The organism is Methylovorus glucosotrophus (assembly GCF_009858335.1).
In the GTDB taxonomy this organism is placed as follows: Bacteria; Pseudomonadota; Gammaproteobacteria; order Burkholderiales; family Methylophilaceae; genus Methylovorus; species Methylovorus glucosotrophus.
The window spans coordinates 398,370-454,757 of the sequence record NZ_VMSE01000002.1; the positions used below are offsets into that span (position 1 = coordinate 398,370).

59 protein-coding genes (1 of these 59 cut by a window edge) are annotated in these 56,388 nt (G+C 56.8%); 42 read left to right on the forward strand and 17 right to left on the reverse strand.

Annotation, left to right across the window (positions count from 1 at the left end):
• From murG to FNL37_RS13015, 13 genes are all read left to right on the forward strand, one after another.
• Positions 1-583: the 3' portion of an undecaprenyldiphospho-muramoylpentapeptide beta-N-acetylglucosaminyltransferase gene (gene murG, locus FNL37_RS12955; RefSeq protein ID WP_159356419.1), read on the forward strand. It extends 524 nt beyond the left edge of the window; only the last 583 of its 1,107 coding nucleotides appear in the window; its start codon lies beyond the left edge, outside the window; the stop codon is at positions 581-583.
• Entirely contained in the window at positions 580-1,977 is a 1,398-nt protein-coding gene (murC, locus tag FNL37_RS12960; RefSeq protein WP_013441287.1) for a UDP-N-acetylmuramate--L-alanine ligase, read from the forward strand. Before murG ends, murC begins: the two co-directional genes overlap by 4 nt.
• Complete coding sequence (gene murB, locus FNL37_RS12965; protein WP_159356420.1) at positions 1,974-2,906, forward strand: UDP-N-acetylmuramate dehydrogenase; 933 nt, start codon at positions 1,974-1,976, stop codon at positions 2,904-2,906. The genes murC and murB overlap by 4 nt, the downstream gene beginning before the upstream one ends.
• Positions 2,907-3,869 (forward strand): D-alanine--D-alanine ligase, encoded by a 963-nt coding sequence (locus tag FNL37_RS12970; RefSeq protein WP_159356421.1) that lies wholly within the window; start codon positions 2,907-2,909, stop codon positions 3,867-3,869.
• On the forward strand, positions 3,859-4,614 hold the full coding sequence (locus tag FNL37_RS12975) for a cell division protein FtsQ/DivIB (protein WP_013441290.1): 756 nt from the start codon (positions 3,859-3,861) through the stop codon (positions 4,612-4,614). Before FNL37_RS12970 ends, FNL37_RS12975 begins: the two co-directional genes overlap by 11 nt.
• Before the next feature lie 37 nt (positions 4,615-4,651).
• Entirely contained in the window at positions 4,652-5,890 is a 1,239-nt protein-coding gene (gene ftsA / locus FNL37_RS12980) for a cell division protein FtsA (protein WP_013441291.1), read from the forward strand.
• 79 nt (positions 5,891-5,969) lie between these two features.
• Positions 5,970-7,139, forward strand: coding sequence for a cell division protein FtsZ (gene ftsZ / locus FNL37_RS12985; protein WP_013441293.1), 1,170 nt, complete (start codon positions 5,970-5,972; stop codon positions 7,137-7,139).
• Positions 7,140-7,382: 243 nt separating this feature from the next.
• Positions 7,383-8,312 (forward strand): UDP-3-O-acyl-N-acetylglucosamine deacetylase, encoded by a 930-nt coding sequence (lpxC, locus tag FNL37_RS12990; protein WP_013441294.1) that lies wholly within the window; start codon positions 7,383-7,385, stop codon positions 8,310-8,312.
• 16 nt (positions 8,313-8,328) lie between these two features.
• Positions 8,329-8,511 carry a hypothetical protein gene (locus tag FNL37_RS12995; protein WP_013441295.1) on the forward strand — a complete coding sequence of 61 codons (183 nt, stop codon included), beginning with the start codon at positions 8,329-8,331 and terminating at the stop codon, positions 8,509-8,511.
• Positions 8,512-8,648: 137 nt separating this feature from the next.
• Positions 8,649-10,616: a lytic transglycosylase domain-containing protein gene (locus tag FNL37_RS13000; protein ID WP_244948299.1), complete on the forward strand. Its 1,968-nt coding sequence runs from the start codon at positions 8,649-8,651 to the stop codon at positions 10,614-10,616.
• A gap of 2 nt (positions 10,617-10,618) precedes the next feature.
• The gene (locus FNL37_RS13005; protein ID WP_159356422.1) at positions 10,619-11,566 is read left to right on the forward strand and encodes a complex I NDUFA9 subunit family protein; all 948 of its coding nucleotides are present in this window, start codon (positions 10,619-10,621) and stop codon (positions 11,564-11,566) included.
• 12 nt (positions 11,567-11,578) lie between these two features.
• A complete protein-coding gene (locus tag FNL37_RS13010; RefSeq protein ID WP_159356423.1) occupies positions 11,579-12,802 on the forward strand; it encodes a multifunctional CCA addition/repair protein in 1,224 nt (407 codons plus the stop codon).
• 316 nt (positions 12,803-13,118) lie between these two features.
• Positions 13,119-13,475 carry a PEP-CTERM domain protein gene (locus FNL37_RS13015; RefSeq protein ID WP_159356424.1) on the forward strand — a complete coding sequence of 119 codons (357 nt, stop codon included), beginning with the start codon at positions 13,119-13,121 and terminating at the stop codon, positions 13,473-13,475.
• Between the two features lie 95 nt (positions 13,476-13,570).
• Here FNL37_RS13015 and slmA read toward each other — a convergent pair whose 3' ends face one another.
• The 3 genes from slmA to argB form a co-directional block, all read right to left on the reverse strand.
• Complete coding sequence (slmA, locus tag FNL37_RS13020) at positions 13,571-14,131, reverse strand: nucleoid occlusion factor SlmA (RefSeq protein ID WP_015829376.1); 561 nt, start codon at positions 14,129-14,131, stop codon at positions 13,571-13,573.
• Between the two features lie 81 nt (positions 14,132-14,212).
• Positions 14,213-14,842, reverse strand: a complete 630-nt coding sequence (locus tag FNL37_RS13025; RefSeq protein WP_159356425.1) for a pyrimidine 5'-nucleotidase — start codon at positions 14,840-14,842, stop codon at positions 14,213-14,215.
• Positions 14,843-14,857: 15 nt separating this feature from the next.
• Positions 14,858-15,742 (reverse strand): acetylglutamate kinase, encoded by an 885-nt coding sequence (gene argB / locus FNL37_RS13030; protein ID WP_013441302.1) that lies wholly within the window; start codon positions 15,740-15,742, stop codon positions 14,858-14,860.
• Positions 15,743-15,833: 91 nt separating this feature from the next.
• On the opposite strand from argB, the gene FNL37_RS13035 reads away from it, so the two are divergent.
• Entirely contained in the window at positions 15,834-17,504 is a 1,671-nt protein-coding gene (locus FNL37_RS13035) for a formate--tetrahydrofolate ligase (RefSeq protein ID WP_159356426.1), read from the forward strand.
• Between the two features lie 137 nt (positions 17,505-17,641).
• Here FNL37_RS13035 and FNL37_RS13040 read toward each other — a convergent pair whose 3' ends face one another.
• Both FNL37_RS13040 and argA read right to left on the reverse strand, forming a co-directional pair.
• On the reverse strand, positions 17,642-18,067 hold the full coding sequence (locus tag FNL37_RS13040; protein WP_013441304.1) for an Hsp20/alpha crystallin family protein: 426 nt from the start codon (positions 18,065-18,067) through the stop codon (positions 17,642-17,644).
• Between the two features lie 115 nt (positions 18,068-18,182).
• Positions 18,183-19,754, reverse strand: coding sequence for an amino-acid N-acetyltransferase (gene argA, locus FNL37_RS13045; RefSeq protein ID WP_013441305.1), 1,572 nt, complete (start codon positions 19,752-19,754; stop codon positions 18,183-18,185).
• A 151-nt stretch (positions 19,755-19,905) separates the two neighbouring features.
• Here argA and FNL37_RS13050 point away from each other — a divergent pair, with 151 nt between their 5' ends.
• Positions 19,906-21,240 (forward strand): Nramp family divalent metal transporter, encoded by a 1,335-nt coding sequence (locus FNL37_RS13050; RefSeq protein ID WP_159356427.1) that lies wholly within the window; start codon positions 19,906-19,908, stop codon positions 21,238-21,240.
• On the opposite strand, the gene FNL37_RS13055 is transcribed toward FNL37_RS13050, so the two are convergent.
• Positions 21,237-21,968, reverse strand: a complete 732-nt coding sequence (locus FNL37_RS13055; protein WP_159356428.1) for a 16S rRNA (uracil(1498)-N(3))-methyltransferase — start codon at positions 21,966-21,968, stop codon at positions 21,237-21,239. The two genes, FNL37_RS13050 and FNL37_RS13055, sit on opposite strands and share 4 nt — an antisense overlap.
• A gap of 170 nt (positions 21,969-22,138) precedes the next feature.
• On the opposite strand from FNL37_RS13055, the gene FNL37_RS13060 reads away from it, so the two are divergent.
• The 11 genes from FNL37_RS13060 (at position 22,139) to ppa (ending at position 33,867) form a co-directional block, all read left to right on the forward strand.
• Positions 22,139-22,690: a thioredoxin family protein gene (locus FNL37_RS13060; RefSeq protein ID WP_159356429.1), complete on the forward strand. Its 552-nt coding sequence runs from the start codon at positions 22,139-22,141 to the stop codon at positions 22,688-22,690.
• Positions 22,691-22,745: 55 nt separating this feature from the next.
• Positions 22,746-23,741: a GGDEF domain-containing protein gene (locus tag FNL37_RS13065; RefSeq protein WP_013441309.1), complete on the forward strand. Its 996-nt coding sequence runs from the start codon at positions 22,746-22,748 to the stop codon at positions 23,739-23,741.
• A 199-nt stretch (positions 23,742-23,940) separates the two neighbouring features.
• A complete protein-coding gene (tkt, locus tag FNL37_RS13070) occupies positions 23,941-25,926 on the forward strand; it encodes a transketolase (RefSeq protein WP_015829382.1) in 1,986 nt (661 codons plus the stop codon).
• Positions 25,927-26,000: 74 nt separating this feature from the next.
• Positions 26,001-26,999: a type I glyceraldehyde-3-phosphate dehydrogenase gene (gap, locus tag FNL37_RS13075; RefSeq protein WP_013441311.1), complete on the forward strand. Its 999-nt coding sequence runs from the start codon at positions 26,001-26,003 to the stop codon at positions 26,997-26,999.
• A 10-nt stretch (positions 27,000-27,009) separates the two neighbouring features.
• Positions 27,010-28,191 (forward strand): phosphoglycerate kinase, encoded by a 1,182-nt coding sequence (locus tag FNL37_RS13080; protein ID WP_159356430.1) that lies wholly within the window; start codon positions 27,010-27,012, stop codon positions 28,189-28,191.
• A 129-nt stretch (positions 28,192-28,320) separates the two neighbouring features.
• Entirely contained in the window at positions 28,321-29,757 is a 1,437-nt protein-coding gene (pyk, locus tag FNL37_RS13085) for a pyruvate kinase (RefSeq protein WP_159356431.1), read from the forward strand.
• Between the two features lie 9 nt (positions 29,758-29,766).
• Complete coding sequence (gene fba, locus FNL37_RS13090; protein WP_159356432.1) at positions 29,767-30,852, forward strand: class II fructose-bisphosphate aldolase; 1,086 nt, start codon at positions 29,767-29,769, stop codon at positions 30,850-30,852.
• Positions 30,853-31,005: 153 nt separating this feature from the next.
• A complete protein-coding gene (locus FNL37_RS13095; RefSeq protein WP_159356433.1) occupies positions 31,006-31,419 on the forward strand; it encodes a phosphate-starvation-inducible protein PsiE in 414 nt (137 codons plus the stop codon).
• A gap of 63 nt (positions 31,420-31,482) precedes the next feature.
• Entirely contained in the window at positions 31,483-32,382 is a 900-nt protein-coding gene (locus tag FNL37_RS13100) for a phosphoribosylaminoimidazolesuccinocarboxamide synthase (protein WP_159356434.1), read from the forward strand.
• A 59-nt stretch (positions 32,383-32,441) separates the two neighbouring features.
• Entirely contained in the window at positions 32,442-33,296 is an 855-nt protein-coding gene (locus tag FNL37_RS13105) for a carbonic anhydrase (RefSeq protein WP_148211139.1), read from the forward strand.
• Between the two features lie 43 nt (positions 33,297-33,339).
• Positions 33,340-33,867, forward strand: a complete 528-nt coding sequence (ppa, locus tag FNL37_RS13110) for an inorganic diphosphatase (RefSeq protein WP_159356435.1) — start codon at positions 33,340-33,342, stop codon at positions 33,865-33,867.
• 77 nt (positions 33,868-33,944) lie between these two features.
• Here ppa and FNL37_RS13115 read toward each other — a convergent pair whose 3' ends face one another.
• From FNL37_RS13115 to FNL37_RS13135, 5 genes are read right to left on the reverse strand one after another with little or no spacing between them, the layout of a single operon-like run.
• A complete protein-coding gene (locus FNL37_RS13115) occupies positions 33,945-34,604 on the reverse strand; it encodes a uracil-DNA glycosylase (protein WP_159356436.1) in 660 nt (219 codons plus the stop codon).
• Positions 34,605-34,640: 36 nt separating this feature from the next.
• On the reverse strand, positions 34,641-35,453 hold the full coding sequence (locus tag FNL37_RS13120) for an ABC transporter permease (RefSeq protein WP_013441320.1): 813 nt from the start codon (positions 35,451-35,453) through the stop codon (positions 34,641-34,643).
• The gene (locus FNL37_RS13125; RefSeq protein ID WP_015829391.1) at positions 35,450-36,202 is read right to left on the reverse strand and encodes an ABC transporter ATP-binding protein; all 753 of its coding nucleotides are present in this window, start codon (positions 36,200-36,202) and stop codon (positions 35,450-35,452) included. Before FNL37_RS13125 ends, FNL37_RS13120 begins: the two co-directional genes overlap by 4 nt.
• 13 nt (positions 36,203-36,215) lie before the next feature.
• A complete protein-coding gene (locus FNL37_RS13130; RefSeq protein WP_159356437.1) occupies positions 36,216-37,007 on the reverse strand; it encodes a sulfite exporter TauE/SafE family protein in 792 nt (263 codons plus the stop codon).
• Positions 37,008-37,061: 54 nt separating this feature from the next.
• On the reverse strand, positions 37,062-37,484 hold the full coding sequence (locus tag FNL37_RS13135; protein WP_013441323.1) for a DciA family protein: 423 nt from the start codon (positions 37,482-37,484) through the stop codon (positions 37,062-37,064).
• Positions 37,485-37,511: 27 nt separating this feature from the next.
• On the opposite strand from FNL37_RS13135, the gene FNL37_RS13140 reads away from it, so the two are divergent.
• The 9 genes from FNL37_RS13140 (at position 37,512) to FNL37_RS13180 (ending at position 47,060) form a co-directional block, all read left to right on the forward strand.
• Positions 37,512-38,390 (forward strand): M23 family metallopeptidase, encoded by an 879-nt coding sequence (locus FNL37_RS13140; protein ID WP_013441324.1) that lies wholly within the window; start codon positions 37,512-37,514, stop codon positions 38,388-38,390.
• Between the two features lie 111 nt (positions 38,391-38,501).
• Entirely contained in the window at positions 38,502-41,240 is a 2,739-nt protein-coding gene (gene secA, locus FNL37_RS13145; RefSeq protein ID WP_013441325.1) for a preprotein translocase subunit SecA, read from the forward strand.
• 79 nt (positions 41,241-41,319) lie between these two features.
• Entirely contained in the window at positions 41,320-42,711 is a 1,392-nt protein-coding gene (locus FNL37_RS13150; protein WP_170291290.1) for an ammonium transporter, read from the forward strand.
• Positions 42,711-42,986 (forward strand): hypothetical protein, encoded by a 276-nt coding sequence (locus tag FNL37_RS13155; RefSeq protein WP_159356439.1) that lies wholly within the window; start codon positions 42,711-42,713, stop codon positions 42,984-42,986. Before FNL37_RS13150 ends, FNL37_RS13155 begins: the two co-directional genes overlap by 1 nt.
• A 197-nt stretch (positions 42,987-43,183) precedes the next feature.
• Complete coding sequence (locus FNL37_RS13160; RefSeq protein WP_015829397.1) at positions 43,184-43,387, forward strand: DUF1289 domain-containing protein; 204 nt, start codon at positions 43,184-43,186, stop codon at positions 43,385-43,387.
• Between the two features lie 153 nt (positions 43,388-43,540).
• A complete protein-coding gene (argJ, locus tag FNL37_RS13165; protein ID WP_159356440.1) occupies positions 43,541-44,767 on the forward strand; it encodes a bifunctional glutamate N-acetyltransferase/amino-acid acetyltransferase ArgJ in 1,227 nt (408 codons plus the stop codon).
• A 25-nt stretch (positions 44,768-44,792) separates the two neighbouring features.
• Positions 44,793-45,689 (forward strand): ATP-binding protein, encoded by an 897-nt coding sequence (locus tag FNL37_RS13170; RefSeq protein WP_013441331.1) that lies wholly within the window; start codon positions 44,793-44,795, stop codon positions 45,687-45,689.
• Complete coding sequence (locus FNL37_RS13175) at positions 45,686-46,636, forward strand: Nudix family hydrolase (protein WP_159356441.1); 951 nt, start codon at positions 45,686-45,688, stop codon at positions 46,634-46,636. The genes FNL37_RS13170 and FNL37_RS13175 overlap by 4 nt, the downstream gene beginning before the upstream one ends.
• The gene (locus FNL37_RS13180; protein ID WP_159356442.1) at positions 46,623-47,060 is read left to right on the forward strand and encodes a hypothetical protein; all 438 of its coding nucleotides are present in this window, start codon (positions 46,623-46,625) and stop codon (positions 47,058-47,060) included. The genes FNL37_RS13175 and FNL37_RS13180 overlap by 14 nt, the downstream gene beginning before the upstream one ends.
• A 17-nt stretch (positions 47,061-47,077) precedes the next feature.
• Here FNL37_RS13180 and FNL37_RS13185 read toward each other — a convergent pair whose 3' ends face one another.
• Genes FNL37_RS13185 through FNL37_RS13205 form a run of 5 tightly spaced genes read right to left on the reverse strand, consistent with a single transcriptional unit; the run spans position 47,078 to position 50,014 of the window.
• On the reverse strand, positions 47,078-47,521 hold the full coding sequence (locus FNL37_RS13185; protein WP_211371971.1) for a copper chaperone PCu(A)C: 444 nt from the start codon (positions 47,519-47,521) through the stop codon (positions 47,078-47,080).
• Positions 47,522-47,533: 12 nt separating this feature from the next.
• Positions 47,534-47,728 carry a DNA gyrase inhibitor YacG gene (locus tag FNL37_RS13190; RefSeq protein ID WP_425325807.1) on the reverse strand — a complete coding sequence of 65 codons (195 nt, stop codon included), beginning with the start codon at positions 47,726-47,728 and terminating at the stop codon, positions 47,534-47,536.
• Positions 47,716-48,474 (reverse strand): cell division protein ZapD, encoded by a 759-nt coding sequence (gene zapD, locus FNL37_RS13195; RefSeq protein ID WP_015829403.1) that lies wholly within the window; start codon positions 48,472-48,474, stop codon positions 47,716-47,718. Before zapD ends, FNL37_RS13190 begins: the two co-directional genes overlap by 13 nt.
• A gap of 54 nt (positions 48,475-48,528) precedes the next feature.
• Positions 48,529-49,137 (reverse strand): dephospho-CoA kinase, encoded by a 609-nt coding sequence (gene coaE / locus FNL37_RS13200; protein ID WP_159356444.1) that lies wholly within the window; start codon positions 49,135-49,137, stop codon positions 48,529-48,531.
• Position 49,138: 1 nt separating this feature from the next.
• A complete protein-coding gene (locus FNL37_RS13205; protein ID WP_159356445.1) occupies positions 49,139-50,014 on the reverse strand; it encodes a prepilin peptidase in 876 nt (291 codons plus the stop codon).
• A 145-nt stretch (positions 50,015-50,159) separates the two neighbouring features.
• Here FNL37_RS13205 and FNL37_RS13210 point away from each other — a divergent pair, with 145 nt between their 5' ends.
• Entirely contained in the window at positions 50,160-50,480 is a 321-nt protein-coding gene (locus FNL37_RS13210; protein WP_041361967.1) for a hypothetical protein, read from the forward strand.
• Positions 50,481-50,593: 113 nt separating this feature from the next.
• Here the strand turns inward: FNL37_RS13210 and ispB are convergent, their stop codons facing one another.
• The gene (gene ispB / locus FNL37_RS13215) at positions 50,594-51,562 is read right to left on the reverse strand and encodes an octaprenyl diphosphate synthase (RefSeq protein WP_159356446.1); all 969 of its coding nucleotides are present in this window, start codon (positions 51,560-51,562) and stop codon (positions 50,594-50,596) included.
• 213 nt (positions 51,563-51,775) lie between these two features.
• Between ispB and rplU the strand changes: the two genes are divergently transcribed.
• The 6 genes from rplU (at position 51,776) to FNL37_RS13245 (ending at position 56,326) form a co-directional block, all read left to right on the forward strand.
• The gene (gene rplU / locus FNL37_RS13220) at positions 51,776-52,090 is read left to right on the forward strand and encodes a 50S ribosomal protein L21 (protein ID WP_013441341.1); all 315 of its coding nucleotides are present in this window, start codon (positions 51,776-51,778) and stop codon (positions 52,088-52,090) included.
• A gap of 34 nt (positions 52,091-52,124) precedes the next feature.
• Positions 52,125-52,382 (forward strand): 50S ribosomal protein L27, encoded by a 258-nt coding sequence (gene rpmA / locus FNL37_RS13225; RefSeq protein ID WP_013441342.1) that lies wholly within the window; start codon positions 52,125-52,127, stop codon positions 52,380-52,382.
• A gap of 126 nt (positions 52,383-52,508) precedes the next feature.
• Positions 52,509-53,561 carry an Obg family GTPase CgtA gene (gene cgtA, locus FNL37_RS13230; RefSeq protein WP_013441343.1) on the forward strand — a complete coding sequence of 351 codons (1,053 nt, stop codon included), beginning with the start codon at positions 52,509-52,511 and terminating at the stop codon, positions 53,559-53,561.
• Positions 53,542-54,660: a glutamate 5-kinase gene (gene proB, locus FNL37_RS13235; RefSeq protein WP_013441344.1), complete on the forward strand. Its 1,119-nt coding sequence runs from the start codon at positions 53,542-53,544 to the stop codon at positions 54,658-54,660. Before cgtA ends, proB begins: the two co-directional genes overlap by 20 nt.
• Before the next feature lie 11 nt (positions 54,661-54,671).
• Positions 54,672-55,172 carry a 5-(carboxyamino)imidazole ribonucleotide mutase gene (purE, locus tag FNL37_RS13240; protein WP_159356447.1) on the forward strand — a complete coding sequence of 167 codons (501 nt, stop codon included), beginning with the start codon at positions 54,672-54,674 and terminating at the stop codon, positions 55,170-55,172.
• Complete coding sequence (locus tag FNL37_RS13245) at positions 55,169-56,326, forward strand: 5-(carboxyamino)imidazole ribonucleotide synthase (protein WP_159356448.1); 1,158 nt, start codon at positions 55,169-55,171, stop codon at positions 56,324-56,326. The genes purE and FNL37_RS13245 overlap by 4 nt, the downstream gene beginning before the upstream one ends.
• Positions 56,327-56,388: the final 62 nt, after the last annotated feature.

A 56,388-nucleotide genomic window follows, 5' to 3' on the forward strand; every position in this document is an offset into this window, starting at 1 on the left:
ACCGGAAGAGCGCTATGCCAAACGTCAGGGCCCGCTGCATCTGCTGGTAGTGGGCGGCAGTCTGGGCGCACAAGTGCTGAATGTGAATTTGCCACGTGCGCTGGCGCTGATTCCCATGGAGCAGCGTCCCACGGTGACCCATCAGTCTGGTGCTGATCAGGTGGATATGTTGCGGGCGTCCTATGCCGCGGCAGGCGTGGAAGCTGAGGTGCTGCCTTTTATTGAAGATATGGCCAAGGCCTATAGCGAAGCGGATGTGCTGGTGTGTCGCGCCGGTGCCATTACGGTGAGCGAGCTGGCAGTGGCGGGTGTGCCCTCCATCCTAGTGCCGCTGGTGGTGTCGACCACTTCGCACCAGCGTGACAACGCGGCCTGGATGGCGGCGCAAGGCGCAGCCGTGCATCTGCCGCAGCAGGAAATGACGCCACAGCGTCTGGCCAATTTGTTGCAGGAACTGAATCGCACGCGGCTGCTGGAAATGGCGCTGGCAGCGCGCAGTCTGGGCCGCCCACAGGCGACCGAGACCATCGCCAATGAACTGGAAAGTATGGCCCTGACATCCCGGGGTGGAGCTGCGATATGAAACATAAAGTAAAAAACGTGCATTTTGTCGGCATCGGCGGCTCGGGCATGAGCGGCATTGCCGAGGTGCTGCTGAATCTGGGCTTTGGCGTCAGCGGGTCTGACCTGGCGAGCAATGCCACTACCCAGCGTCTGAACAGCCTGGGTGCCAAGGTGTATCAGGGCCATGAAGCCGCGCACCTGAGCGATGCCGATGTGGTGGTGGTGTCGAGTGCGGTGAACGAAAGCAATCCGGAAATCATCGCCGCGCGTGCCAGCAATACGCCGGTGATTCCACGGGCGCTGATGTTGGCCGAGCTGATGCGCTTCCGCCAGGGCATTGCCGTGGCCGGCACGCATGGCAAGACCACCACCACCAGCCTGATCGCCAGCATTCTGGCCGAAGCGGGCATGGACCCGACCTTTGTCATCGGCGGTCGCCTGGAAGCCGCCAGTGCCAATGCGCGACTGGGCACCGGTGAGTTCATTGTGGCCGAGGCCGATGAATCCGATGCTTCATTCCTGCACCTGTCGCCGGTGATTTCGGTGGTCACCAATATCGATGCCGACCATATGGATACCTATGGGCACGACTTTGAAAAGCTCAAGGGCGCGTTTGTCGAGTTTCTGCAGCAGCTGCCGTTCTGGGGCATGGCAGTGTTGTGTATTGATGATCCCAACATCCGGGCCATTTTGCCCAGCGTGACCAAGCCGATCATGCCCTATGGCTTTTCGGAAGATGCGCGCATCCGTGGCAAAAACGTGCGGGCAGATAACGGCACCATGCACTTCACGGTTCAGCGCATTAATGGCGTGACTACCGAGTTTGATGTCACGCTCAACCTGCCTGGCAACCACTATGTGCTGAATGCGCTGGCGGCGATTGCGGTGGCGAGCGAATTGAATGTCCCCGATGCCGCCATCATCAAGGCGCTGCGCGAGTTCAAGGGCGTAGGGCGCCGCTTTGAGCGCTATGGCGAAGTGCCAGCCCGCAATGGCGGCCAATTTACCCTGATTGATGACTACGGCCATCACCCGGTGGAAATGCAGGCGGTGATTGCCGCTGCCCGTGGTGCATTCCCTGGTCGCCGTCTGGTGCTGGCCTTCCAGCCGCACCGCTACACGCGCACCCGGGATTGCTTTGAGGATTTTGTAAAAGTGCTGTCGAGCGCCGATGCCGTGTTGCTGAGCGATGTATATCCGGCGGGTGAAGCGCCTATCGTCGCTGCCGATGGTCGTGCGTTGGTACGCGCCATTCGCGTGGCAGGCAAGGTGGAACCCCTGTTTGTCGAGACGACTGCTGAGTTGCCAGAGGCCATTCTGGGTGTGGCGCAGGATGGCGATGTGGTGATCGTGATGGGCGCAGGCTCGATTGGACAAGTCGCTGCCAAGACCAGGGAGGCCGCGACGGCATGATGGCCCAGCAGCTCCCCATGCAAGGTGAACTGATGCTGAATGCGCCATTGGAGCGCTATAACAGCTGGCGCGTGGGTGGTCTGGCGGATCGTCTGTATATCCCGGCGGGGCTTCAGGATTTGCAGCAGTTCATGCGCACGCTGAGCAAGGACGAGCCGGTGCATTTCATCGGTCTAGGCTCCAATCTGCTGGTGCGCGATGGCGGTGTGCGCGGCACGGTGATCGTGATGCATAACGTGCTGACCGGGCTGGAGATGGTGAATGGCGAGCTCTATGCCGAAGCGGGTGTGACCTGCGCCAAGCTGGCCCGCTTCAGCGCGCGGCAAGGCTTGCAGGGGGGCGAGTTCATGGCGGGCATTCCTGGCACCGTGGGCGGTGCGCTGGCCATGAATGCAGGCTGCCATGGCGGAGAAACCTGGGACATCGTGCAGCGGGTGCTGACCATGGACCGTCAGGGCGAACTGCATGAGCGCAGTCGTGCCGAGTTCCATGCCAGCTATCGGCATGTGGCGCTGGCTGGTCAGCCTGAGCATTGGCTGGGCGAGCAGGAATGGTTTATCGCAGCGTGGTTCAGCCTGCTAGCGGGCGATGCGGAAGAGGCTGAGCAGAAGATCAAGCAATTGCTGGCAAGGCGGCTCGCGACGCAGCCGCTTAACCAGCCGAATGCAGGGTCGACTTTTCGCAATCCGCCAGGCGATTATGCGGCGCGGTTGATTGAAGAGTGTGGGCTCAAGGGCTACCAGATTGGTGGGGCGCAGGTATCGGAAAAGCATGCCAACTTCATCGTCAATCTCGGTGGGGCAAGGGCGGCAGAAATTGAACAGTTGATTGCGCATATGCGCGAGTCGGTAAAAGCCAAGTTTGGCATTGAGTTGCAGCAAGAAGTAAGAATGATAGGCGAGACGGAAACAGGAGAGCGGGAAGTGTAAATGCGCAGGGTAGCCACCAAGGCTTACCTGCAAACACATGAACCAGCGGATGTGATGATGAAAAATTTTGGAAAAGTGGCGGTATTGATGGGCGGGCGCTCCGGCGAACGCGAGGTCTCCCTGAAGAGCGGCGGCGCGGTGCTGGCTGCCCTGTTGCGTCAGGGCGTGGAGGCTGCTGCCTTTGATCCTGCCGAGCGCGATTTGCATGAACTGCTGGCGTTTGACCGCGTGTTTATCTCGCTGCATGGCCGCTTTGGTGAAGATGGCACAGTGCAAGGCGCACTGGAACTGATGGGCATTCCCTACACCGGCAGCGGTGTGCTGGCCTCCAGCGTGGGCATGGATAAATGGCGTACCAAACTCTTGTGGCGCTCCGCAGGGATTGCAACGCCGGACTTTGAACTGCTGGATGCCAGCAGCGACTTTGCCGCAGTGGAGCAGCGCCTGGGTCTGCCAATGTTCGTCAAGCCAGCCAATGAAGGCTCCAGCATCGGCATCAGCAAGGTCAAGCAGTCCGGCGCGCTGAAAGCGGCATACGAACTTGCCGCCAAGTCCGATCCACTGGTGCTCGCCGAGCGTTTTGTCGGCGGTGGCGAATATACCGTGGGCATTCTGGGCGATGAAGCTCTGCCCATCATCCGTATCGTGCCGGCCAACGAATTTTATGACTTTGAAGCCAAGTACCTGCGCGATGACACGCAGTACCTGTGCCCATGCGGTTTGCCCGCCGAGCAGGAAGCCCGTATCCGCGCTGAAGCGCTGCAGGCTTTCCGTGCCATTGGTGGCCGTGGCTGGGGCCGCGTGGATTTCCTGAGGGATGAAGCCGGCCGCCATTACTTCCTGGAAGTGAATACGTCGCCGGGCATGACAGACCACAGCCTGGTGCCAATGGCCGCCAAAGCCAATGGCATCAGCTTTGACGAATTGGTGATCCGCATACTGGAGTTGGCGCGTGTGGGATAAACCCCAGGTCCTGAACTGGATCGCTAACTTCCTGTTTGCGCTGGCAGCGGTGCTGATGCTGTATGGCGCGCTGTTTGTGGTCGTGCACCTGCCGATTTTTCCTATCCGCCAGGTACGGGTGGATGGCTCGCTGGACCATGTAACGCGTGAGCAGATCAAGCTGATTGTCAGCCGCCACTTGCAGGGGAATTTTTTCACGATGGACCTTGAGCAGGCGCGCAGTTCGTTTGAAAAGCTGCCATGGGCAAGGTCGGTGAGTGTACGCCGCCGCTGGCCGGACAAGCTGGAGGTCACGGTAGAGGAGCATCGCGAATTGGCACGCTGGGGCGATATTGCGCTGGTGAATACCTATGGCGAACTGTTTCATGCGGCTTCGGATAGTGACCTGCCAGTGTTTTATGGGCCTGGTGATGGCGTGCATGAAGTGGCCGAGCACTACGGCAAATACAGCCAGCTGCTGTCGGTAGCCGGTATGCGGGTGAGCGAACTGGTGCTGACACCGCGCCGCGCCTGGCAGATACGCACTGACAAGGGCATGGTGATTGAACTGGGGCGCGAGCAGATGGATGAGCGGCTGGAAAAGTTTGCCGATGTGTATCAAGGCACGCTTTCCAAGCTGGGGGTGGCTGTGCGCTACGCCGATTTGAGATATCCGAACGGGTTTGCGGTACGCAAGCCTGAGACAGGCAAGGCCGAAAAACCGGCCACGAACGAGCCGATAACAGCCAAAGCGCGGGCGGCATAAGCACCACAATGAATGAATTGAAATACTGGAGAAATCAATGAGCAGGGTTAGAGATGATAAGAATCTTATCGTCGGACTGGATGTCGGCACATCGAAGATCGTCGCCATCGTGGCGGAGTTGCAGCCCGATGGTGGACTGAAAGTCATTGGTCTCGGACAGCATGCCTCGCGCGGCTTGAAAAAAGGCGTGGTGGTCAATATCGACTCCACTGTGCAAGCCATACAGCGCGCACTGGAAGAAGCCGAGCTGATGGCGGACTGCAAGATCAGTACCGTGTTCACCGGCATCGCAGGCAGCCACATCAAGAGCCTGAATTCCCATGGCATGGTGAAGATCAAGGATGCCGAAGTGACGCAGATGGATGTCGACCGCGTGATTGAAACGGCGCGCGCGATTGCCCTGCCGTCCGATCAGCAGATCCTGCATATCCTCACGCAGGAATTCATTATCGACGGCCAGGAAGATGTGCGTGAACCACACGGCATGAGCGGCATGAAGCTGGAGGTGAAGGTGCATATCGTCACCGGCGCCGTGGCAGCCGCGCAAAACATCGTCAAGTGCATCAAGCGCTGCGGCCTGGAAGTGACCGACCTCATTCTGCAACCGCTGGCTTCCAGCATGGCGGTGCTGACCGAAGACGAAAAAGAGCTGGGCGTATGCCTGGTGGATATCGGTGGCGGCACGACGGATATTGCCGTGTTCAAGCAAGGCGCGATACGCCATACCGCGGTGGTGCCGATTGCCGGTGACCAGATTACCAATGACGTGGCCGTGGCGTTCCGCACGCCTACGCAATCCGCTGAGGAAATCAAGATCAAGCATGGCTGCGCCCTGCGCCAACTGGCGGATCCACGCGAAGTGGTGGAAGTGCCGGGTGTGGATAACCGTGATCCACGGGAATTATCGGTACAGACCCTGGCTGAAGTCATCGAGCCGCGCGTGGTTGAGCTGTATGAGTTTGTACTGGGCGAACTGCGCCGCAGTGGCATGGAAGAAATGATTGCTTCCGGCATCGTCATCACCGGCGGTTCCGCCATGATGCGTGGCATGGTCGAGCTCGGCGAAGAGATATTCCACATGCCGGTGCGTCTGGGCATGCCGCGCTATGTGGGCGGTTTGTCAGAAGTGGTCGGCAACCCGCGCTATGCCACGGGTGTGGGCCTGGTGTTGATGGGCAAGCAGCAGATCGAGCGTCAGTTGCAAGGGCAAATGGAATCCACGTCCTTGAGCCAGATTTTCAGCAGGATGAAGAGCTGGTTTCAGGGCAATTTTTAGTAGCAGCAAGTAGCAGTGTCATCAGTAGCACGTGATTTAAGGCAGATTTTGTTAGGCAGACAACAAGGAGGATGTACAGATGTTTGAAATTATGGATAGAGATTCGCAAGAGGCGGTCATCAAGGTTATCGGTGTAGGTGGTTGCGGTGGCAATGCCGTGGCGCACATGATCGAAAAAGCGGTAGGCGGCGTGGAATTCATTTGCGCCAATACCGACATGCAGGCATTGAAGAAAAGCAATGCCAAGACCGTGCTGCAAATTGGTACGGATATCACCAAGGGTCTGGGCGCTGGTGCCCGTCCTGAAATCGGCCGCGAAGCCGCACTGGAAGATCGTGACCGCATTGCGGAAGTGATTGATGGCGCGGACATGCTGTTCATCGCTGCTGGCATGGGCGGTGGCACAGGTACTGGTGCTGCTCCTATCATCGCTGAAGTGGCCAAGGAAATGGGCATCCTGACCGTCGCTGTCGTGACCAAGCCATTTGCCTTTGAAGGCAAGCGCACCAAGGTTGCACAAGAAGGTCTGGAGGAACTTTCCAAGCACGTGGATTCTCTGATCATCATCCCGAACGAAAAGCTGATGCAGGTATTGGGTGAAGATGTGCCTTTCCTCGAAGCATTCCAGGCTGCCAACGACGTGTTGCATAACGCCGTGGCCGGTATTGCCGAAATCATCAATTGCCCAGGTCTGGTCAACGTCGACTTTGCTGACGTACGCACCGTGATGTCCGAAATGGGTATGGCGATGATGGGTTCCGCACTGGCTACCGGTCCGGACCGCGCTCGCATTGCCGCCGAGCAGGCTGTTGCCAGCCCGCTGCTGGAAGATGTGAATCTGGCTAACGCCCGTGGCGTGCTGGTTAACATCACCGCCAGTACCTCGTTCAAGATGAAGGAATACTATGACGTTATGAACACCATCAAGGCGTTCACTGCAGAAGATGCGACCGTCATCGTTGGTAACGTAGTGGATGAGAGCATAGGCGATGGTCTGCGTGTGACCATGGTGGCGACAGGCTTGAATGGCATTGTAGGCCGTCGTCAGCAGAAGCCTGAACTGCGTGTGATGACCCAGGTGCGCGACGGTACCACCAACCAGCCGATGTTTGTTGGCGGTGGCGTGGTGGAAGACGAAAGCCCAGCGGTATTCAGCAGCAACGGCCGCCGTGCTCAGGTGGAAGCCATGAAGCTGTCGGGTGTGGAGGAATACGATATTCCTGCCTTCCTGCGCAAACAGGCTGACTAGCCAGTACAGCATCAAAGTCTGAGCTGGTGTCGTCCCGACACAGGCTGTCAGCGTTGATGCAGGGGGCAACCCCGCATGTAAAAGCCAGTAAAACAGGCGAAAACCGTGTGGTTCTCGCTTGAGGAAAGCTGCCGGCTATGGCGGCGCATATGCTATGATGTTGAAATAATTGAGGTTAATGCCGCAGTGCTTAATGCTGCGGCCCAAGTGTTAACGGGTTGTATACCCAGGGTGTAAGAAATCATGTTGAAACAACGCACACTGAAAACCGTGATCCGCGCCACCGGCGTCGGGCTGCATACAGGCGACAAGGTCGAGATGACCTTGCGCCCGGCTGCGCCCGATACCGGAATTGTGTTCCGTCGTGTCGATCTGCCCGATACGGCGGCATTCAAGGTGCAGCCTCAATTCGTTACCGATACCCGTTTGTGCTCAGCCTTGGAGCATGGCGGCAGTCGCGTAGCCACCGTCGAGCATTTGATGTCCGCCTTGGCCGGCCTTGGTGTAGATAATGTGCAGGTGGATCTCACCGCCGGTGAAGTGCCCATCATGGATGGCAGCGCCGGTCCGTTTGTCTTCCTGCTGCAGCAGGCAGGGATAGTCGAGCAGCCTGCGCTCAAGAAATTCATCCGTATCAAGAAAACAGTGGAAGTCCGCGATGGCGACAAATGGGTGCGCTTCGACCCCTATTTCGGCTTCAAGCTGGATTTCACTATCGATTTCAATCATCCGGTGTTTGAACACAGCGGCAAGCGCGTTGTGATCGATTTTGCTGACAACTCCTATATCAAGGAGATCAGCCGCGCGCGCACTTTTGGTTTCATGCATGAAGTCGAGTACTTGCGTTCTAACGGTCTGGCCCGTGGCGGCAGCCTGGATAACGCCATCGTTCTGGATGAATACCGCGTGCTGAACAACGATGGCTTGCGCTATGACGACGAGTTCGCCAAGCACAAGGTGCTGGATGCCATTGGCGACCTGTATGTCCTGGGTCATCCGGTAATCGGCGCATATACCGCCTATAAATCCGGCCATGCCATGAACAATCAGCTGTTGCGCAATTTGCTGGCCGATCAGGAAGCGTGGGAATATGCCACTTTCGAGCGTACCGAAGAAGCACCTAGCGGCTTCCAGGCGCCGATAGGCATGCCGCCTGTCCTGCAATACGCCTGAGCCCGGGTAGCCCCTGATGCTGGTCTTGCGACTTTTACTGGTCATCGGGGTCATCGCGGTGGCTGTTTCCATGGCGGTTTACCTGCTGTCCGGCGATAAACGCTACCTTCGCTTTTCCTGGCAATTGATCAAGTTCACCGGTGTTTTGCTGTTTGTGGCCGCGGTCATCATGGCCATGGGCCGCATTATCCTGTTCTGATTTCCTTGGTGTAATCTCACAGCCCAGGGCTGGTTTGTCCGCGCGGGATTGCGTGGCAAAACGTGTCCTATTCGTGCCCCATAGCCAGTAGCCCTGTGCTATGCTTTTCTCAGTAGTAATCGACACAGGCTTTACCCATGCAACGGTACTCCGCAGTTTTCAGTTTTGCTTTCATGCTCATGGTGTCCACGGCGGCGTCTGTACTTCTTGTGCCCGCAGCGCATGCTGCCAGCAACGAGGAGTTGTTCAACGATGCCCGCATCGCCTACAAAAACCGGGATGACCTTACCCTGGAACGTGACCTGCAACAGATGCAGGCACAAGACTATCTGCTCGCCCCTTATGCCGATTACTGGTTGATGCTGCTGAGGCTCAACCAGTCGGACAGCCAGACCGTACGCAATTTTCTCGCCCAATATGCCGATATGCCATTTGCCGACCGCGTGCGCGGCGAGTGGCTCAAAGGCCTCGCCAAGCGCCAGGAGTGGACGACTTTTTTCGATGAACTCCCCGCCTTGAAGCGGGATGATGCCGGGGTCAGCTGTTATGCGCTGGAAGGTCGCGCCATCCGTGGCGATAGCGATGCCCTTGCGGAAGGCCGAACACTCTGGATGAGCACCGCCGAGCAGCCGGCCAATTGCCTCGCCTTGTACGATCGCATGCAGAAAAATGGCGCCTTGAGTAATGACCTGATCTGGGAAAAGTTCAGGCTGCTGATGGCCGATAACAAGGTGAGCCCGGCCAAACTGGTGGCGCAGCGTATATCGACGATGGATGCCGCGGCGCTCAAGTTGCTGGACAAGACTTATCAGAATCCGCAGCAGGCGCTCGAAAAGAAAACGCTGAGCCTGAAAACCCGCTATGGCCGTGAGCTCAATCTCTATGCGCTGGACCGTCTGGCGCGCACGCAGCCCTTGTATGCGCTGGATATGTGGCAAAAGCTGCAAGCTTCATTTGAGCCCGCAGAGCAAGATTATTTCTGGAGCAGGTTAGCCCTGCATGCCGCGCGTCGGCATGACCCGGCCGCCCTGAGCTTTTATGACCGCGTGCCTGCGGCTGCCCTGGATAAGGAACAGATGGCCTGGAAGGCCCGTGCCGCGCTGCGTGTCAGCGATTGGTCACGATTGCTGAACACCATTGCCGAAATGCCAGCCACGCAGCAGCAGGAGGCCGCCTGGCGTTACTGGAAAGGCCGTGCGCTGAAAGAGCAAAAGCAGATCCCTGCGGCCAATGCCCTGCTGGTGCCGTTGTCGCGTGAGCGCAGCTATTACGGTTTGCTGGCGGAAGACGAACTGGGCGACGTGCTGAGTGCGGTGCCTGCCAGCTATCGCCCCACCTCGGCAGAAGTGGAGGCAGTCAGTGCCGTCCCTGGCATACAGCGGGCGATGGAACTGCAGCGCTATGACATGCGCTGGGAGTCGCGCACTGAGTGGGCGGCAGCGACCACCGGCTTTGATGACAAACAGATGATTGCCGCTGCCGAGCTGGCCGCCAGGCAGGAGTGGTATGACCTCGCGATTATTACCGCCGACAAGACCACCAGCACGCATGATTTTTCCTTGCGCTACCCCACGCCTTATCGCGAAATCGTGCGCGGTTTTGCCAAGGAACAGGGGCTGGATGAGGCCTGGATTTACGGTCTGACCCGTCAGGAAAGCCGTTTCATGCACTATGCCAAATCCGGCGTGGGCGCTTCCGGTCTGATGCAGGTGATGCCTGCCACTGCCAAGTGGATCGCCAAGCGCATGGGGCTGGATAACTATCAGAACACCATGATTCACCAGCTGGATACCAATGTGCAGCTGGGGACTTACTATATGCGCTACACGCTGGATCTGATGGGCGGGCAATCCCTGATGGCAACCGCGGCCTATAATGCAGGACCGGGGCGCGCCCGGCGCTGGATGGCGGATCAACCGCTGGAGGGGGCGATTTATGCCGAAACCATTCCTTTCAGCGAGACGCGCAACTATGTGCAGAAAGTCATGGGCAATGCTTATTATTATGCGCATCGCCTGGGCACTAAAATACTAAGCCTCAAGCAGCGGCTCGGCACAGTGGGCGGCGGCGGAGGGGTAATGACGACGGAAGAGGCGGAAAACTAAGCATGAAAATAAAACAAATATGTGTACTCGGTGGTTCTGGCTTTGTCGGTAGCGCAATTGTTCACCGTTTGAGTGCGGCCGGTTATCTGGTCAAGGTGCTGACGCGTCGGCGTGAAGCCAGCAAACACCTGATCCTGCTGCCCAATGTGCAAGTCGTGGAATGCGATGTCATGGATGATCAGGCCTTGCGTACGCACCTGACAGGCTGTGATGGGGTGATCAATCTGATAGGCATACTGCATGAGAGCCGCAAAGCCAGCTTCGAGGCCATGCATGCCGAGCTGCCCAGCCGCCTGGTGCAATTGTGTGTGAAGCTGGGTGTCTGTCGCCTGCTGCACATGAGCGCCCTGCAAGCGGCGCCCGATGCGCCCAGTGCCTATCTGCGTTCCAAGGCAAAAGGCGAAGCCCCTGTGCTGGCCAACGCCGATCGCCTGAATGTCACCATCTTCCGGCCATCGGTCATTTTTGGCCGCAATGATAGCTTTCTCAATCTGTTTGCCAGCCTGGTCAAGCTCATGCCTGTGGTCGCCCTTGCGAAACCCCAGGCCCGCTTTCAGCCCGTATGGGTGGAAGATGTAGCCCAGGCATTTACCAATGCCATTGAAAATGCCGAGACCTTTGGTCAGGTATATGAATTGGGCGGCCCACGCGTGTACACCATGAAAGAGCTCATTCTGTTCGTTGCGTTTGTGCTGGGCAAAAAGCGCATGGTGGTCGGGCTTAACGACAAGCTTTCTTACCTGCAGGCCTATGCGCTGGAAAAAATGCCCGTCAAGCTGATGACGCGTGACAACCTGAGCTCCATGGAGGTGGATAGCGTGACCAGTGCACCTTTCCCCGCCGTGCTGGGCGTCACGCCTACCGCGCTGGAAGCGGTGGTGCCTGAATACCTGACCAATGACACGCCACGCAACGCCTATAACCGTTTTCGCGGCCTGGCAGGTCGCTAGGTCCTGTTGGGCATGCAAACCTTTGTCGTGGGTGGCGCCGTGCGCGATGCGCTGCTGGGCTTGCCCGTGCAGGATCAGGATCATGTCGTGGTCGGCAGCACCCCTGCAGAAATGGAGGCGGCGGGTTTTCGTCGTGTCGGCAAGGATTTTCCTGTCTTCCTGCATCCGGATACCCACGAGGAATATGCGCTAGCCCGCACCGAGCGCAAAACCGCCAAGGGGTACAAAGGATTTGAGGTGCATGCCTCCCCCGATGTCACGCTGGAAGAAGACCTGGCGCGACGCGACCTCACCATCAATGCCATCGCCCGCGCTGAGGATGGCAGCCTGATTGATCCCTACCATGGCAAAACGGACCTGGAGGCGCGCATATTGCGCCATGTCAGCCCGGCATTTGCCGAAGACCCGGTGCGCATCCTGCGGGCCGCACGTTTTGCCGCAAGATTTACCGAATTTACCCTGGCTCCCGAAACCCTGGCCCTGATGCAGCAGATGGTCGCCGATGGCGAGGTCGATGCCCTGGTGCCGGAACGGGTCTGGCAGGAGCTGGCCAAGGGCCTGATGGAGGCTAAGCCTTCGCGCATGTTTGAGATGCTGCGTGCCTGCGGGGCCTTGCAGAGAATATTTCCCGAGCTGGATCGCCTGTGGGGCGTGCCGCAACCAGCCCAGCATCATCCCGAAATCGACACGGGAGTGCATGTCATGATGGTGATTGATTATGCGGCCAGCCAAGGCTATTCATTGCCAGTTCGTTTTGCCGCCTTGACGCATGATCTGGGCAAGGGCACCACGCCGCCGGATATCTGGCCACGGCATATTGGCCATGAGTTGCGCAGCGTGGATCTGCTCAAGGATGTGGTCAAGCGCCTGCGCGTGCCCAACGATTGCCGCGAGCTTGCGCAGCTGGTGGCCAAGTTTCATGGCAAGGTGCATCAGGTTAACGCTATGCGGCCGGATACACTGCTGCACTTTCTGCAGGAGCTGGATGCCTTGCGTCAGCCGACGCGGTTTGACGATTTTCTTAAGGCTTGCGAGTGCGATTCGCGCGGCCGTGCTGGCTTTGAGCACAAAGCTTTTCCTGAAGCGGCTTATCTCAAGCACCTGCTGCAAGCCGTGATGCAGGTGGATGCTGGCGCCATTGCCCGACAGTTTTCCCATCCCGAAGAGATCAAAAATGCGGTATTTGCCGCCAGGCTGAGTGCTTTGCAGGAAGTATTGGCTGTCCGACATTCCTGAAAAACGTCACCATGCGGTGACACTTTCAGGCAAGGCGAGTGAGGCGTACGCTGCCTGTCATTCGCTACACCTTCAATGGAAGCCAATAGCCACGCCACTTGCAAGCAGCATGCACGCAGATTGTTGCGTATCAGGCATGCATCTGGTGCATATTGATCGCGCTTTGTGCATGCCAGCTCGAACACCAACTGGCTAATGCTATAAATCGCCGCATTTAAACGCTTTTTGACGATTTTTTGCCCGAAACCTATGGCTTATGCAAGTTGGCACGCGGATTGCTTTAGTTACACCAAACGTAACTTAAGGAGTCTGCACCATGAAACGAGCACTTGGTACTTCCTTGATCGCCGCGGTTGTTGGTCTTTCTCTCAACCACGCGGCACAAGCAGCAGAAATGCCTGGCAATCAGGCAGTCACTGCCAATTTCAGCATGAATGAGCCGGTGGCTTTGACCGCCAACACCGCTACCTTGCTGGCCATGGCCGATACTGGCCGGGCCGACCGCTTTTCCATGACGGCCATGGCAGATAGCAATATCCGCTTTGATGCGCCAGCCGCGCCTGCCCAGTCCGCGGAGCTGGCTTTGCGGCCAGTTCCTGAGCCCAAGGCAGTGATGCTGCTGACGGGCCTGGGCTTGCTGATGTTTGTGGGTTATCGCCGTTCGCGAATGTAATCAGCCTGTCGGTTCGGATAATAAAAAAGGCGGACATGTTCCGCCTTTTTTATTACCTCTGTTAACAGAGCGTCTGTGCCGACTAAAGCTCAGTTTCAGTTGATCAGTAGCCCGAGTTGCTGCTGTACGAATTCCATGGGTTTGCGCTTGAAGCCGCTCTTGGCGAATTGCTGCCAGCGACCCACGACAAAACACAGCATCAGATTGGCTTTGGCTTCAGGTTGCAGTTCACGCCCAGTCTGGGTTTCTGCAATGCGCAGGCTTTGCTTGAGCGTGGACTCAATGCGATCAAACAGCTGATTGATGCGGGTTTGCAGCGCGTCATCCTCATTCACCAGCGCGTCACCAATCAGTACGCGTGTCATGCCGGGATTTTTTTCCGCGAACAGCAGCAGGATGGTCACAATGCGCTGTGCCTGCTTCATGCCTTCGGTTTCTTCGCTGGTGATTTTGTTGATCAGGCCAAACAGGGTTTGCTCGATGAATTCGATCAGGCCACCAAACATCTGCGCCTTGCCTGCGAAGTGGCGATAAAGCGCCGCTTCAGACACATTCAGGCGAGCAGCCAGAGAGGCGGTGGTAATCTTTTCGCGCTTGGGCGTTTCCAGCATTTTTGCCAGCGTTTCCAGAATCTGTTGTTTGCGTTCTCCAGCCATTGCTCATCCTTGCTAGGTAATAAGGTTAGCGGATTTTAGGGGAAAACGTCGCCGAGTGAAATAGCTGACTGCCTGCTGTTTCTATATTGTGTGACGAGTAAGCGCTAACACGCTGTTTAGTCTGGCAGATACGTAACATGGTTTGTGCAAACGACGTGTAATGTGCACGGTTTTCATGCCCAGGCGACGCGCGGTGCGCAGTGCGGGGAGATTATCTTCGACCATGATGCACTGGCCGGGATGGGCGTGCAGGGTGCGCAGCAAACTCTGAAAACCGCGCACGGAAGGCTTGGGGTGAAAGCGCGTGGACTCGACGCTATGCACAATCTCGAACATGTCTTCCACGCCAATCAGCTTGAGTACGCGCAGAGCGTATTGCATGGGCGCATTGGTGAACACGACTTTGCGCCCGGGCAGGCGCAGCAGGGCATGTCGCAGGCGCTTGGCATGCACCACCATGTCGGGCAGGTTCATCAGTTCGTGGGTGCGCACCAGAAAATGGTAAGGGTCAGTGCCATGATGGCGCATCAGCCCTTTCAGCGTGGCGCCATAAATACGCCAGTAACGCTGGCGCAAGGCATGGGCTTCTGCCTCGCCTAGCGCCAGGGTGTCCATGATGTACTGCGTCATGGCGCGATTCAGGTGCGGGAAGATATGGGCGGACGCGTCGTGCAGCGTGTCGTCCAGATCAAAGATCCAGATAGGGCGCAAAGCGGGCGTCTGGCTTTACTTTGCCTTGATCAGGGTGCCCACCCCTTCATCGGTCAGCACTTCCAGCAGCAGTGCGTGCTCCACCCGGCCGTCGATGATGTGTACCGATTTGACGCCACTGCGCGCGGCATCCAGCGCTGAGCTGATCTTGGGCAGCATGCCGCCGGAAAGGGTGCCATCGGCCACCAGATCGTCAATTTGCTTGGGGGTCAGGCCGGTCAGCAGATTGCCTTCCTTGTCCAGTACGCCAGGCGTATTGGTCAGCAAAATGAGTTTTTCGGCACCAAGGATTTCGGCCAGCTTGCCAGCCACGACATCGGCGTTGATGTTGTAGGTTTCGCCTTCGGTGCCTACGCCGATAGGCGCGATCACCGGAATAAAGTCGCCGCTATCCAGAAACTGGATCAGGCTGGGGTCGATGCCGCTGATTTCCCCGACCTGGCCGATATCGATCATTTCGTCCGGCTTGTCCTTGTTGGGGATCATCAGCTTGTGCGCGTGAATGAAGTTGCCATCCTGTCCGGTCAGGCCGACAGCCTTGCCGCCGTTACGGTTGATCAGATTGACGATTTCCTTGTTGACCTGACCGCCCAGCACCATTTCCACGATATCCATGGTTTCTTCATCGGTGACGCGCATGCCCTGGATGAACTCGCCTTTTTTGCCCAGGCGGTCCAGCAGCTCGTTGATTTGCGGGCCGCCGCCATGCACCACGACGGGGTTCATGCCGACCAGCTTGAGCAGCACGACATCGCTGGCAAAGCATTCCTTGAGGTGCGGGTCGGTCATGGCGTTGCCGCCGTATTTGATGACAATGGTCTTGTCAAAAAAGCGTTTGATGTAGGGCAGGGCTTCCGCGAGGGTCTGGGCTTTTTGCGCGGAGGTGGTGTCGTTCAGCATGTGGTGTCTCGGCGTTGGCAATGCTGTGCATTTTACCTTGAACGGCTGCATTTGAGATGGTGTAATCTTCTAAAAAACAAGGGGTATGGCGATGACGTCTGATATTGAAATTGCGCAACAGGCCAGCATCCTTCCCATGGAGGACATTGCGGCCCGTTTGGGGCTGCCTGTCGAGGCGCTGGAGTTGTATGGCGCCCACAAGGCCAAGATCAATCTGCACAAGCTGCCCGTGCCTGCGGACGCCGCGCAGGGCAGGCTAATACTGGTTAGTGCCATCAGCCCCACCCCGGCTGGCGAAGGCAAAACCACTACTACCATAGGCCTGGGCGATGCTTTGCAGCGCATAGGCAAATCGGTATGCATCTGTTTGCGCGAGCCCTCCATGGGGCCGGTGTTCGGCATGAAAGGTGGGGCGACGGGTGGTGGTCATGCCCAGGTCATGCCGATGGAAGACATCAACCTGCATTTCACTGGCGATTTTGCTGCGATTGCAGCAGCGCACAATCTCCTCGCCGCGCTTATCGATAACCATCTTCATCAGGGTAATGCGCTCGGGCTGGATCTGCGGCGCATTACCTGGCGCCGCGTGCTTGATACCAATGACCGCGCCTTGCGCCATGTCGTGGTCGGGCTGGGCGGCAAGGCCAACGGCTATCCGCGTGAAGACGGCTTTGATATCGTGGTGGCTTCCGAAGTCATGGCGATTCTATGCCTTGCCTCTTCGCTGGCCGACCTCAAGCGCAGGCTGGGCAATATCGTGGTGGGCTATCGCACCGATGGCCAGGCGGTGACGGCGGGGCAATTGCAGGCGCAAGGCGCTATGGCCGTATTGCTGAAAGAAGCGATCAAACCCAATCTGGTGCAGACGCTGGAACATACCCCGGCCCTGATACATGGCGGCCCCTTTGCCAATATTGCCCATGGCTGCAACTCGGTGGTGGCGACGCGGCTGGCATTGCAGCATGCCGATTATGTGGTCACCGAAGCCGGCTTCGGCGCCGACCTGGGGGCCGAAAAATTCATCGATATCAAATGCCGCAAGAGCGGTTTGCGGCCGCATGCCTGTGTGATAGTGGCGACCATACGCGCACTCAAGTACCACGGCGGGCAAGCCCTCTCTGCCTTGCCGCAGGAGAGTCTATCGGCCCTCAAGCAGGGCCTTGCCAATCTGCAGAAGCATGTGGAGAACGTCAGTACGCATTACGGTTTGCCCTGTGTGGTCGCGCTGAACCGTTTTTCGCAGGATACCGAGGCCGAGCTGGCGCTGGTGCAGGCATGTATGGCGGAGCAGGGCGTCAAGGTGGTGCTATGCACGCATTGGGCCGATGGGGGTGCCGGGGCGGAAATGCTGGCGCATGAGGTGGTGCGGCTGGCCGCGGCTGAGTCCGCCATGCGCCTGGTATATGCTGATGAAGACACTCTGTGGGAGAAGCTGCGCAAGCTCGCGACGGCAGTCTATGGCGCTGCGGATATTGCCGCCCAGGCGCAGGTGAAGGCGCAGCTGCAAGCCTGGCAGGATGCCGGCTATGGCCATTACCCTATCTGCGTAGCCAAAACCCCCTATTCTTTCACCACAGATGCGGCGCAACGCGGGGTGCTTGCTGGCCATACGCTGACGGTGCGCGAGGCCAGGCTGTGCGCTGGCGCGGAATTCATTGTGCTGATTTGCGATGGCGTGAATACCATGCCCGGCCTGCCAGCCGAACCCGCTGCCCATCGCATCGATATTGATGACCAGGGGAATGTCAGCGGATTGTCCTAGCCTGAGACCTGCCCATGTCAGCGGGTGGTTTTTTGAATACAGGTATGGGCAGAAAGCCCTGGGAAAAGAAAAGCCCCGACGGTGGGCCAGGGCTGGGGCAGGCAACTTGTGATTGCCTGGGTAACTGCTGCTTGAAGTTAATTAATGGTGAGTTTTCTGGCGCTGGTTGCCGCTTTTTTCGGCAGCGTCAGTTGCAGTACGCCGTCGCGGTATTGGGCTTCGGCGCGACTGTCATCAAGTTCATTCGCCAGCTCAAAGCTGCGCGACAGTTTGCCGTAGTGACGTTCGCTGCGTAGCAGTCGTCCGCCTTCCTTGACATCCTGTTCGCGTCTGGATTCCGCACTGATGGCCACGCGATTGCCATCAATGGTGACGTGGATGTCTTCTTTTTTTACGCCGGGCAGATCAGCATGCACGGTGTAATGGTCGTCGTGTTCTTGCACGTCAATTTTCAATACGGCGGAGCGCTCAGCGCTGACTGGACGGAAAAAGCCCTTGAAGACATCGTCAAACGGATCCAGCGCGTTGACAGTGAAGGGATCGAAACGGGTAAGGTTGGCCATGTTTAATCTCCTTTAATGAGGTTGGGAATTGTGTTCCTGTTGTCATTAATGGGATCGGGCTTTTTGTTTTCAAGCCCCCATCCGTATCTATTTTGCCGCCCAGGTGGCCTGGTTTTTACAGTTGCTTGGTAAATACCTTGGAGCGGCGTTGCAGGTTGTAAAGCTGCTGCCGCTGTTGCGGCAGGGCATTCACATCGCGCTCGATGAATCCTCGTTCTTCAAACCAGTGCTCGGTATGGGTGGTTAGGACAAATACCGATTTCAGGCCTTGCTCTTTGGCAATGCTTTCGCAGTATTGCAGCAGCCGGTCGCCACGTCCGCCACGGCGATAGGCGTGATGCACCGCCATGCAGGCGAGCTCTGCGGTTTTTTCTTCCGGGAAGGGGTAAAGCGCCGCGCAGCCGATAATGCGGCCATCGTGTTCCATGACATGAAAGCGGCTGATTTCCATCTCCAGCCGTTCACGGCCACGCCGCACCAGCACGCCTTCGGCTTCCAGTGGCTCGATCAATTGCAATATGCCGCCCACATCGCTGATTTCTGCTTCGCGCATGGATTCCAGCGGCTGCTCGGTCACCATGGTGCCTATGCCGTCATAGGTAAATAGCTCTTGCAGGATGGCACCATCAATATGGCGGCTGATCAGGTGGGTGCGGGCTACGCCCTGATCACAGGCGCGGACGGCGGCCGGCAGGTAATACGCTTCATCTTCACTGAAATTCTGTGCGCCGCTGCCCTGCGTGTTGTTTTCCACATTGCGCAGCAGGTTTTTGGCTTTAAGTGCCGTCATTTCACGCAGCAGTTCGCCGCGCACGTTGTGTACGCCGTTGGCATCCATCAGAAAGATCAGCTTGTCTGCGTCCAGGGCGGCGGCGGCGCTCACGGCCACGTCTTCCAGCGTCAGGTTGAATACTTCGCCGGTTGGGGAGTAACCCAGCGGCGACAGCAGCACCAGTTCGCCGTCGTCCAGCCGCTTCTGGATGCCAATCGCATCGACTTTGCGCACGGTGCCGGTGTGTTGCAAATCCACGCCATCGCGCACGCCCAATGGTCGTGCCGTGACAAAATTGCCGCTGGCAACGCGGATATCCGAGCCAGCCATCGGGGAGTTGACGATACCCATGGAGAGCTGGGCCTCGATTTCTACCCGAATCGCGCCATTGGCTTCTTTTACAGCTTCCATGGCTTGCGCATCGGTCACCCGCAGGCCGTTGACCAGGCGGGTTTCGATGCGGGCTCGTTTCAGGCGCGATTCGATCTGGGGCCGGGCGCCATGCACCAGCACCAGCCGCACTTCCAGGCTGGCGAGCAGGTTGAGGTCGTGCGACAGGGCGGTAAACTGCCCGTCTTCAACGACTTCGCCACCAAAGGCGATCACAAAGGTCCGGCCGCCAAAGGCGTGAATATAGGGTGCGGCCGAGCGGAACCAGCGCACAAAATCCTGGGGGTGCTGCATGGGACGCGGTGTCGTCGCGGGGGTGGTGGCCGTGTCGGCTTGCGCGTATAGCTGGGCGGGTGTGCAGTCCAGCGCATGACAAAGCTTGCGCAGCATGGACTCGGAAACGCCTTGCGCGCCGCGCTCGATGCGGGAGAGATTGCCGCTGTCCGTGCCTACATTGGCTGCGAGGGTTTGCAGGGTGAGCGCGAGTGTTTTGCGCCGTTTGCGGATGGCTTGGCCCAGTGACATGGCGGTGTCCTTTTATGTAATGCGCAGACTTTATATAAATTTTGCGTAATTTGCAATTAATGAAATGGGTCTGTCTTGCCGAGAGTCAAGGGCGATGCTATAAACAGCCTTGATTCGCCTTCATTCCAATAACATCAATATCGGTGGCTTCATGATCAGATCCCTGCTTGCCCGACTGCCGCGCACGGCCACAGCGCCTTTTTGTCCGTCCGAAGTGCGTGGCACGGTTCAACTGGCCCCTGGGCTACCCTTCTGGAAAAAGCTGCTGAAATTCGCTGGCCCCGGTCTTCTGGTCGCAGTGGGGTATATGGATCCGGGCAATTGGGCAACGGATATCGAGGCTGGTTCCAAATATGGCTATGCGCTGCTTTTCGTGATTTTAAGCTCCAGCCTGATTGCCATTTTCCTGCAGGGCTTGTGCATACGCTTGGGCATCGCCAGTCGTCGCGATCTGGCACGCTTGTGCCGTGAGCACTACAGCCGCCCGGTCAATCTCACTTTGTGGGCCATGGCGGAGCTGGCGATTATTGCCTGCGATCTGGCGGAGGTGCTGGGCGCGGCCCTGGCGCTGCATCTGCTGTTTGGCTGCTCGATTCTGACGGGGGTGGTGCTGACGGCCTTTGATACGCTGATAGTCCTCGGTCTCAAGGGCAAAGGCTTCCGTCAGGTGGAGGCAATCGTGCTGGGGCTGATCATGACCATCAGCTTGTGCTTTGTAGTGCAACTCTGGCTGGTGGGGCCCGATTTTGCCGCCGCCGCTGCGGGCCTGGTGCCATCGGGCGCCGCCTTGCACGATGCTGAGGCGCTTTACCTTGCCATCGGCATTCTGGGGGCGACGGTGATGCCGCATAACCTCTACCTGCATACCTCCATCGTGCAAACACGTGTGGTGAGCGATCACCCGGCTGACAAGCGCGAGGCCATACAGCTTTCTACGATTGATACCGTGGTGTCGCTCAGCCTGGCCTTTTTCGTCAATGCGGCAATTCTGGTGCTGGCGGCCGCGGCTTTTCACGCCAACGGCCACAGTGATGTGGCCGATATTCAGGATGCCCACCAGTTGCTGAGTCCGGTGCTGGGCACGGCTGCTGCTGGCGTGTTGTTTGGCCTGGCCTTGCTGGCGGCCGGGCAAAGCTCCACGCTGACCGGCACGATAGCGGGGCAGGTGATCATGGAAGGGTTTCTTGATCTCAAGATTCCCTGCTGGCAACGCCGTCTGATTACCCGGGGTCTGGCGCTCATCCCCGCGTTTATCGGGGTGTCGTTGTGGGGTGAGGGGGCGGTGGGCAAGTTGCTGGTGCTCAGCCAGGTGGTGCTGAGCTTTCAGCTGCCGTTTGCCATTTACCCATTGATGCGGCTCGCCAGCAACCGCAAGGTCATGGGGGAATTTGCCATCGGCTGGATGAGCCAGGCGCTGGCGTGGTTTCTGTTCCTGATGATTTCCGCGCTGAATGCCTGGCTGGTGTTTCGGTTTTTTGTGGCTTAAAAATCACCCCATACTGTATTGATGGCAGCAAGCGCAGCAAGGGCGGCGGTTTCTGTGCGCAGGATGCGCGGGCCTAGCTGTACTCCGGTAAAGCCCTGCGAGGCGGCCATGGCAATCTCTTCGCTGGTCAGCCCGCCCTCGGGGCCAATCAGCAGGCATATGGGGCCCTGGGGGATAGGGAGGTCTTGCAGGCGTGAGCTTGCCAGCGGGTCTAGCGTAATGCGCGTAGCAAACGGCGGGGCGCTTGCCAGCCATTTTGCCAGCGAGGTTGCTTGCCCGACCTCGGGCAGAAAGGCGCGGCCGGATTGTTCGCAGGCCGAGATGGCGACGTTTTGCCAGTGTTCGCGACGCTTGTCTGCCCGGTCGCCGTTGAGCTTCACCACACTCCGCTGGCAACTGATGGGCTGAATGGCGTGAATGCCGAGCTCTACCGATTTCTGTATCGTGAAATCCATGCGGTCGCCTGCTGAAATGCCCTGTGCCAATGTGATCTTCAGCCTGGACTCATTGCTGACGGCGACAGCCTGCCCGGTTTTTACGATAACTTCATTTTTGCGGATCGTTTCGATTTCGGCGCTGTAATCATGCCCATCGCCATTGAATAAACGCAGGGCATCGCCCACCTGCAGGCGCAGTACCTTGATAGCATGGTTGGCGGCGGTGGCTGGCAGGGTGATCGAGCTGTTGCTGCTCAATGGCACATCGGAGAAAAAGCGGGGGCTGGACATAAGAGCCTAAGTGAATGTTAGTATTGCGGATTATTTTAAAAGATCGGCTTGCTGGCGGCGAGTTTTTATCGGGTATGCACGAGACTTTGCGCGCATTCAGTGGAAGAGCGCATATCTCCACCCGACATGCAGGCGAGCGGATCAAGGCAAGATAGGAGCAGTCGGTAAAAATGGCAAGCGTAAATCCCCCGGTATGTGACTTCGGCTGGAAGGCACCTGACTTCAGTCTGCCTGACGCGGATGGGCGAATCTGGACTCTGGCAGATATTCGCGGTGAGCGTGGCACACTTGTCATGTTCATCTGTAATCATTGCCCCTATGTGCAATCCATACGCCAGCGGCTGGTGAATGATGTGCGTGAATTGCAGGCGCAAGGCATCAATACGATTGCCATCCAGTCCAATGATATTGTCGCTTACCCGGAGGATGGTCCGGAGCGCATGCGAGAAGTAGCCGCTGAGTACGGTTTTTGCTTCCCATACGTTATTGATGAGAGTCAGGATGTCGCTCGTGCTTATGGGGCGGTGTGTACGCCTGATTTCTTTGGCTTTAATGCCGACCTCGAGCTGCAGTATCGCGGGCGTTTTGATGCATCGCGCAAGGAGCTTGCACCAGAGAGTAGCAGGGATTTATACCGCGCCATGGCGCAAATTGCGGCCACAGGTCAGGGGCCACGTGAACAAATTGCCAGTATAGGCTGCTCACTCAAATGGAAAGAGTGAGTCATTTAATAAAAGCTTGAGCTTGTATATTCCTCCATTAATTACTGAATCTGCATTGTATTCGCCCACCATTCAAGGGGTGCTAGCCAAGCTGATCGCACTTACCAGCGAACGCGATGTCAACGCGCTGGAGATTTCGCTCGCCCATGCCTTGTTTGAACTGGTAGCACCTGGAGCAGTTGCCATATACAAGCTTGAGGATGTCCATAGCAAGAAATTCGCCCTTACCGTGATGGAAGGGGGCGATGTCCCCAGCGCTCAGATTCCTGCCGATTTGCAGCATATGCTGGAGCAGTGTGTCGCCACTGGTCAGCGTCAGCAATACGTGCGGCAAGATGGTGAAACCGTCACGCTTTATCCTGTGAGCTGTGCCAAAAACAAGCCGTTGGCCGTGATTGGCGTTACCGCACCCGAAGTCGCCGGTTTCGACCAGATCACCGGCATGCTGCTGCAGGTGTATCAGAACTTCATCGCGCTGATTAATGATAACGAGCAGGACACCCTGACCGGGCTGCTTAATCGCAAGACCTTCGAGCACAAGGTCAACAAGGTGGTGACCCGCGTGCAAAACCGGCATCAGCGCGAAGACGATGCGCTGGGCCTGCACTATTACATGGCGATTTTTGACATTGACCATTTCAAGCTGGTGAATGACCGCTATGGCCATTTGCTGGGGGATGAGGTGCTGTTGCTGTTCGCGCAACAAATGACTTACAGCCTGCGCGATCACGATCTGCTGTTCCGCTTTGGCGGCGAAGAGTTTGTCGCCATTTTTGAATGCCATGATCAGCAAGAAATGCAGATGGTGCTGGATCGTTTCCGCGAGCGCGTCGCCGAATTCGAGTTTCCGCAGGTGGGCCGTATCACCGTGAGTGCCGGCTATACCGAGATCATGGCCTACGATGTTTCCTCACATATCATCGACCGGGCAGATGTCGCTTTGTATTATGCCAAGCATCATGGCCGCAACCGGGTTTGCAATTATGAGCGGCTGGTGGCAGAGGGCGCTCTCGAAAACAAGCGAAACGAAGGGGGAGTAGAGCTTTTCTAGTCCTTTTGATTAAACGGCGGTATTGCTCAAAAGTGGGTTCTAAGGAATAATTAGGCACTGAACGCGTACCGCAGCAACAACGTTATATAGCGTACATTCCCTGCATCAGGGGATTTCCAAAAGAATTTGAGGTAAGGCTTCTAGCCGGCTGAGACGGCCGGGTAGATGCCTTTTTTCTCTTTAACCGTGGGAGATTTTAATGGCAACTCGTGTAGATTTAGCAAACGCCATCCGTGCGCTTTCGATGGACGCCGTCCAGAAAGCCAACTCGGGGCACCCAGGCGCGCCTATGGGTATGGCGGAAATTGCAGAAGTAGTGTGGAACCACAACCTGAGCCACAACCCGACCAATCCTCAATGGGCTAACCGCGATCGCTTCGTGCTGTCCAATGGTCACGGCTCTATGCTGATTTACTCCCTGCTGCACCTGACTGGTTACGATGTGTCCATCGACGACATCAAGACATTCCGTCAATTGCATTCCAAGTGTGCAGGTCACCCTGAATACAGCTACGCTCCTGGCGTAGAAACCACCACTGGTCCTCTGGGCCAGGGTATTGCCAACGGCGTTGGTTTCGCCATGGCAGAAAAGCTGCTGGCCAGCCAGTTCAACAAGCCAGGCCACGACATCGTTGACCACTACACTTACGTGTTCCTGGGCGACGGCTGTATGATGGAAGGCGTTTCTCACGAAGCTTGTGCACTGGCCGGTACCTGGGGTCTGGGCAAGCTGATGGCATTCTGGGATGACAACGGCATCTCCATCGACGGCCACATTGAAGGCTGGTACACCGATGACACCGCCAAGCGTTTTGAAGCTTACGGCTGGCACGTTCAGTCTGTAGACGGTCATGACTCTGCTGCGATCCAGGCTGCTATCGACGCTGCCAAGAAGGTGACTGACAAGCCATCGCTGATCTGCTGCAAAACCATCATCGGCAAGGGTTCTCCAAACAAGTCCGGCAGTCATGACTGCCACGGTTCCGCACTGGGTGACGCTGAAGTGGCTGCTACTCGCGCCAACATCGGCTGGAACCACGAGCCATTCGTAATCCCTGCTGACGTATACGCAGGCTGGGATGCCAAGGCCAAGGGTGCTGCTGCCGAGTCTGCATGGGACGCCAAGTTCGATGCATACGCCAAGGCTTTCCCAGCAGAAGCCGCTGAATTCAAGCGCCGCATGGCAAATGAACTGCCAGCAAACTGGAAGGAAGCGACCACCAAGATGATCGCCGACTTCAACGAAAAGGCAGAAGGCGTTGCCAGCCGCAAGGCCTCGCAAAACGTTATCGGCGCTCTGGCTCCACTGCTGCCAGAATTCCTCGGCGGTTCCGCTGACTTGACCGGCTCCAACCTGACCAGCACTGGCAGCTTCGTGCACGTGGATGGCAAGAAGCCAGGTAACTACATCTCCTACGGTGTACGTGAATTCGGTATGGCTGCGATCATGAACGGTATGGCACTGCACGGTGGCTTGCTGCCATTTGGCGGTACTTTCCACATGTTCTCCGACTACATGAAGAACGGCATGCGTATGTCCGCGCTGATGAAGCAACGTGTTGTTTACGTGCTGACTCACGACTCTATCGGTCAAGGCGAAGACGGCCCAACTCACCAACCAGTGGAAAACACCTCCGGTCTGCGTTACATCCCACGCATGAACGTATGGCGTCCTGCTGATGCCACTGAAACTGCCGTGGCATGGGTAGCGGCTGTTGAGCGTACCGATGGTCCAACCAGCCTGGTGCTGAGCCGTCAGAATCTGCCTGGCATCAAGCACGATGCTGCGCAAATTGACCTGATCCGCAAGGGTGGTTATGTATTCTCCGACGTGGCTGGCAAGGCTGATGTGATCATCATCGCCAACGGTTCCGAACTGGATCTGGCGATCAAGGCTGCTGCTGAGCTGAATGCAGCTGGTACCAAGGTGCGTGTGGTTTCCATGCCATCTACCAACGTATTCGACGCACAAGACCAGGCTTACAAGGACAGCGTGCTGACCCCAGGCGTGAAGCGTGTTGCAGTGGAAGCTGCTCACCCTGACTTCTGGCGCAAGTATGTTGGCCTGGAAGGTGCTGTGGTCGGTATCGACACCTTCGGCGAGTCCGCTCCTGGCGGCGTGCTGATGAAGCACTTCGGTTTCACGGTTGAAAATGTTGTGAAAACCGTAAAATCCGTACTGTAATAGTGTGTAGTTAAGTCAAAGGGAGCCAGTCTAGTGTTGGCTCCCTTTTTCTTTATCAGGGAAAGGAAAGACAAATGGCAATCAGGGTTGGTATCAATGGATTTGGCCGCATTGGCCGTATGGTGTTTCGTGCAGCAGCTCAGCATTTCACCGATATTGAAGTAGTCGCGATCAATGATCTGCTGGAGCCGGACTATCTGGCATACATGCTGAAGCATGATTCCGTGCACGGCAAATTCAAGGGTGATGTCGCTGTTGAAGGCAATCATCTGGTGGTGAACGGCAAGACAATCCGCCTGACCGCCGAAAAAGATCCGGCCAACCTCAAGTGGGACGAGGCCGGTGTGGATATCGTGATCGAATGTACTGGCTTCTTCCTGACCAAGGAAACCTGCCAGAAGCATATCGATGCGGGCGCCAAAAAAGTGGTGCAATCGGCTCCTTCCAAGGACGATACCCCCATGTTTGTCTATGGCGTTAACCATGCCAGCTACCAGGGCGAAGCGATTGTGTCGGCAGCTTCCTGCACCACGAATGGCCTGGCGCCGGTTGCCAAGGTGCTGAACGATGCCTTCGGCATCAAGCGTGGCCTGATGACTACGGTACACGCTGCCACGGCAACGCAGAAAACCGTCGATGGCCCATCTAATAAGGATTGGCGCGGCGGCCGCGGCATTCTGGAAAACATCATTCCTTCGTCCACTGGCGCTGCCAAGGCGGTGGGCAAGGTGATTCCTGCCTTGAACAAAAAGCTGACAGGCATGGCTTTCCGTGTGCCAACCTCGGATGTATCCGTGGTGGACCTGACCGTGGAACTGGAAAAAGAGACCAGCTACGAGCAAATCTGCGCTGCGATGAAAGCCGCGGCTGAAGGCGAACTGAAGGGTGTGCTGGGCTATACCGAAGAAAAAGTGGTGTCCACCGATTTCCGTGGTGAAACCTGCCCATCGGTATTTGATGCTGATGCTGGCATTCAGCTTGACCCGACCTTTGTCAAAGTCGTGGCCTGGTACGACAACGAGTATGGCTACACCTGCAATCTGATGCGCCTGGTGCAGCACGTCGCTAAATAAGGAGCTGGGCATGAAAGTCATCAAAATGACCGACCTGGACCTTAAGGGTAAAAAGGTACTGATTCGTTCTGATCTCAATGTGCCGGTCAAGGACGGCAAAGTGACCTCGGATGCCCGCATTACCGCATCCATGGCCACTATCGAGCACGCGCTGCAGGCGGGTGCCAAGGTCATGGTGACGTCTCATCTGGGGCGTCCGGAAGAGGGCGTGTATTCTGAGGAGAACTCGCTCAAGCCGGTTGCCGATGTCATTGCTGCCAAGCTTGGCAAGCCTGTGCGCCTGATCAAGGACTGGGTGGATGGCGGTTTTGACGTGGCCGACGGTGAACTGGTGCTGCTGGAAAACTGTCGCTTTAACAAGGGCGAGAAGAAGAATCTCGACGAAACGTCACAAAAATACGCCAAGCTGTGCGATGTCTTTGTGATGGATGCCTTTGGTACCGCGCACCGCGCAGAAGCTTCCACGCATGGCGTTGCAAAATTTGCGCCCGTGGCTGCTGCAGGCATTCTGCTGGTAGAGGAACTGGATGCGCTGGGCAAAGCCCTGCTCTGTCCGGCCCGGCCCATGGTGGCGATTGTCGGTGGTTCCAAGGTGTCGACCAAGCTGACCGTGCTGGAAAGCCTGGCTGAAAAAGTGGACCAACTGGTGGTGGGTGGCGGCATTGCCAATACCTTCCTCAAGGCTACCGGACATGAAGTCGGCAAGTCCCTGTGTGAAGATGATCTGGTGCCCACAGCCAAGGCGCTGATCGACAAAATGTCCGCACGTGGTGCAGCCGTGCCGATTGCCGTTGATGTAGTTGTCGGCAAGCAATTCGACGCCGACGAGCTTGCGGTGCTGAAAGACGCGAGTGACGTGGCCGCAGACGAGATGATTTTTGATATTGGCCCGAAATCTGCTGAGGAATTGGCGGAGATCATCATGAATGCCGCCACCGTGGTCTGGAATGGCCCGGTAGGGGTGTTCGAGTTTGACCAGTTTGGTGAAGGTACCAAACGCATCGCGGAAGCCATTGCCCAGACCAAGGCGTTTACCCTGGCGGGCGGTGGCGACACCATTGCCGCGATTCAGAAGTATGATATCTATGACAAGGTGTCCTATATTTCAACGGCCGGTGGCGCTTTCCTGGAGTTTCTGGAAGGCAAACCGCTGCCAGCAGTTGAAATTCTGGAGGCACGCGCACGCGGTTAAGCCGATACGCGGGTATTCAGTAAAAAGGGGCGCTCGCGCCCCTTTTTTTATGGGCAGCCGTTATTTGTAATCTGGTTTCAGGTGGCAGCGTTTGCGGTCTGCAGACGATGGCCATTTCAGGAGGTAGCAATGGAATTACGCAGAACCAAGATCGTAGCGACGCTGGGGCCGGCCTCCAGTGAGCGTGAAGTGCTGGAACGCATGCTGGATGCCGGGGTGGATGTGGTGCGACTGAATTTTTCGCATGGGCAGGCGGCAGACCATATTGCCCGGGCAGAGCTGGTGCGGGAGCTGGCGCGTGCGCGGCGGCGCTCGGTGGGCGTGCTGTGCGATTTGCAAGGCCCCAAAATCCGTATTGGCAAGTTTGCCGATGGCAAGGTACTGCTGCGGCCAGGTGATAATTTCATTCTGGATGCGGATTGTCCCTTGGGCGATCAATCGCGCGTGGGCCTGGATTACAAAACCCTGCCACAAGAGGTCGTCACGGGCACGGTGCTGCTGCTGGACGATGGCCGTATCGTACTCACCGTGGATTCAGTAGAGGGTAGTGCGGTCTATTGCACAGTCAAGGTGGGTGGCCTGCTATCCAATAACAAAGGCATTAATCGCTTGGGCGGGGGCTTGGCAGCCGAAGCGCTGACGGAAAAAGACCGCGAGGACATCAAGACCGCTGCTGCCCTGAGCGCCGACTATATCGCCATCTCGTTTCCACGCAGCGGGGCGGATGTCGAACTGGCGCGACAATTGGTGCAAGAAGCAGGCGGCCATGCCCATATTGTCGCCAAGATCGAACGGGCAGAAGCGATACCTGCCCTGGAAGAAATTGTGGATGCCGCCGATGTCATCATGGTAGCGCGCGGAGATCTGGGCGTGGAAGTGGGCGATGCCGTGGTGCCCGGCTTGCAGAAACGCATGATCCGGCTGGCGCGCGCCAAGAACAAGCTGGTGATTACTGCCACGCAGATGATGGAATCCATGATCCTCAACCCCATCCCAACTCGGGCCGAGGTGTCGGATGTGGCGAATGCCGTGCTGGATGGCACCGATGCGGTCATGCTGTCGGCAGAAACCGCGGCCGGCCAGTTTCCGGTGGAAGCAGTATCAGCCATGCATCGCGTATGCAAGGAAGCGGAGAAAGAATACTACGACGACAGCGTGCGACGCCTGGGACGTGATACCTTTGATGAAATCGATGAAGCGATTGCCATGGCCACCAGTTACAGCGCACGGCATTTCAACGTGAAGGCGATAGCCGCACTGACGCAGTCAGGCAAGTCGGCCATCTGGTTATCGCGTGCCAACAACAATGTGCCCATCTATGCGCTGACGCCAGAGCAAAACACGCGGCGCAAGCTGACGCTGTGCCGTGGGGTCTACCCTTATCGCATGGAGGTGGGCAGTCATGATATTGACCGTATTCTGTTTGATGCGGAAGAAGAGCTGGTCTCGCGTGGTGTGGTGACCAATGGCGATTATATTTTGCTGACCTTTGGCCAGCCCATCGGCAAGGCTGGCAGCACCAACACCATGAAACTTGTCCAAGTAGGGGAACATCGCCAAAGTTAGGAGTTTGCCATGGCACTCATTACTCTTAGGCAGGCACTGGATCACGCGGCCGAATATGGCTACGCCCTGCCTGCGTTCAACGTCAATAATCTGGAGCAGATACAGGCGGTCATGCAGGCCGCCGATGCGGTGGATAGCCCAGTCATCCTGCAAGCCAGCGCGGGGGCTCGTAAATACGCAGGCGAGATCTTCCTGCAGCATCTGGTGCTGGCCGCGATTGAAACCTACCCGCATATTCCTGTGGTTATGCATCAGGATCACGGTGCCTCGGCCGATGTATGTGTGCAGGCCATACGGCTGGGCTTTTCCAGTGTGATGATGGATGGCTCGCTGCGTGAAGATGCTTCTACCCCTGCAAATTTTGCCTACAACGTGGAAGTGACGCGTCGGGTAGTGGATATTGCCCATGCCGTTGGCGTGTCCGTGGAGGGCGAGCTGGGGGTGCTGGGTTCACTGGAAACCGGCATGGCAGGCGAGGAAGATGGGGTTGGTGCCGAAGGCCACCTGGACCACAGTCAGTTGCTAACTGACCCGGAAGAGGCTGCCGACTTTGTACGATTTACCAATGTGGATGCACTGGCGATTGCCATTGGTACTTCGCATGGCGCCTATAAATTCAGTCGGCCACCCAGCGGCGACATTCTTGCCATCGAGCGCATCCGTGAGATTCATGCACGCCTGCCCAACACCCATCTTGTCATGCACGGGTCATCCTCGGTACCGCAGGAGTGGCTGCAACTGATCAATGCCCATGGTGGCGAGATTCCCGAAACCTATGGTGTCCCAGTGGAAGAGATTGTGCAGGGCATACGGCATGGCGTGCGCAAGGTGAATATTGATACCGATCTGCGCATGGCGTTTATTGGGTCGGCGCGGGAATTTCTGCATGGTGGACAGCACAATCGCGAGCTTGATCCGCGCAAGCTGCTGACGGCTGCCACGCAGGGCATGGCCAGTATCTGTCGGGCACGCTTTGAGGCATTCGGCTCAGTGGGTCAGGCATCGCGAATCCGGCCTGTGGCCTGTGCCGAGATGGCCCGCCGCTATCGGCAAGGTGAGTTAACCGCGCTGGTACAGCCTCGCCAGGGTGTGTGATGCTCGCGTAAGTGCTTGCTTATCTGCATATCGTGCGGGTGTGGTTGTCATGTAAAATAGCGCTCAGGCCAGCATGGCTGGATTCATTTGATGAATCTGGCGTAGTCATGGCATATAAGACAATATCAGGTAAAAACCTTGGGGAGCGCCAGCATGAAACCAAATAAATTTAGCAGCCTGGGCCAGTATGGCCTGGGCATTGTCGAGCAGGTCGTATTGATCGTGATTGCACTGGCGACCGTGGTGGCGACCTATCAGCAGATTGCCCATATCTGGCAGGCCTGGGCAGTCACAGTGGGCGATTTGCTCCTGCTGTTCCTCTACCTTGAGGTCATGACCATGCTCAACCATTACCTGGGCTCGGGCAAGCTGCCAGTGCGCTATCCACTCTACATCGGCATTATTGCCCTGGCGCGCTATCTGGTACTGGATATCAAGGAGCTGGATGCCTGGCGCATTTTTGCCGTCTCGGCCTCCATCCTGCTCATTGCCATGGCGATTTTGCTGGTGCGTTACGGCCATGTGCGCTTCCCCTATACCGATGGCACGGATCTGCAATCCAAATAGGACCGTGATTCAGATAACCATGCCAGCACACCGCATTAACGCATATTGATTAAGGAATCCGTTTTGACAGCACCTCTCATGCGATCCAGCATTAACAGCCTGCCCCTGATCAATCAGGGCAAGGTCAGGGATATTTACGACATCGACGACAAGACCATGCTGCTGGTGACGACTGATCGCCTGTCGGCTTTCGATGTGATTTTGCCAACGCCGATTCAGGACAAAGGCGCCGTGCTGACCCAGATTGCCAATTTCTGGTTTGATAAGCTGGGGCATATTGTTCCCAATCACCTGACCGGCATTGCCCCGGAAAGCGTGGTGTCAGACCCGGCGGAAAAAGCCCAGCTGGCGCGTCGTGCGCTGGTGGTCAAAAAACTGAAGCCGCTGCCGATCGAAGCCATTGTGCGCGGCTATCTGGTGGGTTCCGGCTGGAAAGAATACAAAGCCTCGGGCACCGTATGCGGCATCGCCCTGCCAGCGGGTTTGCAAGAAGCTTCACCATTGCCACAGCCACTGTTCACTCCATCCAGCAAAGCCGAGATGGGTGACCATGACGAAAATATCACGCTGGAAAAATGCGCCCAGCTGCTGGGCAAAGAGCTGGCCGAAAAAGTGGCCCGCATCAGCATTCAGCTCTATACCGAAGCCGCTGCCTATGCGCTGACACGCGGCATTATCATTGCCGACACCAAGTTTGAGTTTGGCCTGGATGCGGCTGGCGAGCTTTATCTGATTGATGAAGCGCTCACGCCGGATTCCTCGCGTTTCTGGCCTGCCGAGCAATATGCCGTAGGCAGCAACCCACCCAGCTTCGACAAGCAATATGTGCGCGACTGGCTCGAATCCACTGGCTGGAACAAGGTTGCGCCTGGCCCTGAGTTACCCGCTGACGTTGCGCAGAAAACCGCGGACAAGTACCGCGAAGCCTATCGCAAACTGACGGGCAGCGAGTTGCCCAGCTGAAGCAGAAGCTGAAACAGCTTGCCACCACGCTCAAGGCCGAGTTTCAGGTCTACAAGCGTGTGCTGGCGCATCCGAAGACGCCACTGGCAGCCAAGGCATTGCTATGGTTGGCCCTGGCGTATCTGGTGATGCCGTTTGACCTGATACCTGATTTTATTCCTGTTATCGGCCAGCTCGATGAGCTGATCATCATCCCCGGTCTGGTGTACCTGGCACTTCGCCTTATCCCATCCTGGGTGGTTGAAGAGTGCCGGGCACAATTGAAGAAAGAAACCTGCATGACGGATTTTCAGAAGTTGATCGATGGTTATCGTCGTTTTCACGATAACTACTTCGTGACGGACGAGCAGCAACTGTTTGCTGAACTGAGTCAGGGCCAGAAGCCCAGCACGCTGGTGATTGCCTGTTCAGATTCCCGTGTCGATCCGGCCATCGTGCTGGATTGCAAGCCTGGCGATTTGTTCGTGGTGCGTAATGTGGCGAATCTGGTCCCTCCCTATGAGCAGGGCGGCGGTTACCACGGGGTGAGTGCGGCGCTGGAGTTTGGTGTCAGCGCGCTGGAGGTGCAACACATCATCGTGTTGGGGCATAGGCAGTGCGGTGGTATCAAGGCCCTGTTTGAAGGCATTCCAGAAGGAATGGACGGCGAATTCATCAAGCCTTGGGTCGGCATGGCGAAGCGGGCGGCCGACCGGGTCAATGCCGAGCATGGCCATGAGACGGCAGATGACAAGCTGTGCGCCTGCGAGATGGCGGCCATTGTGGTTTCGCTGGAAAACCTGCAAACCTTCCCCTTCATACGCACCCGTATTGAGCAGGGGCTTATCAAGCTGCACGGCTGGTATTTCGATATCATCAACGGCGAGATGAAAGCCTATAACGCCGATCAGCTCAAATTCGAGACGCTGGTTTAAAATAACAACTGAATCACCCTATTTTTGATAAAAGGATCAAGTAATGTCACTGAACAATGTGCCAGCAGGCAAGGATATCCCCAACGACTTCAACGTCATCATCGAAATCCCGATGCGTGGCGAGCCGATCAAATTTGAAGTGGATAAAGAGTCCGGCGCCGTTTTCGTGGATCGTTTCATGGGCACTTCCATGCACTACCCCTGTAACTACGGATACATCCCTCACACTCTGGCCGAAGATGGTGACCCGACCGACGTGCTGGTGATTACCCCTATTCCTTTGCAGCCTGGCGTGGTGATTCGTTGCCGCCCGATTGGCATGCTGACCATGGAAGACGACGGCGGCGTGGATGCCAAGGTGCTGGCCGTGCCTGTTGATAAAGTCTGCCCGCAGTACAAGGATGTAAAAAGCTATCACGACATTCCTGAGTTCCAGTTGGCACCTATCTCCCACTTCTTTGAGCACTACAAGGATCTGGAAAAGGGCAAATGGGTCAAGGTGGGTGGCTGGGTGGGCACCGATGAAGCCAAGACAGAAATCCTGGCCAGCGTGGCACGCTACAGCAAGTAATCTCTGCTTAAGCTTTCAATAAAAACGGCGCCTTATGCGCCGTTTTTTATTGTCCGCGAGGCATGTGCCAGGCTGGCTTACCAGTGTATGGGCGTTTGCCCCCACTCGGCCAGCACAGCGTTGGTCTGGCTGAATGGTCGGCTGCCAAAAAATCCGCGATGCGCGGAAAGCGGCGATGGGTGAACGGATTCGATGATGCGGTGCTGCGGGGCGATCAGGGACTTATGGCGTTGCGCATGGCTGCCCCAGAGGATGAATACCAGAGGCTGCTCACGCTGGCCCAGCCAGGTCATCAGCTTTTCAGTAAACGCATGCCAGTAGGCCGCATGCGCGCCAGCTTCGCCGCCGCGCGTCGTCAGCGAGGCATTCAGCAGCAGCACGCCCTGCTTGCTCCAGTTGCTGAGGTTGCCGCCTTCAATATGCGCTTCGCCAATATCGCTCGCCAGTTCCTTGAGGATATTGCGCAGAGACGGCGGTGGGCGCACACCTTCAGGCACGGAAAAAGCCAGGCCATGCGCCTGCTGTATGCCATGGTCCTCCCCGTGATAGGGATCCTGGCCGAGAATGACGACGCGCACCTCTTGCGGGTTTACTGCGCGCAATGCCTCAAACCACAGGCCGGGCCGCGGACGTATATCGGTTTCATCACGCAGTTGCTCGCGAATGCTGGCATATTGCTGTGCCAGTTCTGGTAGTCGCTCGGCCCAGGTGGATGGGATGGTTTCAGGGGAATGCATGATGACTCCGGCAGGGCGGGTGGCGGGCAGGCAAGCTTACTCGCCGATTTGCAGCAGCAATCCGCGGCGGCGAGCTGCGCGGAAATAGCCCAGAAAGGCCGCGATGCCACCACCCAGATACAGAATATTCAGCAATATGGCATTGACCAGATAATGCATATTGAAGGTGCCCTGCAATAGCAGCTCGCGCATGCCTTCAAACACATGGCTCGCTGGCAAGGCCCAGGCTACTGGCTGCAGCCAGTGCGGCAAGGTGGCGACAGGGTAATAAATGGCGCACAAGGGCTGAATGGCAAACACAGCAATCCAGGCCACACTCTCGGCACCCAGGCCATAGCGCAAGACGATGCCGGAAACCAGCAAACCCACGGCCCAGCCCATGGCGATCAGGTTGAAAAAGAAGGCGATGAGCGGCAGCCCCATGTCAAAGATGTTGTAATGGAACAGCGGGATCGCCACCAGGGCTGCACCGCCTATGCCGATCAGGGTGCGGATCAGGCTCATGACGATCAGCGCCGAGACCATTTCATAAGGGCGCAGGGGGCTGACAAAAAGATGCCCCAGGTTGCGTGACCACATCTCTTCCATGAATACCAGGGCTATGCCCAGTTGGCTGCGAAACAGCACATCCCACAGCAGCACCGCAGAGAGCAGAATGCCGGCAGCCTGCGCCACGTAATGGCTGTTTTCCTTGAGGAACAGGGTGATGAAGCCCCACAGAATCATCTGCACGGTAGGCCAGTAGACCATTTCCAGCACGCGCGGCCAGGAGGTGCGCATGAGGTAAAGATGGCGCAGCACAATGGCGCCGATGCGGCGTGGTGAATAATGAATATCTTGTTTGCTCATTGTGGGGCGCGGTCCCGTGCGATATCGATAAAGACCTCTTCCATGGAGGTGCGGCCGTAGCGTGCCAGCAGGGCGTCGGGCGAACCGGTGTCGACGACTTTGCCTGCGCGCAGCATGATCACATCGCTGCACATGCGCTCGACTTCGGTCATGTTGTGCGATGCGAGCAATATGCTGGCGCCGGTGCGTTGCTGGTATTGCTCCAGGTGCGTGCGTATGGCATCGGCGGTGTCCGGGTCCAGCGAGGCGGTCGGCTCATCCAGCAGCAGGACTTCCGGTTCATTGATCAGCGACTTTGCCAGAGAAACGCGGGTTTTCTGTCCTGCGGAGAGTTTGCCGTAAGGCCGGTCCAGCAGCTGGCTGAGGTTCAGATCTTCTGCCAGTTTGGCAATGCGTTGCTTGAGCGCGGGCAGGCGATAGAGATGGCCAAATACCGTCAGGTTTTGCCGCACGGTGAGGCGCTGAGGCAAATCGACGTAAGGCGATGAGAAATTCATGCGATGCAATAGGCGGTGCCGGTGTTTCAGCATGTCTTCGCCCAGTATGCGGATATTGCCACTGCTGGGCAGCAGCAATCCCAGCAGCATGGCGATGGTGGTCGTCTTGCCCGCGCCATTACCACCGAGTAATGCCGTGGTCACTCCGCGTCGAGCGGTGAAATCCAGCCCATTGATCGCGGTGACCTGATCGAAGTGCTTGTACAGGCCACTGACTTCAATGACGTTGTCTTTGCTGGTATCAAGGCTCATGCTGCATCCCCGCTCATATGACTTTCCACAGCATGTTGAGTCCGAGTGCCAGCAGCAGGCAGGCGAACAGGCGGCGCAGTATCGGCGTCGGCAGGCGATGTGCCAGGGCCGCGCCCCAGGGGGCGGTGATAATGCTGGCCAGTGCTATACCCGCCAGCGCAGGCAGGTAGATGAAGCCCAGGCTGTTGGCGGGCAAGCCGGGCACACTCCAGCCGGTGTAGATATAGCCTATGGTTCCCGCCAGGGCAATCGGCAGGCCGATGGCGGCTGAGGTACCAATCGCGCGCTTCAAAGGCACATTGCAATAATGCAGATAAGGTACGGATACCGTGCCACCGCCTATCCCCACCAGACTGGAGATAAACCCGATAACAATGCCCATGAAGCCATTTAGCCAGCGGCCAGGCACCCGGCTCGCCTGGTTGGGGCTGAGCTTGAACAGCATCTGGCAAGCCACAGCTGTGAGGAAAACCGCAAAAATCGCTTGCAAGGCATGGCTATGTATCTGGGCAACGATCAGGCTGCCGAGCAAGGTGCCAAGGACGATGGTGGGGGCCAGTTGCCTGACCAGGGGGAAGTCCACATTGTCCTTGCGATGATGGGCGCGGGCAGATGACAGCGAGGTAAACACAATGCTGGCGAGCGAAGTGCCCAGCGCAATGTGCATGATATGACTTTCGGGGAAACCCAGGCCTGCAAACAGATAAGCGAGGATGGATACAATGACTACGCCGCCGCCTATGCCGAAAAGGCCAGACAGCACGCCGGTTGCAGCACCTGCTGCCAGATAGTACAAAAATTCCATAGTTTGATCAGAACTTGCGTTAAGAGATTAGTTTCAGAAGGGAGAGGGCCGGGCTTATTTTTCTGCCCGGCTGATCAGTCGGCTGAGCGCTTCCCCCAGCGGGGAACCTTTGAGTTTCTGTGCCAGATCATCCAGGTTTTCTGCGGCTTGCGCGCTCAATGTGCGCAGTATTTTGGGTGTTTCCCGCGTGCCAGATTGCACTTGCACTTCCACCCGAATTGAAGTAACTTCAACCCCTTGCTTTTGCAGCCCACTGATTAAAGTTGGCAATAAAAGCTTCAGTCTTGCCGCAATTGCGCCGTTATGGGCATATACGGTCAAGCGCTTGTGCTTGATGACACCGGGTTGCGTATAGCGCGCCAGCTGAGCAGGCACCACAGCATTCCAGGCATTTTTAGAGGCAGTCAAACTGTCCGACAAGCTGGTCAATGCTTCGAGATTGGCATTATCTTTGAATAACGCGTTCAGCTTGCGCATGCCGATGGGCTCTCAAAGGGGAATTGCGTGAATATCATTATTGTCTCTGACACAATGGCAAAACCCAGGGTTCTCACTCTGGGGCAAGTCGTACTATTTCTGGCGCTTTTGATAGCAGGCATAGCCCTGCTCACATCCCTCCTTATTCTGCCACAGGCAGATGGCAAGCACCATGGCGTCAAGGCGCTTATTCCGGCGGCCTTGCACCTTGTTTCCCCCAATACCCAAGAACATATTGATGCCCTGGCCATGCAGCTGGGTGAATTGCAGGCGCGCATGATGCGACTGGATGCCACCAGCGAGCGCCTCTCCGGCATGGCGGGGATCTCGCCATCCACTCCTGAAGAAGCGCAGCCCGAACCTGGGCGCGGCGGCCCTGAAGTACGCGCGTACGGACTGGATGTCCCGCAGTTGCAGGAGAAGATATCCGAGCTGCTGTTCGAGATGGAGCGCAAGCAGGACCAGCTGAGTGCCATTGAGGCATTCATGATGCAGCAGAGCGTGCAGAAAAATGCTTTCCCCAATGGCCATCCCGTCAATGGCGCTTATAACTCTTCAAGTTACGGTTGGCGTCTGGACCCCTTCAGCGGCAGGATGGCCTTTCATGAAGGCCTGGATTTTACCTCTGAGGTAGGTACGCCCATTTACGCGGCGGCAGGTGGCCTTGTCACGACGGCAGAGCAGACGCCCGATTATGGTAAAATCGTCAAGATTGACCATGGTGCAGGTTTTGAGACCCGATATGCCCACGCCTCAGAATTATTGGTAAAGGTGGGTGACCGGGTTGAAAAAGGCCAAATGATCGCCAGAGTAGGTACTACAGGACGTTCTACCGGTGCGCATTTGCATTTTGAAGTTCGCCTGAATGGCGCACCGCTGGATCCCAGGAAATATTTGCTGAATTAAGTCGTCCATCATGGGTGGATGCGCGTTGTTGCTGGCATTGTTACATACCCAGAAACTGTTTAAGTCAACCTAGAGGTTTCCGTCCTTGGGGCGGAAAGTTGGTGTTATTGCATGTTATCCACGCTGTTCAAGAAAATTTTCGGTAGCCGCAATGAGCGGCTGGTCAAACAATACGCACAGAATGTGCAGGTGATTAACGCGCTGGAGCCTGCATTGCAGAGCTTGAGCGATGAACAGCTGAAAGCCAAAACAGAGGAGTTCAAGCAGCGCTATCAGAATGGCGAGTCGCTTGAAAAACTGCTGCCGGAAGCATTTGCAGTAGTGCGTGAAGGCAGTCGCCGTATTCTGGGTATGCGTCACTTTGACGTACAGTTGATCGGGGGCATGGTACTCAACGCTGGCAAGATTGCCGAAATGCGTACCGGTGAAGGTAAAACCCTGGTGGCTACATTGCCGGCTTACCTGAATGCGCTGACCGGCAAGGGCGTGCATGTCATTACCGTCAACGATTACCTGGCAAAGCGTGATGCCGAGTGGATGGCCCGCCTTTACAACTTCCTGGGTTTGACCGTCGGTATCAATCTCTCGCAGATGTCACATGATGCCAAGCAAGAGGCATATGCGGCCGACATCACCTACGGCACCAATAACGAATTCGGGTTTGACTACCTGCGCGACAACATGGTGTTTACCTCCCAGGAACGCGTGCAGCGCGGTCTCAGCTATGCGCTGATTGATGAAGTCGACTCCATCCTGATTGACGAAGCGCGTACCCCGCTGATTATTTCCGGTCAGGCCGATGACAGCATCGACCTTTATGTGCAGATGAATGGCATCGCCGCCAAGCTCAAGCGCCAGCAGGAAGAAGAAGGCGAGGGGGATTTCTGGGTGGATGAGAAATCCCATCAGGTCCTGATGTCAGAAGCCGGACATGAGCACGCCGAACAATTGCTGGCCGAGGCCGGTTTGCTGTCCGAAGGCGCCAGTCTTTACGATGCCGCCAGCATTAGCCTGGTTCACCACATGTATGCCGCCTTGCGCGCCCAATCTCTCTTCCACCGCGATCAGCACTATGTGGTGCGCGATGGCGAAATCGTGATCGTGGATGAATTCACCGGCCGCATGATGCCGGGCCGCCGCTGGTCCGATGGCTTGCATCAGGCCGTTGAAGCCAAGGAAGGCGTGGCGATCCAGAAAGAAAACCAGACGCTGGCATCCATTACCTTCCAGAATTACTTCCGCATGTACGGCAAGCTGTCCGGCATGACCGGTACTGCCGATACCGAAGCTTACGAATTCAACCAGATCTATGGTCTTGAAACCGTCGTGATTCCAACCCATCGTGGCATGCAGCGCAAAGACATGATGGACAAGGTCTACCGCACCTCCGGCGAGAAATACCGCGCCGTTATCGAAGACATCAAGGATTGCCAGAGCCGTGGGCAACCCGTGCTGGTGGGTACCACTTCGATTGAAAACTCCGAACTGATTTCGCATCTGCTGAACGAAGCCAAGCTGGAGCACCAGGTGTTGAACGCCAAGCAGCACGAGCGCGAGGCACAGATCATTGTGCAGGCGGGCCGTCCAGGCGTGATCACCATTGCGACCAACATGGCGGGCCGTGGTACCGACATCGTGCTGGGGGGCAACCCTGAGCCAGAGATTGCGCTGGTGCGCAGCGATGAAAGCCTGAGCGACGCTGACAAGGAAGCCCGTATCGCCGCCATCAAGGCCGATTGGCAGAAGCAGCATGACGCTGTGCTGGCTGCAGGTGGCCTGCATATTATTGGTACTGAGCGCCATGAGTCACGCCGCGTGGATAACCAGTTGCGCGGCCGTTCTGGCCGTCAGGGTGACCCAGGTTCCAGCCGTTTCTATCTCTCTCTCGAAGACCAGTTGCTGCGTATTTTCGCTTCTGACCGCGTATCCGCCATCATGGAGCGTCTGAAAATGCCGGATGGCGAAGCGATTGAGCACCCATGGGTGACGCGCGCCATCGAGAATGCACAGCGCAAGGTGGAAGGCCGCAACTTCGATATTCGCAAGCAGCTGCTTGAGTACGATGATGTGTCCAATGATCAGCGCAAGGTGATCTACCAGCAGCGTAACGAGTTGCTGGAAGCCGCCGATGTGGGCGAGACCATCGCCGCCATGCGTGCGGATGTGGTGAATGACACCTTTGCTTCCCATATCCCGCCGGGCACGCTCGAAGAGCAGTGGGATATTGCCGGTCTGGAGAAAGTCCTGCTGGCCGATCTGGGTCTGGATATTCCTCTGCAAAAGATGCTGGAAGAAAATCCTGACCTGCATGAAGAAACCCTGCGTGAGCATGTGCTGAATGCGGCGGAGGCGGCGTATGCTGCCAAAGAGCAACAGGCCAGTGCCGATGTCATGCGCCAGTTTGAACGCGCCGTGATGCTGCAAAGTCTTGATAACCATTGGCGCGAGCATCTGGCAGCGCTGGATCATCTGCGTCAGGGCATACACCTGCGGTCTTATGCGCAGAAAAACCCCAAGCAAGAGTACAAGCGCGAAGCCTTTGAGTTGTTCGCTGCTCTCCTGGATACCGTAAAGCGTGAAGTCACCCAGATCACCATGCTGGTGCAAGTACGCAATGAAGCCGATGTGGAAGCCGTAGAAAAACCGGTGGAGCTGGAAAACGTGCAATACCAGCATGCTGACTTTGATGCGAGTGCCAGCGTCGGTGAGGATCCACTGGCCGTTGCGGATGTTTCCGCGACGGAAGAAAGCCAGCCCTTTGAACGCGAAGGCGTCAAGGTCGGGCGTAATGATCCATGCCCATGCGGCTCTGGTAAAAAGTACAAGCAGTGCCATGGCAAACTGAGCTGATTGATCGCGTATTGTCTGACTTGAAAAAACCCGGCTGATGGCCGGGTTTTTTTATTGGTGGCATGGCTTTTGCGTGAATATGCCTGTGAAAGAAGCGCCTGGCAGTTGTCAGTCCGGGCAAAAAGCGGAAGGCGAGGGCATATTGAGGGCAGTCAGCAGCAAGATGGCAGGGATGTCGCTGGGCATTGGCAGCTGGGTCGGCTTGATGCCAGCGTTCGCTCATGCCGCCCCCACTGGCCCCGGCATGGTGCCGGTGACACAGATCAGTGCCGGGGATACGGCGTGGATGCTGACGGCCACGGCTCTGGTGCTGCTGATGACCATTCCCGGCCTCGCCTTGTTTTACGCAGGGATGGTGCGCAAGAAGAATGTACTTTCGAGCGCCTTCCAGAGCCTGGCGGTCACCTGTGTGGTCACCCTGGTATGGGTGGTGGTGGGCTACAGTCTGGCCTTCACGCCATCCAGTTTTTTCATTGGCGGTTTTGATCGGGTCTTGCTGCATGGCCTGGGCTTCAGCCCTGATGGGGCGGAGATCAGCGTCAGCCATATTGCCTCCAGCGTCCCTGAAGCCGTGTTTGTCATGTTTCAGCTTACCTTTGCCATCATTACGCCAGCCCTGCTGACAGGCGCTTTTGCCGAGCGCATCCGCTTCCCTGCCATGCTGCTGTTTATCGCGCTATGGAGCTTGCTGATCTATGCGCCGATTGCGCACTGGGTGTGGGAGCCCGGCGGATGGCTGGCGGCGCAGGGCGTGCTCGATTTTGCGGGCGGCACCGTCGTGCATATCAACGCCGGTATTGCCGGTCTGGTCTGCGCATATATGCTGGGGCCGAGGTTGGGGTATGGCCGAGTTGCTTTCCCGCCATTCAATCTTACCTATACCTTGCTCGGTGCTTCCCTGCTTTGGGTAGGCTGGTTTGGGTTTAATGCGGGCTCTGCTGTGGCGGCGGATGGGCGTGCGGCCATGGCCATGCTGGTCACGCAAGTGGCGACGGCCATGGCGGTGTTAACCTGGATGGCGCTGGAGTGGTGGGTGAAGGCGCGCGCGACCTTGCTTGGCGCTTGCTCGGGCGCCGTGGCGGGCCTGGTCGCCATTACACCGGCCTCAGGGTTTGTGGATGCAGGTGGTGCGCTGATTATCGGCGTGGTGGCAGGCATCGCCTGTTATTGGGGCGCCACCGGCTTGAAGCAGGTGCTGGGTGCGGATGATGCGCTTGATGTGTTTGGTATTCATGGCATAGGCGGCATTGTGGGGGCCTTGCTGACCGGCTTGCTGGCCAATCCCGCTGTCGGTGGCATGCATGGCAACATGATCGCGCAAACCACAGGGGTGATTGCCACCCTGGTGTATAGCGGGGTGGGTACTTGGGTGATCCTCTTGCTTGTGAATCTGGTAAGTCCGCTGCGGGTGAGTGCCGAGGATGAGGAAGATGGGCTGGATATTTCCCAACATGCGGAGCGTATCATCTGATGGCGGATACTGAAAAAACAGCGATAGCTGCGCACCTCTATGTTTCCTTGCGTCGGGTTGCCAACCGCGTCATTGATATCGAGTGGATGGCGCAAAATGAAGAGTATGCCCGTGCGATCATCAAATTCGCGGTTGAACAGGGCAATGACGAACTGGCGCGCCAGGCGCTACGCTACCAGGCCTTGCTAAATGGGGAGCAAGGCCCTGCCCGAACCGAGGCCGCCGCCCCTTCAGTCGATACTGTCAAGAAGCGCTATATCGGCACATTGCGGTAGTGTTGCCAGATCATATCTTCGGAGATGCTTGCTGCCGACAGGCTGGGTCCATGTGATTATTCAGGTGGTCTCATCTTGGCCTGCACTACCTTCTTTCCATTGCACTATCAATCCCGGCCATCTCCAGGATTTTCTGCGCCTATAGCTCGCTGCATGTTTGTTATAATCCTGAGGCTATTCTCCAGAGGTTGTTTCCCATGAGTTCTGAACCCAATTCCACCGTTGTATCCTCGCCCTGTATCGGCGTCTGTGCCATGAACGAAGAAACCGGCTTGTGCGAAGGCTGTTTTCGCACCATAGACGAGATTCGCGAGTGGTGGGATATGTCGCCACAGCAGCGCCATGAAGTAAAAGAACGGCTGGCACAGCGCCAGATCGAAATCGCCCGTTTCGACGACTAAGCCCGGTCTGCTACCCGGCTGCTTGCGCTATTCTCCGTGCGCGCGATGACCTCACAGGGTTACGCCACTGCACATGTCATGCCCTTGTCGCGGTGATCGGGTAAAATCGCGACTACTTTCTAATTTCGTGTCCATCTTTCGGGAAACCTCCACATGCCAGTTCATCTTACTGCTCCTGATGCCGCTACCCTGAAGCCGGTTGCCGGCATTACCCTGGGTTATGCCAAAGCCCATATCCGCAAGCCAGACCGCAAGGATGTACTGGTCATGCAGCTGAGCCCTGGGACGCGTGTGGCAGGCGTATTCACGCAGAACCGGTTTTGTGCCGCCCCAGTGACGCTTTGCCGTGAACACCTGGCTGCGGGAAATGAGATCCGTGCGCTGGTGGTGAATACGGGTAATGCCAACGCAGGCACTGGTGAGCCCGGCATGCAGCATGCGCGTGAAACCTGCGATGCCCTGGCCACCTTGCTGGGCTGCCAGGCCGGGCAGATTCTGCCATTTTCGACGGGTGTGATTCTGGAGCCTTTGCCGATTGAACGGCTGGTGGCAGGTTTACCTGCAGCCGTGGCAGCTCAACGCGCCGATGGCTGGCTGGATGCGGCCGAAGCCATCATGACCACCGATATCGTGGCCAAGGGAGCATCGCGTCAGGTGACGCTGGGCGGCAAGCAAGTAACAGTGACCGGCATTGCCAAGGGCTCCGGCATGATACATCCCAACATGGCGACCATGCTGGGCTATGTGGCGACCGATGCCGCAGTTAGTCAGTCGGCTTTGCAGGCGATCATTGATCACGCGGTAAATCACTCGTTCAACTGTATTACCGTCGATGGCGACACCTCCACCAATGACTCCCTGATCCTGATGGCAACGGGCCAGGCAGGAAATGCGGAAATTACCGAAAGCAGCAGTGAGTTTGAGGCTTTGCGTGCGGTGATGACGGAAGTCGCCGTTGAACTGGCGCAAGCCATTGTGCGCGATGGCGAGGGTGCTACCAAGTTCATGACCATACATGTGGAAGCAGGCAAAGACCGCGAAGAATGCCGCAAGGTGGCGTATGCCATTGCGCACTCCCCGCTGATCAAGACGGCATTCTTTGCCTCTGACCCGAATCTTGGCCGTATTCTGGCGGCTATCGGTTACGCCGGTATCGCTGACCTGGATGTCAACGCCATGCAGCTTTATCTGGGCGATGTGCTGGTCGCAGAGCATGGCGGCCGCGCTGCCAGCTATGAAGAGGCGCAGGGTGCAGCCGTCATGAAGGAAGCGGAAATCACGGTGCGGGTGGTGCTGAATCGCGGTAGCGCAAAAGCCACCGTGTGGACCTGTGATTTTTCCTATGATTACGTCAAGATCAATGCAGACTATCGCTCCTGATTATTGAATTCAGACGAGGCCATCCATGGCAGATATTGAACAATTGATACAGAAAGCCGAGCGCCTGCTCGACCGTCTGGAAAAGCACTTGCTGCCGCAGGCGCAGGATACCGATTGGAGTGCGATCGCCTGGCGCTGGGTTGCGCATCAGGGGCGTGGTTATCTGCAAGCCGTGCATCACCCGCATTATGTCAGCCTGTATGGCCTGCAAAATGTGGATGAGCAGAAGGCGCGCATCGTGCGCAACACCGAGCAGTTTGTGCGTGGCCTGCCGGCCAATAATGTGTTGCTGACCGGCGCGCGCGGTACCGGAAAGTCTTCCCTGGTGAAAGCGGTGCTGAGCCACTTTGCCCAGCATGGTTTGCGGCTGGTGGAAGTGGAAAAGCAGGATCTGGTGTCATTGCCAGAGATCGTGGCGATTTTGCGCGAGCGCCCCGAACGCTTTATTGTCTTCTGCGATGATCTGACGTTTGATGCTGGTGAGCCTGGCTACAAGGCGCTCAAGGTGGTGCTGGATGGCTCGGTCTCTGCGACCTCGGACAACGTGCTGGTGTACGCCACCTCCAATCGCCGCCACCTCATGCCAGAGTACATGGCCGAAAATCTCGAAACCCAGCATCTGGGTGAAGAGATACGCCCTGGCGATACCGCTGAAGAAAAAATTTCGCTGTCGGAGCGCTTTGGCCTGTGGCTGTCCTTCTATCCATTCAGCCAGCAAGACTATTTGCGCGTGGCCGAACAGTGGCTGGAATACCATGGCATCACGCCGTTTACCGAAGATGCGCGCCAGGCGGCCTTGCAGTTTGCGCTGGCTCGCGGCTCGCGCAGTGGCCGCATTGCCTCGCAATTTGCCCGCGATTATGCCGGGCAGGCCAAGCTGAGCGAACTGGCAGCCGTCAGCAATCCTCCGGATGCGCAATGACCGATAAGCCTGTGGTGCATGCCGCTGTGGCGGTGCTGGTGCGGGAAGATGGCAAAGTGCTTCTGGCGCAACGCCCTGAAGGCAAGCCCTGGGCCGGATGGTGGGAGTTTCCCGGCGGCAAGATTGAGCAGGGCGAATCAGTCTTGCAAGCGCTTAAACGTGAAATAGAAGAGGAGCTCGGCACCGCGATTGTCGAGGCTTATCCCTGGATTACCCGCCGCTTTGCCTATCCCGAGCGTACCGTTCAATTGCATTTCTATCAGGTGCGGCGATGGACTGGTGAGCCACATGGGCGCGAAGGTCAGGCCTTGTCCTGGCAATGGCCTTCTGCGGTGGATGTCGGGCCTTTGTTGCCTGCGAACGAACCATTGCTGCGCATGCTGAGCTTGCCCTCCATATATGCGATTACGCAGCTGGAGGCGCTGGGTGAGCCGGTGTTTCTGGCCCGGCTGGAGCGGGCATTGCAAGGCGGCTTGAAGCTGATACAGGTGCGCGAAAAGCATCTGAGTGAAGAGGCTCTACAGGCTTTTGCCACTAAAGTCCTTGCGCTGGCGCGCCCTTACGGTGCCAGAGTCTTGCTGAATGCGTCGCCGGAATTGGCCTCCAGCGTGCATGCCGATGGCGTGCATCTCAACAGCCAGGCGCTGATGGCCCTGGAACAAAAGCCTGAAGGCTTGGTGGTGGGGGCTTCCTGCCATGATGCGCACGAGCTTGCCCGCGCGGCTGAGCTTGAGCTCGACTTCGTCGTCTTTTCCCCCGTGCTGCGAACCCTGTCCCATCCGGATGCCAAGCCTCTGGGCTGGCATGGGTTTGCTGAGGGCATTGCCGGCTACGCCTTGCCAGTCTATGCATTGGGTGGTTTGCAAGCATCCCATCTGCAAGAGGCGTGGCGTCATGGCGCGCACGGTATTGCCATGTTGAGAGGATGTTGGAATGAAAACAGCTAAGCGCAAAAAATGGGCGATATTGGCGCTGTTGCTTATGGTGGGCGCGGCCGCACTTTATTTCTATATGCGGGCGCCAGCGATGCCGCAGAGTATCAAATTGTTATATTGCCCAGCACCGGTGGACGGCTGTGGTGATCAGAGTCTGCATGTCGTGTTTGCCTCGTCGCCTGCGGTGCTGAAGCCCTTTGGTATCGATGTCGCCATGGCCGGTGCTCAGACCATACATGCCAGTTTTGCCATGGACGGCATGGAGATGGGGCTTAACAAATACCGGCTGCTGCAGAAGCCCGATGGCCGCTGGCATGGGGATATTACGTTGCCGGTGTGTGTGCAGGGGCGCAGTGACTGGATCGCGCGTATTGACGTTGAAACCGCCGCCGGGCTGCAGCGCTATCAGTTTACCTTCAAGGCGGAGTCGCGCTGAGGGCTGGCGGGTGCTGGCTAATCGGCTGCCGCTTTTACCAGACTGCTGTGCGTGTAGACATGCTGCTTGCCGTGGCTGTCCTGCACATGCAATTTGAACGTGACATTTGAGCCTGCTTTCAGCGGGGCCTTCAGATCAAACAGCATCAGGTGAAAGCCGCCTGGCTCCAGATTGACCGCTTGCTGCGCTTTTAATGGCAAGGTTTCCAGCATGCGCATCCGCATGACACCGTCGTTCATGGTCATGCTGTGTATTTCCACCGATCCTGCAACATCGCTTTCCACTTTGGTCAGGGTGGCGTCTTCAGCGCTGGTCAGTGTCATGTAGGCTGCGCCCACGGCTTGTCCCGGTGCGGTGGCACGTACCCAGTCATGGCTGATGCGCAAGGCATCGGCTGCCCAGACGCTCTGGGTGGCAGACAATAACAGGCATAAGGCGATACATCTGAGCTGTTGGAACATGGGCATGACTCCTTATTCTTCCAGGAATTCGTCAGGTTCTATGGGTTGTGTAATACGGTAACCCTCGTCTGCCCACAAGCCCAGGTCAATCAGCTTGCAGCGCTCGGAGCAAAAGGGACGAAAACGGTTTTCGACAGAGTATTCGGATACGGCTTGGCATTGGGGACAGGTGACCAAGCGTTTTTTGATGGGTTTTACAGGTTGCACAGGGTAAGGGTGAAGTTAACGTTTTTATCGCATGCACGCGGCTTTTGCGCGTAGTCCAGGCTATTGAAGCGGATGTTGATGGCGTATTTGTTGGCACTGACTTCCGGGAAGCATTCGACATCATCGTCGACCTGCAATCTCAGCATCTGGGCAGGTTTGGAGCCGCCCAGCATTTGCTGGTACACGCCATTGACGGCGGTCAGTTCGACGGTATTGCCGCTGCCGCGCAAAATATGCAGGATGATGCGCAAGGCGTCATAAATGCTGATCAATGGCTGCAGCCAGTTATCGAGATCCTGGCGGCGCCTGTCTTCATCCAGCCCCAGCCAGTAATGGTAGGACGGCAGATCAAACTCGCACACGCCGCCCGGGATGCCAGCGCGCTGTTTGATGCTCATCAGCCAGTCGTTATCTCGCAGGGTTTGGCCAAGCTTGGTGGTGTTCTGGCGCAGGGCTTTGCTGGTATTTTCGATTTCGCCGATCAGGTCGGTAAGCACTTTTTCGGCGATGGATGGATTGCCAAGCAAGCTGGTCATGACGATCTTTTGCCGGTCCAGCTCTTGCAGCAAGTCCGCCTTCAATTCGGCACGATCAATGACATCGAGAATCTGGAACAGGGAGAGCAGCGCGCAGTGATGGTGATACTCATGCCCGGCCGCCATATTGTGCAGCACTTTAGTGAACAGATCCTCCAGGCGCAGCAGCGTCCGGATACGTTCATTAAATGGGTAATCGTAACTGGGCACGGGCTTTTTTGGCTGAGCGCTTAGCGTTTTTAAAGTTACGGTGGATTATGAAATCTAATTGCTAACTATGCAAGGATTAATGTATTTTTGGTGAAAAGCGATGACATTTTTTTGTAATTCATCCAGGCTGCCGTTGTTGCTGATGATGTCATTTGCCAATTGCCGACGGGTTTCGCGGGATAGCTGGGCTGCCATGATGTTTTTCACTTCGATTTCCGACATTCGGCTGCGCTGCATGGTGCGGGCAATCTGTATGGATTCCTCACAATCAATCAGCAGGCTGCGATCTATCAATCGCTGGTAGCGTTCGCTTTCAAACAGCAGAGGCACCACGATGATGCTGTATGGCGCGGTGTTGCGAACCTTCTGCAGCTGGCGTTGCGCTTCTTCATAAATAGCCGGGTGCAAAATGCCTTCCAGCTGCTGGCGTGTCGCAGCATCCTCAAATACCTTGCTGCGTACAGCGGCGCGGTTGAGGCTGCCATCTGCGTTAAGCATGTCATTTCCCAGTTCCTTGGCGATCGCCAATACAGCTGGTTGGCCTGCTGCGGTGAGCTGGTGCGAGATGACATCCACATCAATGACCGGGGTGCCCAGGGCAGCAAACTGCGCTGCTGCCGCTGATTTTCCGCTGCCTATGCCGCCCGTCAGTCCTACGATCATGTCAGCTGCCCAGGTAAAAGCTTGCCAGGGTCGGGCCGAAGAACAAGGCGGCAATGCCGCCTAAAGCCAGGTAGGGGCCAAATGGGATGGGCGTGCTGCGACCATGGCGTGCAAACAGAATCAAGCCTATGCCAATCACCGAGCCTGCGAGTGAGGAAAGCAGGATGACGGCAGGCAGCATTTGCCAGCCAAACCAGGCGCCGATGGCCGCAAGCAATTTGAAGTCGCCGTAGCCCATGCCTTCTTTGCCTGTTATCAGCTTGAACAGCCAATAGATGCTCCACAGGATGAGATATCCGGCTGCGGCGCCAGTCACGGCGGAGTACAAGTCGGTAAAGCCGCCATTGAGATTGACCAGCAAGCCCAGCCATAGCAAAGGGAGCGTGATGTCGTCAGGCAGCAGCTGCGTATCCAGGTCAATGAAGGTCAGGGCGATCAATGCAAAAACAAATAGCCAGGCAAACACCGTCATGCCGCCGTAGCCTAGTTTCCAGCTCACCAGAGCGGTCAGGAGCCCAGTAAGCAGCTCGACCGCAGGGTAGCGCAGGCTGATAGGCGCTTTGCAAGCCCGGCATTTGCCGCGCAGGCCCAGGTAGCTGATCAGGGGGATGTTCTCAATGGCCGTGATGGCATGCCCGCAATGCGGACAGCAGGAACGTGGAGTCAGCAGGTTGAATTTTTTCGGAGGTTCTGAAGGTGGCTGTCCGTCGAGTGACTGGCAATTCATTCGCCATTCCGCTTCCATCATTTTAGGCAGCCGATGAATGACGACATTCAGAAAGCTGCCTACCAGAAGCCCGAGCAGGGCAGAAACGGCTATAAAAAAGGCAGGGGAGTCCTGCAATACCTGAAGAAAATTGCTAATAACGTCGGGCATACGCTTGTTCCATTAAACTTTCTGCATCATCGCACCGTTATACAGATATAAGCAACTATCCACTGTCGGGTACAGTCACACTTGAAATTGCGCCGTATCGACGCCACTTACACCTTAACCAACCACTTAAAACGAAAGGAAGCGAATGATGGAAAACACTGTCCAAGCTGCATGGGAAGCCCCGGTCGTTTGCCGCGTAGAGGTTGATCTTCCAGGATGGATGGAGCAGTTGACCGGCCGCTCCAACTGGGAAGTCTATGGAGAAGAGGAGGACGACGGATACATGAGCTTTGCCATGAGGCAGGGACGGCAACAGGCTGAAGTGACGCTCTACCATAACGGCTATGCCGTGGTGGATGTTGATGGGCGTGCCTTGTTTGATGGAGCGCTCACGCCAGATACCAGCCCCTGCGCCCACCTCAGCTACTATCGTGCCGATAGCGGCGAGCAGATTGTATTGAATTGATGTAGCGCCAGGATGCCTTGCGCATCCTGGCACCTGCTTCATTGTGTTGAAAAAACGCCACCACCCTTAGCGGGTTGGTGGCGTTTTTGTTGGTGCACGCGTTCTGCGACTGCTTAAAATGTGCGGTCCACTGCAAATTCGGCCAGTTTTAGCAGTGCCTGGCGTGAAGGAGAGTCCGGCAGATGCTGAATCGCGTCGCACCCGGCCTTGGCCTCTTGCCGCGCAATCGCGCGCACCTGATCAAGCGCGCCAGTCTCGTGCACGGCTTGCATGACAGCAGGGAGTTCATCCAGACCGCCCTCTTCAATCGCTTTGCGTATGGTCTGGGCTTGTGCGGTAGTGCCCAGACGCATGGCGATCAGCAGAGGCAGGGTTGGTTTGCCTTCTGCCAAGTCGTCACCCAGATTTTTGCCAATTTCCTGGCTGTCGCCGCTGAAATCCAATACGTCATCAATCAGCTGAAACGCGGTGCCGAGTCGCATGCCGTATTCCGCCATCGCCTGTTCATCCTGTTCCGAGGCTGCGCAGATAATCGCGCCCAGGCGGGTGGCGGCCTCAAACAGCTTGGCCGTTTTGTAATGGATGACTTTGAGATAGGCCTCATCGGTGATGTCGGCATCGTGTACGTTCAGCAGTTGCAATACTTCGCCTTCGGCGATGATGTTGGTGGCTTCGGCCAGCACTTCCATTACACGCATGCTTTCAACGCCGACCATCATCTGAAAGGCGCGTGAGTAGATGAAGTCGCCCACCAGTACGCTGGCTGCATTGCCGAACAAGGTGTTGGCCGTGGCGCGCCCACGGCGCATGGCGGATTCATCGACGACATCGTCGTGCAGCAAGGTGGCGGTGTGGATGAACTCCACAACAGCGGCGAGCTCGTGATGGCGCGCATTTACCTCGCCAAACGCGCCGGCGGACAGAAGCACCAGCGCAGGCCGCAGGCGCTTGCCGCCACCATTGATGATGTACTCGGCAACCTGGTTGATCAGAACAACATCGGAGTGAAGGGATTTGCGAATCACCGCGTCGACTGCTTGCATGTCTTGAGCGATGCAGGATTGTATAAAAGCGAGGGACACGAGTATCAGCCAGAATTAGATGCGGCATTTTAACATATAGGGTATGGGCATATACAGCGCTTGTCCCGTGCTTGTTGGCCTTGCGCAACGTCTGCGGCATAATGTCGGCGTTATGGCGAATTGTTTGCGGAAAAGCGCATTAAGATTTGCTAAACGTCCAATTTTCCGTATAATGCTCGATTCATTTGAATGCGTAGCGAACGAGGCTAGATCATGTATGCAGTCATCAAGACCGGCGGTAAGCAGTACCGTGTAGCAGCCGGCGACAAACTTAAGGTTGAGAAGTTGGTGGGCGAAGTCGGTAGCGACATCACCATTGACCAAGTATTAATGGTTGCTGACGGCGACAACGTTACTATCGGTGCTCCTGTCATCGCTGGTGCCACTGTCAAGGCCAAGGTGGTCGCACACGGTCGTGCTGACAAGGTCTTGATCTTCAAGATGCGTCGTCGTAAGCACTATCGCAAGACCCAGGGTCATCGTCAGGATTTCACTGAAATCCAGATCGAAAACATTGCTGCCAAGTAATTCGGCTGCAGTTACTTGAGATAAGGAATAAAACATGGCACACAAAAAAGCAGGCGGTAGTTCCCGTAACGGCCGCGACTCGCAGGCCCAGCGACTGGGCGTGAAAGCCTTCGGCGACCAATTGGTTTCTGCTGGCAGCATTATTGTTCGTCAACGTGGCACCCGCATGCACGCTGGTGACAATGTTGGCATGGGCAAGGATCACACCCTGTTTGCCAAGGTGGATGGCAAGGTTGCTTTCTCAGTTAAGGGCGCTCTGCGTCGCAAGCTGGTCAGCATCATCCCTGCTTAATTCGCAGCACAGGTTGGTAAAAGCCCTATCGCACAGATAGGGCTTTTTTATTTCAGGCGTGCATGTCGGAAAAAACGGCTTGCTATAATAAGCCGCGCTTGTCGATATTGAGATTGACTGGAAAACATGAAATTCATAGATGAAGCAACCATCAAGGTCTACGCCGGCGACGGCGGTAATGGCGTAGCCACCTTCCGGCGCGAAAAGTACGAGCCCATGGGCGGTCCCAATGGCGGCGATGGCGGTCGTGGTGGCTCCATCTATGCGGTCGCTGACCGCAACATCAATACCCTGGTGGATTATCGATACACGCGAACCTTCCGCGCCCAGCGTGGTGAAAATGGTCGCGGTTCGGATCAGTACGGTGCAGGTGGTGAAGACCTGATACTGCGTGTGCCCGTGGGCACGGTGATCAGCAACAAAGCCACCGAGCAAGTGCTGATCGACCTCGCCGAGCATGGTCAGCAGGCTTTGCTGGCTAAAGGCGGTAATGGCGGCCTGGGCAATATTCATTTCAAATCCAGTGTTAATCGTTCTCCCCGTCAATGTACCAAGGGGGAGCCTGGCGAAGAGTTTGAGCTTTATTTCGAGCTGAAGGTCCTGGCTGATGTCGGCTTGCTCGGCATGCCAAATGCAGGCAAGTCGACGTTTATTCGCTCGGTCTCTGCAGCCAAACCCAAAGTAGCGGATTATCCTTTCACCACGCTGCATCCCAATCTTGGCGTGGTACGCGTGGATACCAATCGCAGTTTTGTCATTGCCGATATTCCCGGGCTGATAGAAGGCGCAGCCGAAGGGGCTGGCCTTGGTCACCAATTCCTGCGGCATCTGGCACGCACGCGCTTGTTGCTGCATCTTGTCGACATTGCGCCCTTTGATGAGTCGGTTGATCCAGTCAAAGAAGCCCGTGCGATTGTGGAAGAGCTGCGCAAATACGACGAGTCCCTTTATCAAAAGCCACGCTGGCTGGTGCTGAACAAGGTCGACATGCTGTCTGACAGTGCCGAGGTTGTCGCCGCCTTTGTGCGCGATTATGGCTGGGAAGGCCGTGTGTTCGCCATTTCGGCGCTGGCAGGCATCGGTTGCAAAGAGCTGACCTACGCCATCATGGAACATATCGAATCTGTACGCGCGGGTGAGCATGCGCAAGAGGATCAAGATGGACTCCCTGCTGCTTGAGGCTGATTGCATTGTCGTCAAGGTAGGTTCAAGTCTGGTCACCAATAATGGTGAGGGACTGGATCGGCAGGCGATTGCCGCCTGGGCGGACCAGATTTCGCATCTGGTAAAGCAGTCTCGGCAAGTGGTGCTGGTTTCCAGTGGGGCGGTTGCCGAAGGCATGCAGCGGCTGGGCTGGAAAAAACGGCCCAAGGCCGTAAATGAGTTGCAGGCCGCCGCGGCTGTTGGTCAAATGGGGCTGGTGCAGATGTACGAAAGTTGCTTCAGCAAACACGGTCTGCACACCGCCCAAGTGCTGCTGACGCATGATGATCTGGCAGACCGCAAGCGTTACCTGAATGCGCGCAGCACATTGCGTACCCTGCTTGATCTCGGTGTCATCCCCATCATCAATGAAAACGATACGGTCGTCACCGACGAAATCCGCTTTGGGGATAACGACACCCTGGGCGCGCTGGTGGCCAATCTGATTGAAGCGGATGCGCTGGTTATTCTTACCGATCAGCAAGGTTTGTACTCGGCTGACCCACGCAAAAATCCCGATGCCCAATTCATTAACCACGCGGTGGCGGGTGCTCCCGAACTGGAAGCCATGGCAGGCGGGGCGGGCAGCAGTGTCGGTACTGGTGGCATGCTGACCAAGATACTGGCGGCCAAGCGTGCGGCACGCAGTGGAGCCCATACCGTGATCGCCTCAGGCCGTGAACCGCAGGTGCTGGTGCGACTGGCCGCGGGTGAAGCGGTGGGGACACACCTGCAAGCAGGCCAGGTGAAATTGATGGCTAAAAAACAATGGCTGGCAGATCATCTGCGCCTTTCCGGCAAGGTCATCATGGATGATGGCGCCGTGAAAGCGCTACGCGAAGATGGCAAAAGTTTGCTGCCAATAGGCGTGCTTTCGGTCGAGGGCAGTTTTGAGCGCGGAGAGGCAGTGGCCTGTTTTGATCAGCGGGGGCAGGAAATTGCCCGTGGCCTCGTAAACTACAGTGCCAGTGAAACCTCGCGCATCCTGCGCAAGCCCAGCGCGGATATCGCCCAGATACTGGGCTATGTGGATGAAGCCGAGCTGATTCACCGCGATAATCTTATTCTTTTGTAAAGGTAGCTTCCATGTCTACAACACAGGCGCAAGTCGCCATCATCATGGGGTCTGATAGCGATTGGCCCGTCATGCGGCTCGCAGCGCAAATGCTGGCTGATTTTGGCGTCGCATATGAAGCCCGCGTGGTGTCGGCTCATCGTACTCCGGACCTGATGTTCGAGTTTGCCGAGCAGGCCGCTGGGCGTGGCTTCAAGATAATCATCGCCGGTGCTGGTGGTGCTGCTCACTTGCCTGGCATGGTCGCTGCCAAGACCATACTGCCTGTTCTGGGCGTACCTGTACCTTCCAAGCATTTGCAGGGGCAAGACTCCCTGTTATCGATCGTGCAGATGCCCAAAGGTATCCCCGTGGCCACCTTCGCCATTGGCGAAGCCGGGGCGGCAAACGCTGGCTTGTTTGCCATCGCCATGCTGGCGACACAGGATGCTGCGCTGGCTACCAAATTAAATGAATTCCGTGCGGCCCAGGCCGACAAAGTATTTGCCATGCAATTATCGGAGCAACCTTGAGCGTGAAATTAGCTGAACTTTCTTCCAAGATTTTGCCGCCTGCCATGCTCGGCATGCTGGGTGGCGGCCAACTGGGCCGTTTTTTTGTGATTGCTGCACATGAAATGGGTTACCGCGTGACCGTGCTTGACCCTGATCTGAACAGCCCCGCAGGCAAAATTGCAGATGTGCATTTATGTGCGGCTTACGATGATCGTGAAGCGCTTGAGTCCATGGCGCAAAGCTGTGTTGCGATTACCACCGAATTTGAAAATGTCCCGGCCGAAACGCTGGAGTTTTTTGAGCAGACCCGCATTGTGCGTCCTGCCGCCGCTGCAGTTGCCACAGCGCAGCATCGCGTCAAGGAAAAAAACTTCATACGCGATGCTGGCTTGCCAGTGGCGCCCTTCCATGTGATTGAATCCGCTGCTGATTTTAATGCGGTGGATGCCGCGATTTACCCGGCGATTCTGAAAGTGGCGCGATTTGGCTATGACGGCAAAGGCCAGGCCCGCGTGAGTGGGCGCGAGGAAGCTGAAGCGGCGTTTGAGCAGTTTGGTGGCGAAACCTGCGTGCTGGAGAAAATGCTGGCGCTGGATCTTGAAGTTTCCGTGGTGCTGGCGCGGGATGTGCATGGGCATGTGGCTACCTTCCCGGTAGCAGAAAACAGCCATCTGAATGGCATTCTGGATATCAGCATTGCCCCTGCGCGCTGTAGTGATGCCTTGCGTGAAAAGGCCACGGCGCTGGCGATTGAACTGGCACAGAAGCTGGAATACGTTGGCGTGCTGGGTGTAGAGTTTTTTGTATGTGGCGACCAGATTCTGGTGAATGAAATTGCTCCGCGGCCGCATAATTCCGGGCACTACACGCTGGATGGCTGCGTGACCAACCAGTTTGAACAGCAAGTGCGAGTGCTGACCGGACACGCCTTGGGCGATGCGCGTTTGCATAGCCCGTCTGTCATGGTGAATATCCTGGGCAATATCTGGCACGATGGCGAGCCGGATTGGGCGGCTGCGTTTGCCGTGCCAGCCCTCAAGCTGCATTTGTATGGCAAACATGAGCCCCGTGCTGGTCGCAAGATGGGCCATTTTACGGTGGTGGATGCGAATGCGGATAATGCTTATGGTTTAGCCATGCAAGCCCGTGAGGCTCTGGGGATTGGCGAGTAACGCACCACAAGGGATTTTATTAAGGAAGTTGGTCGATGTGAGGGTGCGAAGTTTGCACCCTC

Bases quoted from the DNA above. Each gene is read 5' to 3' on its own strand.
- FNL37_RS13135 (WP_013441323.1), bottom strand. From the start codon at position 37,484: ATGCGCAAGCTGAACGCGTTATTCAAAGATAATGCCAATCTCGAAGCA.
- FNL37_RS13120 (WP_013441320.1), bottom strand. From the start codon at position 35,453: ATGAGCAAACAAGATATTCATTATTCACCACGCCGCATCGGCGCCATT.
- FNL37_RS13035 (WP_159356426.1), top strand. From the start codon at position 15,834: ATGACGTCTGATATTGAAATTGCGCAACAGGCCAGCATCCTTCCCATG.
- secA (WP_013441325.1), top strand. From the start codon at position 38,502: ATGTTATCCACGCTGTTCAAGAAAATTTTCGGTAGCCGCAATGAGCGG.
- ppa (WP_159356435.1), top strand. From the start codon at position 33,340: ATGTCACTGAACAATGTGCCAGCAGGCAAGGATATCCCCAACGACTTC.
- FNL37_RS13180 (WP_159356442.1), top strand. From the start codon at position 46,623: ATGAAAACAGCTAAGCGCAAAAAATGGGCGATATTGGCGCTGTTGCTT.
- FNL37_RS13125 (WP_015829391.1), bottom strand. From the start codon at position 36,202: ATGAGCCTTGATACCAGCAAAGACAACGTCATTGAAGTCAGTGGCCTG.
- ftsZ (WP_013441293.1), top strand. From the start codon at position 5,970: ATGTTTGAAATTATGGATAGAGATTCGCAAGAGGCGGTCATCAAGGTT.
- rplU (WP_013441341.1), top strand. From the start codon at position 51,776: ATGTATGCAGTCATCAAGACCGGCGGTAAGCAGTACCGTGTAGCAGCC.
- ftsA (WP_013441291.1), top strand. From the start codon at position 4,652: ATGAGCAGGGTTAGAGATGATAAGAATCTTATCGTCGGACTGGATGTC.
- FNL37_RS13015 (WP_159356424.1), top strand. From the start codon at position 13,119: ATGAAACGAGCACTTGGTACTTCCTTGATCGCCGCGGTTGTTGGTCTT.
- FNL37_RS13210 (WP_041361967.1), top strand. From the start codon at position 50,160: ATGATGGAAAACACTGTCCAAGCTGCATGGGAAGCCCCGGTCGTTTGC.
- FNL37_RS13080 (WP_159356430.1), top strand. From the start codon at position 27,010: ATGAAAGTCATCAAAATGACCGACCTGGACCTTAAGGGTAAAAAGGTA.
- FNL37_RS12995 (WP_013441295.1), top strand. From the start codon at position 8,329: ATGCTGGTCTTGCGACTTTTACTGGTCATCGGGGTCATCGCGGTGGCT.
- FNL37_RS13170 (WP_013441331.1), top strand. From the start codon at position 44,793: ATGGCAGATATTGAACAATTGATACAGAAAGCCGAGCGCCTGCTCGAC.
- FNL37_RS13130 (WP_159356437.1), bottom strand. From the start codon at position 37,007: ATGGAATTTTTGTACTATCTGGCAGCAGGTGCTGCAACCGGCGTGCTG.
- FNL37_RS13205 (WP_159356445.1), bottom strand. From the start codon at position 50,014: ATGCCCGACGTTATTAGCAATTTTCTTCAGGTATTGCAGGACTCCCCT.
- fba (WP_159356432.1), top strand. From the start codon at position 29,767: ATGGCACTCATTACTCTTAGGCAGGCACTGGATCACGCGGCCGAATAT.
- FNL37_RS13055 (WP_159356428.1), bottom strand. From the start codon at position 21,968: ATGTCCAGCCCCCGCTTTTTCTCCGATGTGCCATTGAGCAGCAACAGC.
- proB (WP_013441344.1), top strand. From the start codon at position 53,542: ATGGACTCCCTGCTGCTTGAGGCTGATTGCATTGTCGTCAAGGTAGGT.
- FNL37_RS13185 (WP_211371971.1), bottom strand. From the start codon at position 47,521: ATGTTCCAACAGCTCAGATGTATCGCCTTATGCCTGTTATTGTCTGCC.
- cgtA (WP_013441343.1), top strand. From the start codon at position 52,509: ATGAAATTCATAGATGAAGCAACCATCAAGGTCTACGCCGGCGACGGC.
- gap (WP_013441311.1), top strand. From the start codon at position 26,001: ATGGCAATCAGGGTTGGTATCAATGGATTTGGCCGCATTGGCCGTATG.
- murC (WP_013441287.1), top strand. From the start codon at position 580: ATGAAACATAAAGTAAAAAACGTGCATTTTGTCGGCATCGGCGGCTCG.
- FNL37_RS13115 (WP_159356436.1), bottom strand. From the start codon at position 34,604: ATGCATTCCCCTGAAACCATCCCATCCACCTGGGCCGAGCGACTACCA.
- coaE (WP_159356444.1), bottom strand. From the start codon at position 49,137: ATGATCGTAGGACTGACGGGCGGCATAGGCAGCGGAAAATCAGCGGCA.
- FNL37_RS13060 (WP_159356429.1), top strand. From the start codon at position 22,139: ATGGCAAGCGTAAATCCCCCGGTATGTGACTTCGGCTGGAAGGCACCT.
- lpxC (WP_013441294.1), top strand. From the start codon at position 7,383: ATGTTGAAACAACGCACACTGAAAACCGTGATCCGCGCCACCGGCGTC.
- murB (WP_159356420.1), top strand. From the start codon at position 1,974: ATGATGGCCCAGCAGCTCCCCATGCAAGGTGAACTGATGCTGAATGCG.
- FNL37_RS13175 (WP_159356441.1), top strand. From the start codon at position 45,686: ATGACCGATAAGCCTGTGGTGCATGCCGCTGTGGCGGTGCTGGTGCGG.
- FNL37_RS13150 (WP_170291290.1), top strand. From the start codon at position 41,320: ATGCCTGTGAAAGAAGCGCCTGGCAGTTGTCAGTCCGGGCAAAAAGCG.
- FNL37_RS13050 (WP_159356427.1), top strand. From the start codon at position 19,906: ATGATCAGATCCCTGCTTGCCCGACTGCCGCGCACGGCCACAGCGCCT.
- FNL37_RS12970 (WP_159356421.1), top strand. From the start codon at position 2,907: ATGCGCAGGGTAGCCACCAAGGCTTACCTGCAAACACATGAACCAGCG.
- FNL37_RS13040 (WP_013441304.1), bottom strand. From the start codon at position 18,067: ATGGCCAACCTTACCCGTTTCGATCCCTTCACTGTCAACGCGCTGGAT.
- purE (WP_159356447.1), top strand. From the start codon at position 54,672: ATGTCTACAACACAGGCGCAAGTCGCCATCATCATGGGGTCTGATAGC.
- tkt (WP_015829382.1), top strand. From the start codon at position 23,941: ATGGCAACTCGTGTAGATTTAGCAAACGCCATCCGTGCGCTTTCGATG.
- argB (WP_013441302.1), bottom strand. From the start codon at position 15,742: ATGCTGAACGACACCACCTCCGCGCAAAAAGCCCAGACCCTCGCGGAA.
- FNL37_RS13000 (WP_244948299.1), top strand. From the start codon at position 8,649: ATGCAACGGTACTCCGCAGTTTTCAGTTTTGCTTTCATGCTCATGGTG.
- slmA (WP_015829376.1), bottom strand. From the start codon at position 14,131: ATGGCTGGAGAACGCAAACAACAGATTCTGGAAACGCTGGCAAAAATG.
- FNL37_RS13095 (WP_159356433.1), top strand. From the start codon at position 31,006: ATGAAACCAAATAAATTTAGCAGCCTGGGCCAGTATGGCCTGGGCATT.
- FNL37_RS13160 (WP_015829397.1), top strand. From the start codon at position 43,184: ATGAGTTCTGAACCCAATTCCACCGTTGTATCCTCGCCCTGTATCGGC.
- argJ (WP_159356440.1), top strand. From the start codon at position 43,541: ATGCCAGTTCATCTTACTGCTCCTGATGCCGCTACCCTGAAGCCGGTT.
- FNL37_RS13155 (WP_159356439.1), top strand. From the start codon at position 42,711: ATGGCGGATACTGAAAAAACAGCGATAGCTGCGCACCTCTATGTTTCC.
- FNL37_RS13010 (WP_159356423.1), top strand. From the start codon at position 11,579: ATGCAAACCTTTGTCGTGGGTGGCGCCGTGCGCGATGCGCTGCTGGGC.
- argA (WP_013441305.1), bottom strand. From the start codon at position 19,754: ATGTCACTGGGCCAAGCCATCCGCAAACGGCGCAAAACACTCGCGCTC.
- pyk (WP_159356431.1), top strand. From the start codon at position 28,321: ATGGAATTACGCAGAACCAAGATCGTAGCGACGCTGGGGCCGGCCTCC.
- rpmA (WP_013441342.1), top strand. From the start codon at position 52,125: ATGGCACACAAAAAAGCAGGCGGTAGTTCCCGTAACGGCCGCGACTCG.
- FNL37_RS13005 (WP_159356422.1), top strand. From the start codon at position 10,619: ATGAAAATAAAACAAATATGTGTACTCGGTGGTTCTGGCTTTGTCGGT.